The sequence below is a fragment of the Vibrio sp. SCSIO 43153 genome, from assembly GCF_023716625.1.
In the GTDB taxonomy this organism is placed as follows: domain Bacteria; phylum Pseudomonadota; class Gammaproteobacteria; order Enterobacterales; family Vibrionaceae; genus Vibrio; species Vibrio rotiferianus.
The window spans coordinates 1,497,727-1,555,397 of the sequence record NZ_CP071855.1 but is presented as its reverse complement, the minus strand read 5'-3'; the positions used below and the strand labels follow the sequence as shown (position 1 = coordinate 1,555,397).

The 57,671-nt window shown below is 44.9% G+C and carries 52 protein-coding genes (2 of these 52 only partly in view); 35 read left to right on the top strand and 17 right to left on the bottom strand.

The genetic code is table 11. From position 1 onward, the window contains the following. The 8 genes in view from tssH to J4N37_RS07040 are tightly spaced (at most 26 nt apart) and all read left to right on the top strand, a layout consistent with a single transcriptional unit that may run on beyond the window. Window positions 1-280, top strand: the final stretch of a protein-coding gene (gene tssH / locus J4N37_RS07075; RefSeq protein WP_252042039.1) for a type VI secretion system ATPase TssH. The gene continues 2,327 nt to the left of window position 1, outside the view; 280 of the gene's 2,607 nt are visible here — the last part of the coding sequence; its start codon lies off the left edge, out of view; it ends in the stop codon at window positions 278-280. A gap of 12 nt (window positions 281-292) precedes the next feature. Continuing rightward, entirely contained in the window at window positions 293-1,096 is an 804-nt protein-coding gene (locus J4N37_RS07070; RefSeq protein WP_235612199.1) for an ABC transporter substrate-binding protein, read from the top strand. A gap of 3 nt (window positions 1,097-1,099) precedes the next feature. Continuing rightward, the gene (locus J4N37_RS07065) at window positions 1,100-2,038 is read left to right on the top strand and encodes a type VI secretion system-associated FHA domain protein (protein WP_252042038.1); all 939 of its coding nucleotides are present in this window, start codon (window positions 1,100-1,102) and stop codon (window positions 2,036-2,038) included. Continuing rightward, complete coding sequence (gene tssJ, locus J4N37_RS07060; protein WP_029789750.1) at window positions 2,038-2,520, top strand: type VI secretion system lipoprotein TssJ; 483 nt, start codon at window positions 2,038-2,040, stop codon at window positions 2,518-2,520. Before J4N37_RS07065 ends, tssJ begins: the two co-directional genes overlap by 1 nt. A 26-nt stretch (window positions 2,521-2,546) precedes the next feature. Then, the gene (tssK, locus tag J4N37_RS07055; protein ID WP_252042037.1) at window positions 2,547-3,878 is read left to right on the top strand and encodes a type VI secretion system baseplate subunit TssK; all 1,332 of its coding nucleotides are present in this window, start codon (window positions 2,547-2,549) and stop codon (window positions 3,876-3,878) included. 6 nt (window positions 3,879-3,884) lie between these two features. After that, window positions 3,885-5,138, top strand: a complete 1,254-nt coding sequence (gene icmH, locus J4N37_RS07050) for a type IVB secretion system protein IcmH/DotU (protein WP_252042035.1) — start codon at window positions 3,885-3,887, stop codon at window positions 5,136-5,138. Further along, entirely contained in the window at window positions 5,135-8,524 is a 3,390-nt protein-coding gene (gene tssM / locus J4N37_RS07045) for a type VI secretion system membrane subunit TssM (protein ID WP_252042034.1), read from the top strand. The genes icmH and tssM overlap by 4 nt, the downstream gene beginning before the upstream one ends. Before the next feature lie 2 nt (window positions 8,525-8,526). Continuing rightward, window positions 8,527-9,249, top strand: a complete 723-nt coding sequence (locus J4N37_RS07040; protein ID WP_252042033.1) for a protein kinase domain-containing protein — start codon at window positions 8,527-8,529, stop codon at window positions 9,247-9,249. Window positions 9,250-9,272: 23 nt separating this feature from the next. On the opposite strand, the gene J4N37_RS07035 is transcribed toward J4N37_RS07040, so the two are convergent. Together J4N37_RS07035 and J4N37_RS07030 are read right to left on the bottom strand one after the other, a co-directional pair. Next, entirely contained in the window at window positions 9,273-12,443 is a 3,171-nt protein-coding gene (locus tag J4N37_RS07035) for an HD domain-containing phosphohydrolase (RefSeq protein WP_252042032.1), read from the bottom strand. A 299-nt stretch (window positions 12,444-12,742) separates the two neighbouring features. Beyond that, window positions 12,743-14,761, bottom strand: a complete 2,019-nt coding sequence (locus tag J4N37_RS07030) for a methyl-accepting chemotaxis protein (protein ID WP_252042031.1) — start codon at window positions 14,759-14,761, stop codon at window positions 12,743-12,745. Between the two features lie 148 nt (window positions 14,762-14,909). Between J4N37_RS07030 and J4N37_RS07025 the strand changes: the two genes are divergently transcribed. Next, on the top strand, window positions 14,910-15,389 hold the full coding sequence (locus J4N37_RS07025; protein ID WP_252042029.1) for an NlpC/P60 family protein: 480 nt from the start codon (window positions 14,910-14,912) through the stop codon (window positions 15,387-15,389). Between the two features lie 36 nt (window positions 15,390-15,425). Here the strand turns inward: J4N37_RS07025 and J4N37_RS07020 are convergent, their stop codons facing one another. The 3 genes from J4N37_RS07020 to J4N37_RS07010 all read right to left on the bottom strand — a co-directional run bounded on the left by J4N37_RS07020 (window position 15,426) and on the right by J4N37_RS07010 (window position 17,842). Beyond that, window positions 15,426-15,770 carry a DUF3802 family protein gene (locus J4N37_RS07020; RefSeq protein ID WP_010448125.1) on the bottom strand — a complete coding sequence of 115 codons (345 nt, stop codon included), beginning with the start codon at window positions 15,768-15,770 and terminating at the stop codon, window positions 15,426-15,428. 126 nt (window positions 15,771-15,896) lie between these two features. After that, window positions 15,897-16,871 carry a GGDEF domain-containing protein gene (locus J4N37_RS07015; protein ID WP_252042028.1) on the bottom strand — a complete coding sequence of 325 codons (975 nt, stop codon included), beginning with the start codon at window positions 16,869-16,871 and terminating at the stop codon, window positions 15,897-15,899. Next, complete coding sequence (locus tag J4N37_RS07010; protein ID WP_252042027.1) at window positions 16,871-17,842, bottom strand: response regulator; 972 nt, start codon at window positions 17,840-17,842, stop codon at window positions 16,871-16,873. The genes J4N37_RS07015 and J4N37_RS07010 overlap by 1 nt, the downstream gene beginning before the upstream one ends. Before the next feature lie 224 nt (window positions 17,843-18,066). On the opposite strand from J4N37_RS07010, the gene J4N37_RS07005 reads away from it, so the two are divergent. Both J4N37_RS07005 and J4N37_RS07000 read left to right on the top strand, forming a co-directional pair. Then, the gene (locus J4N37_RS07005) at window positions 18,067-18,933 is read left to right on the top strand and encodes a fructosamine kinase family protein (RefSeq protein WP_010448131.1); all 867 of its coding nucleotides are present in this window, start codon (window positions 18,067-18,069) and stop codon (window positions 18,931-18,933) included. A 265-nt stretch (window positions 18,934-19,198) separates the two neighbouring features. Continuing rightward, window positions 19,199-19,393: a CPXCG motif-containing cysteine-rich protein gene (locus J4N37_RS07000; protein WP_010448133.1), complete on the top strand. Its 195-nt coding sequence runs from the start codon at window positions 19,199-19,201 to the stop codon at window positions 19,391-19,393. Window positions 19,394-19,485: 92 nt separating this feature from the next. Here J4N37_RS07000 and J4N37_RS06995 read toward each other — a convergent pair whose 3' ends face one another. Then, window positions 19,486-20,097 carry a riboflavin synthase gene (locus tag J4N37_RS06995; RefSeq protein WP_038884169.1) on the bottom strand — a complete coding sequence of 204 codons (612 nt, stop codon included), beginning with the start codon at window positions 20,095-20,097 and terminating at the stop codon, window positions 19,486-19,488. Window positions 20,098-20,378: 281 nt separating this feature from the next. Here J4N37_RS06995 and J4N37_RS06990 point away from each other — a divergent pair, with 281 nt between their 5' ends. Continuing rightward, window positions 20,379-21,749: an MATE family efflux transporter gene (locus J4N37_RS06990; protein WP_252042026.1), complete on the top strand. Its 1,371-nt coding sequence runs from the start codon at window positions 20,379-20,381 to the stop codon at window positions 21,747-21,749. Window positions 21,750-21,854: 105 nt separating this feature from the next. Next, entirely contained in the window at window positions 21,855-22,871 is a 1,017-nt protein-coding gene (locus J4N37_RS06985) for a DUF3080 domain-containing protein (RefSeq protein ID WP_252042025.1), read from the top strand. A gap of 7 nt (window positions 22,872-22,878) precedes the next feature. On the opposite strand, the gene J4N37_RS06980 is transcribed toward J4N37_RS06985, so the two are convergent. Beyond that, window positions 22,879-23,721, bottom strand: a complete 843-nt coding sequence (locus tag J4N37_RS06980) for a DNA ligase (protein ID WP_005440958.1) — start codon at window positions 23,719-23,721, stop codon at window positions 22,879-22,881. Window positions 23,722-24,038: 317 nt separating this feature from the next. Here J4N37_RS06980 and J4N37_RS06975 point away from each other — a divergent pair, with 317 nt between their 5' ends. The 16 genes from J4N37_RS06975 (at window position 24,039) to J4N37_RS06900 (ending at window position 42,411) form a co-directional block, all read left to right on the top strand. Then, entirely contained in the window at window positions 24,039-24,359 is a 321-nt protein-coding gene (locus J4N37_RS06975; protein ID WP_005440957.1) for an STAS domain-containing protein, read from the top strand. 28 nt (window positions 24,360-24,387) lie between these two features. Beyond that, a complete protein-coding gene (locus tag J4N37_RS06970) occupies window positions 24,388-25,236 on the top strand; it encodes an OmpA family protein (RefSeq protein ID WP_252042023.1) in 849 nt (282 codons plus the stop codon). Continuing rightward, entirely contained in the window at window positions 25,233-27,332 is a 2,100-nt protein-coding gene (locus tag J4N37_RS06965; protein ID WP_171305219.1) for an SLBB domain-containing protein, read from the top strand. Before J4N37_RS06970 ends, J4N37_RS06965 begins: the two co-directional genes overlap by 4 nt. Further along, on the top strand, window positions 27,332-28,021 hold the full coding sequence (locus tag J4N37_RS06960) for an AAA family ATPase (protein ID WP_041055789.1): 690 nt from the start codon (window positions 27,332-27,334) through the stop codon (window positions 28,019-28,021). The genes J4N37_RS06965 and J4N37_RS06960 overlap by 1 nt, the downstream gene beginning before the upstream one ends. 12 nt (window positions 28,022-28,033) lie before the next feature. After that, entirely contained in the window at window positions 28,034-28,417 is a 384-nt protein-coding gene (locus J4N37_RS06955; RefSeq protein WP_252042022.1) for an Hpt domain-containing protein, read from the top strand. 213 nt (window positions 28,418-28,630) lie between these two features. Continuing rightward, window positions 28,631-30,190, top strand: coding sequence for a sigma-54-dependent transcriptional regulator (locus tag J4N37_RS06950; protein WP_252042021.1), 1,560 nt, complete (start codon window positions 28,631-28,633; stop codon window positions 30,188-30,190). Further along, window positions 30,165-31,241, top strand: a complete 1,077-nt coding sequence (locus J4N37_RS06945; RefSeq protein WP_171305223.1) for a glycosyltransferase — start codon at window positions 30,165-30,167, stop codon at window positions 31,239-31,241. Before J4N37_RS06950 ends, J4N37_RS06945 begins: the two co-directional genes overlap by 26 nt. 152 nt (window positions 31,242-31,393) lie before the next feature. Continuing rightward, complete coding sequence (locus J4N37_RS06940; protein ID WP_252042020.1) at window positions 31,394-32,578, top strand: glycosyltransferase; 1,185 nt, start codon at window positions 31,394-31,396, stop codon at window positions 32,576-32,578. Between the two features lie 10 nt (window positions 32,579-32,588). After that, entirely contained in the window at window positions 32,589-33,761 is a 1,173-nt protein-coding gene (locus tag J4N37_RS06935) for a glycosyltransferase family 4 protein (protein WP_171356967.1), read from the top strand. Continuing rightward, entirely contained in the window at window positions 33,754-35,175 is a 1,422-nt protein-coding gene (locus tag J4N37_RS06930; RefSeq protein WP_252042019.1) for a lipopolysaccharide biosynthesis protein, read from the top strand. Before J4N37_RS06935 ends, J4N37_RS06930 begins: the two co-directional genes overlap by 8 nt. Continuing rightward, a complete protein-coding gene (locus tag J4N37_RS06925; RefSeq protein WP_041055776.1) occupies window positions 35,172-36,557 on the top strand; it encodes an O-antigen ligase family protein in 1,386 nt (461 codons plus the stop codon). The genes J4N37_RS06930 and J4N37_RS06925 overlap by 4 nt, the downstream gene beginning before the upstream one ends. 96 nt (window positions 36,558-36,653) lie before the next feature. After that, window positions 36,654-37,778, top strand: a complete 1,125-nt coding sequence (locus J4N37_RS06920) for a glycosyltransferase (protein WP_252042018.1) — start codon at window positions 36,654-36,656, stop codon at window positions 37,776-37,778. Beyond that, window positions 37,775-39,202 (top strand): GumC family protein, encoded by a 1,428-nt coding sequence (locus J4N37_RS06915; RefSeq protein ID WP_252042016.1) that lies wholly within the window; start codon window positions 37,775-37,777, stop codon window positions 39,200-39,202. The genes J4N37_RS06920 and J4N37_RS06915 overlap by 4 nt, the downstream gene beginning before the upstream one ends. A gap of 242 nt (window positions 39,203-39,444) precedes the next feature. After that, entirely contained in the window at window positions 39,445-40,557 is a 1,113-nt protein-coding gene (locus J4N37_RS06910; protein WP_252042015.1) for a glycosyltransferase, read from the top strand. Then, window positions 40,554-41,762 (top strand): glycosyltransferase family 2 protein, encoded by a 1,209-nt coding sequence (locus tag J4N37_RS06905; protein ID WP_252042014.1) that lies wholly within the window; start codon window positions 40,554-40,556, stop codon window positions 41,760-41,762. Before J4N37_RS06910 ends, J4N37_RS06905 begins: the two co-directional genes overlap by 4 nt. 10 nt (window positions 41,763-41,772) lie before the next feature. Further along, complete coding sequence (locus J4N37_RS06900; protein ID WP_020197377.1) at window positions 41,773-42,411, top strand: sugar transferase; 639 nt, start codon at window positions 41,773-41,775, stop codon at window positions 42,409-42,411. A 47-nt stretch (window positions 42,412-42,458) separates the two neighbouring features. On the opposite strand, the gene J4N37_RS06895 is transcribed toward J4N37_RS06900, so the two are convergent. Further along, the gene (locus tag J4N37_RS06895; RefSeq protein ID WP_252042013.1) at window positions 42,459-42,845 is read right to left on the bottom strand and encodes an ATP-binding protein; all 387 of its coding nucleotides are present in this window, start codon (window positions 42,843-42,845) and stop codon (window positions 42,459-42,461) included. A gap of 517 nt (window positions 42,846-43,362) precedes the next feature. Between J4N37_RS06895 and J4N37_RS06890 the strand changes: the two genes are divergently transcribed. Genes J4N37_RS06890 through J4N37_RS06880 form a run of 3 tightly spaced genes read left to right on the top strand, consistent with a single transcriptional unit; the run spans window position 43,363 to window position 48,018 of the window. After that, window positions 43,363-46,467, top strand: coding sequence for a response regulator (locus J4N37_RS06890; protein ID WP_252042011.1), 3,105 nt, complete (start codon window positions 43,363-43,365; stop codon window positions 46,465-46,467). A gap of 11 nt (window positions 46,468-46,478) precedes the next feature. Further along, entirely contained in the window at window positions 46,479-46,964 is a 486-nt protein-coding gene (locus tag J4N37_RS06885; RefSeq protein ID WP_128826826.1) for a hypothetical protein, read from the top strand. Between the two features lies 1 nt (window position 46,965). Continuing rightward, entirely contained in the window at window positions 46,966-48,018 is a 1,053-nt protein-coding gene (locus tag J4N37_RS06880; protein ID WP_252042010.1) for a porin family protein, read from the top strand. A 62-nt stretch (window positions 48,019-48,080) separates the two neighbouring features. Here the strand turns inward: J4N37_RS06880 and J4N37_RS06875 are convergent, their stop codons facing one another. The 6 genes from J4N37_RS06875 to J4N37_RS06850 all read right to left on the bottom strand — a co-directional run bounded on the left by J4N37_RS06875 (window position 48,081) and on the right by J4N37_RS06850 (window position 52,362). Then, on the bottom strand, window positions 48,081-49,019 hold the full coding sequence (locus tag J4N37_RS06875; protein WP_252042009.1) for a DMT family transporter: 939 nt from the start codon (window positions 49,017-49,019) through the stop codon (window positions 48,081-48,083). A 184-nt stretch (window positions 49,020-49,203) separates the two neighbouring features. Continuing rightward, window positions 49,204-49,818 (bottom strand): sugar O-acetyltransferase, encoded by a 615-nt coding sequence (locus J4N37_RS06870; protein ID WP_010448188.1) that lies wholly within the window; start codon window positions 49,816-49,818, stop codon window positions 49,204-49,206. Window positions 49,819-50,065: 247 nt separating this feature from the next. Further along, window positions 50,066-50,395: a hypothetical protein gene (locus tag J4N37_RS06865; protein ID WP_252042008.1), complete on the bottom strand. Its 330-nt coding sequence runs from the start codon at window positions 50,393-50,395 to the stop codon at window positions 50,066-50,068. 136 nt (window positions 50,396-50,531) lie between these two features. Continuing rightward, complete coding sequence (gene cyaB, locus J4N37_RS06860) at window positions 50,532-51,080, bottom strand: class IV adenylate cyclase (RefSeq protein WP_252042007.1); 549 nt, start codon at window positions 51,078-51,080, stop codon at window positions 50,532-50,534. Between the two features lie 103 nt (window positions 51,081-51,183). Continuing rightward, the gene (locus J4N37_RS06855) at window positions 51,184-51,618 is read right to left on the bottom strand and encodes an Mpo1 family 2-hydroxy fatty acid dioxygenase (protein WP_010448194.1); all 435 of its coding nucleotides are present in this window, start codon (window positions 51,616-51,618) and stop codon (window positions 51,184-51,186) included. 261 nt (window positions 51,619-51,879) lie between these two features. After that, entirely contained in the window at window positions 51,880-52,362 is a 483-nt protein-coding gene (locus J4N37_RS06850) for a MarR family winged helix-turn-helix transcriptional regulator (RefSeq protein ID WP_010448196.1), read from the bottom strand. Window positions 52,363-52,482: 120 nt separating this feature from the next. On the opposite strand from J4N37_RS06850, the gene J4N37_RS06845 reads away from it, so the two are divergent. Then, on the top strand, window positions 52,483-53,388 hold the full coding sequence (locus J4N37_RS06845) for a DMT family transporter (RefSeq protein ID WP_252042006.1): 906 nt from the start codon (window positions 52,483-52,485) through the stop codon (window positions 53,386-53,388). Between the two features lie 75 nt (window positions 53,389-53,463). Here J4N37_RS06845 and J4N37_RS06840 read toward each other — a convergent pair whose 3' ends face one another. Further along, window positions 53,464-53,883, bottom strand: coding sequence for a cupin domain-containing protein (locus J4N37_RS06840; RefSeq protein ID WP_252042005.1), 420 nt, complete (start codon window positions 53,881-53,883; stop codon window positions 53,464-53,466). 193 nt (window positions 53,884-54,076) lie between these two features. After that, window positions 54,077-54,637 (bottom strand): HdeD family acid-resistance protein, encoded by a 561-nt coding sequence (locus J4N37_RS06835; protein WP_005445951.1) that lies wholly within the window; start codon window positions 54,635-54,637, stop codon window positions 54,077-54,079. Window positions 54,638-54,929: 292 nt separating this feature from the next. On the opposite strand from J4N37_RS06835, the gene J4N37_RS06830 reads away from it, so the two are divergent. Continuing rightward, complete coding sequence (locus J4N37_RS06830; protein ID WP_252042004.1) at window positions 54,930-56,210, top strand: mechanosensitive ion channel family protein; 1,281 nt, start codon at window positions 54,930-54,932, stop codon at window positions 56,208-56,210. A 43-nt stretch (window positions 56,211-56,253) separates the two neighbouring features. Here J4N37_RS06830 and J4N37_RS06825 read toward each other — a convergent pair whose 3' ends face one another. Next, window positions 56,254-57,345 carry a linear amide C-N hydrolase gene (locus J4N37_RS06825; RefSeq protein ID WP_252042003.1) on the bottom strand — a complete coding sequence of 364 codons (1,092 nt, stop codon included), beginning with the start codon at window positions 57,343-57,345 and terminating at the stop codon, window positions 56,254-56,256. Window positions 57,346-57,573: 228 nt separating this feature from the next. On the opposite strand from J4N37_RS06825, the gene J4N37_RS06820 reads away from it, so the two are divergent. Next, a protein-coding gene (locus J4N37_RS06820; protein ID WP_252042002.1) for a universal stress protein crosses the window boundary here: on the top strand, window positions 57,574-57,671 show its beginning. It continues 820 nt past the right edge of the window; only the first 98 of its 918 coding nucleotides appear in the window; its start codon is at window positions 57,574-57,576; its stop codon lies off the right edge, out of view.

The window sequence follows — 57,671 nt, the reverse complement described above, 5'->3', positions numbered from 1 at the left end:
GGCGAAGATCACCGAAATCGCGCTAAATCGCATTCGCAAAAAACTGGCAGAACAGTATCAAGCGAGCTTTACGTGGGATGCCGGTTTTGTGGATTTGGTTGTCAGCAAAAACACCGACCCTACGACAGGTGGTCGCGCGGTTGAGCAAATCATTAACCGCTCTTTAATGCCGAAGTTGGCAGAAGAATGCATCGCGCGCCTGAGCACACAACAACCGATTAGCCAAGTGACGGTGACCGCAGCGTCGACGCCACAGGGCTTTGAACTGGATATTCAGTAGTAACGAATCATGATGTTTAGAAGCGTACATTCACCCCATCTCGTCACCACCTCGATTCTTGTTCAAGAGGCGGCGGTCAGCTGTGGGTTGAGCTTTTTCCGCAAGATAACCAAGCTGGTTTCATCGCTGTTTATTTTGCTTGGTGCCCTATTCTCGTTTGAAGCATGGGCGCAAGTTTGGATTGGTCCCGACCGATTACTGCTTGCGACCCACAAATGGGCACCGTACCAAACTCACCAAAATCAAAACATGGATGGGTTTGCGCTCAACCGCGTCAAATGCGCGCTGGGCGAAATGGGACAACCTTACCAACTGACCATGACGGAATGGTCTGACGCACAACTCCACGTACACAGTGGTCAACAGCATGGCTTTTTCGTCTCGCCGAAAACCAGAGAACACGACAGCTACGCAACGTTGTCTGCTCCCATTACCGAGCAAAAGTTGCGTTGGTATTTTGGTCCCGGTGTAGAGCCTAAGCTTGATGATTTGTCAAAGTTGAACCTTAAGTTCTCGGCAGAATTTGGCTCAAGCACATGGTTTTGGCTGAAACGTAATGGATACAACGTCGTTAAGCAGCCACGAGATGCTAAGGTTTTACTAAGGCTTTTAAAACAAAGAGAAATTGACGTCGCACTGGAAGATGAGCGGGTGTTCCACACGGAAATCAGCCAAGCCTCTCTTCCAAGCGATTACTTCTATTCTCAAGTATTCGAAACTAAGCCAATGGGCGTGTATTTCTCTAACCGCTTTTTGGACAAATATTCTGGTTTCTTAACCGCTTTCAACACAGCGTTGGCTAAATGCGAGGGATAACAAGTGGCGATCAGCATACATTTGATTTCTGTACCCTCTGAAGAGGTGGTGACTTCAAGAGTCATCTATCTGCCCGAGTCTGGCGGGCAGTTTGGGCGTTCTGCTTCTTGTGAAGTGGCATTGCCCGATCAATCAAAACGCATCTCGCGTATTCACGGACAAATTCGTCTCACTGACACAGGTTATTTGGTGAAGAGTACCGGCAAGAACCCGGCTCGCCTCAACGATAAAGCCATGGTGAGAGACAAAGATTACCCACTCAACGATGGCGACATTTTAAAGATCGAAAGCTATTCGATGTTGGTATCAACACTCACGTCGAGCAAAGCGCCTGTCGAAGAGCAGCCTGACGACCTCTTTGCGACCAAGTTCGACCTGCAACTGGAAGACAAGGTCGATTTTCTCGATGAAGGTGACATCGTCGAACCAGTGAAATCGGAAGTTCATTACTCTCACCAAAATGTAATGAGCGATGACCCCTTCTCCTCTGACCCGTTTGAAGACATCGACGATGACGAACTGGCGGACCACTTTGAAGTGGATGAAGTGTCGAAACAGCAGCAAGCAATGGAGCGGTCTACGGAGATTGAGTATCTTCCGGGCGACCATCTTCCAACGTCAGAGCTGGAAGCCTCCATCGAAAAGCTGATCACGATTACCGAGAAGAATCAGCAATACCTTCGCAACCCACCGCTTGCACATGATGCTTTGTTTGATGCGTTGGACAAAACGCTCGAGCAGTTCCTCAATGAATTCGCTCCGAACCAACTAGAGAATCAATTTAGCGAATTTGTGTCTGGCGGACTGTTCAGTAGCAAAGACAAGAAGTACTGGAAAATCTATCGCAAACATTTCCAACATCGACAAGACAACGGTGATTTTCGTCGCCAGTTCAAAGCGATGTTTATGGAAAACATGCAAAAGCAAAGCGAGGAAAGCTGATGAAGATTTGGCTTAGTTTACTCGCTTTCGCTTTGGTGGGATGTTCATCTGACCCAACACCGGTTGTGACGCAGTATCAATTGGCGGTAAGCGCAGAGAAGACGATTAACCCAAGTGTTAACAACAGTACTAATCCCGTAGTAGTACGCTTGTATCAACTGACCGATGCACAGCAGTTTAAGCAATTGCCGTTTATCGATTTGTACAACGATGACGTGAGCCTATTGGGCGCAAACTTGGTGTCGAAACAAGTTCTGCCCGTGGTGATGCCAGACAGCAATAGCAAACAAACCTTAGACATCAACAAGACCACTCAATACATCGGCGTATTGGTGGAATTTGCCGAATATGATGCAAGCACGGCGACGGTAGTGACAACCACGCCTCAGGAAGAAGAACAATATATCCAGTTAAAGATCAGCGGTAACAAAGCAGCATTACAAACCGTGACACCAGATTCACCTTGGTGGGATATCTTTTAACTCGATTCAGTAGATAGGGAAATCTCGTGGACGCATATAAAAAAGTCGTTTGGCAAGAAGGCATGTTCATTGCCCCACAACACTTTCAACAACAAGACAGATACACACAAAACTACGTCAGACAAAACGTCGAAACGCTTGCTGGTTATGCCCCTTACTATGGTGTGACCGACTTGGTGATCAATCACGATCTACTTAAAATTGGCAAGCTTTCCGTCTCTTCAAGCGCGGGTTTGTTCCCAGATGGCACGCATTTCGAACTGAAACGCGAAGTCGCCAGAGATGTGCCGCACGGTACGATTGAGAAAATGGCTTACTTAGCGCTGCCTGTCTCTCTGCAAGGCAATAATGATTACGCCAATGATGAATCGGAACAAAGCCGCTATCTTACACGCACCATCAATGTGTTTGATACTTCAACCTCTGAGAATGCCAGCGTTGAGGTGGACGTCGCGCAGCTCAATATAGCGATTAAACTAGAAGGCGAAGACACTTCAGGCTTTACCCTCATACCTTTCGCCAAAGTATTGGAATGCAGCGAAACGGGCGAAGTAATGCTAGACCGTTCCTTTATTCCTGCGTGTTTACACTATGGTGCATCACAGCTATTGGTTGAGCGTTTGAAAGAGATTCATGCCCTCACCTCCAACCGCGCCACCAGCTTGCTCAAACGTATTCAAGCCGGACAAGGACAAAAGAGCCCACAGTCGATGATGCAGGATTACCTGTGGCTGCAAACACTCAACACTTGGCTTCCGTGGTTTGATTTGTCTTTGTCGAATCCAAAGTTTCAAACCCACCAGCTTTATTTGGAGCTACGTAAGTTTGAAGCGCAAGTCATGGCATCTACACCCGCGATTCCAGAACCGTGTCAGCCGTTAGATTTCCATCGTCTGTACGATTGCTTTAATCCGCTTTTTTCGAATCTGCGCAATATGCTCACGCTGGTTCAACAAGACTCGGTAATTGAGTTTTCATTCGATACTTCGTTGTTTGAACGACGCCGCTTGCTTCGCACATTGGTCAAAGATGGTCACAACCTATCCGATCGCCGATTCGTTCTCAGTGTCCGTTCCAATATCAGCAGCACCGAGCTTAATGAGTTGTTCCCTGCGGCAGCGAAACTCAGCAGCAATAACAAGATTGTCGAGATCGTGCGTAATGCCCTTTCTGGCGTGCAACTTACGCCGCTTCCTGTTGCACCAAGCGAACTAAAGCCGATGCAAGGCACAGCGTATTTTGAAGTGGATACGTCAGACCGCAATTGGTTAGAAATGATTGAAAACCGCGATGCACTGGCGCTGCACGTCGATACACGTGTTGGCGACCTTGAAGTGATGTTGTACGCACTGAGGTAGTAAGTTATGAACTATTTGGATGAAGATACCTTAGTTTGGGACAGCAGCGAAAACGACTTCGTAAGTAAAGACACCGACATGCCAGACGTAAAGTGGCATTCGGTCAACGCTGCGCAAGCCAACATAGGGTTCTTACATCATTTCGATAAAGCCGAGAATCAGCTGATCAACATCAGTTCTGAGTTACTGGCTGTCACGCTCAAGATCAACACCTTGCCGGAGCCCGAAGACATCACCACGCTCAGGCATCAACTGGTGGCTTCCATCAATGAAATCAAAACCAAAGGCGCAGAGCTGACCTACCCAGTCGCCGTGATCGACAAGCTGTGCTTCCTGTATGCCGTGGTTTTGGATGAGTTGATTGTCTACACCGATTGGGGTGAAAAACGCGGATGGGAGAACAAAACCTTACTCAGTGAACTGTTTGGGATGCGCAACGGTGGTGAGCTTTTCTTTACTGTGGCAGAGAAAGCAGCGCGCCAACCGCACAAGCTGATCGACTTATTAGAAGTGGTTTATCTGTTTCTCAATATCGGGTTTAAAGGTCAGTACCGCGAAACGGGCAGCGAACAGCTAAAGAGTTTTACCTACCGCTTAGAGCAGATTTTAAGTCAGTACCGACAAGCCGGTGGAATCTATTGTCATACTAAGGTTTCGGTGCCTAAAACACGTAAACCAACGCGCAAGAAGCGTTACCTTGTCACCACATTATTTTTCCTAACTATCATTGGTTTGAGCGTTGCTCTGACCTATTTCTGGTACAACAAAACCAAACCACAGCGGGCACGTGATTTTGTCCAGCTTGGTGAGTACAGCCAGCGTTATATTGAATCTGGTCGTGCGGAAGACATCGTGTATGTCAGCACTGACGACGACTTAAAAGGCAATAAAGTCGCGGTAAATACCACTCAACCACCTCGTCCAGTGCCGAGCCAATCAAAAGCCGTGACGCCACAAGCGAAAACTTCAACGCCAGAGACGACGAGCGCTCTAGTCACGAGCCCTACAGCAAACACTGATTGGCTGGTCCAACTTGCAACCTTCTCTAACCTCAAAAACGCCGAGAAGTTTATCGCCCAACTGCCGACATCCAACTATCAACCTGTCGCGGATAACATCAATTCATACGTTCGCGTCATTGTTCGATGTAACAACTCAGAACAAGCTAAAACCATCAATAACTGGTATCGAGAGAATGCCAACGTCAACGGCTTAGTGGTGCATAACAAAAACAAACAAAGCGAGGTTGAGTCACAATGACGCACGACAACCCAAACACACCGACAAGAAAAAAGGCAATCATTTGGAGCCTCGTTACCCTTCTGCTTCTAGCAATCTTAGGCGGCTTACTGACTTGGTTTGTTGCGTATCCTGATTTCTTTTGGACAGGCGTCATCACGACAACCATTGTGGCATTGCTCTCTGCTGGGCTTTGCTTTTGGCTAATCAACCGCAAGGTGAAAAAAAGTCTTGAGCAAGACCAAGAACGTGCACTAATCATCAAACGCTCCAAGTTACTCGCTTTCCACTTCAAGAAGATGCTCGGCGTACAAAAACGTAAAAAGCGCTTAACCAGCCGTTACGATCAGCCGATTTACCTGTTACTCAGTGACAGCCCAAGCAAAGACAAAAGCATCATCACGCAGATGGGTTATGAAGCTTATAAAGTGGATGATTTTGGCAACGACATTGAGTTTCCGATTCTATTTTGGCTCAGTGAACACTCAATTCTGATTTCCGTCAGCATGGGTGAAGATCAACAACCGCTTTACTTAAAAACACTGTGCCAATGCCTTAATAAATGGCGCCCGAGACAAGCGATTAACGGCTTGTTGCTCACCACAGAAATTGAACAGTTAGTTGGCAATAGTGAAACCCTTTCACAAAAAGCCGACCAATTGAAATCGCAAATCAAAGCATTCAATCGTTCATTTGGTTTGAACTTACCTGTCTACAATGTCCTAACTAACATGGGGCAAGTGAGCGATTTCTGTCAGTTCTTTTCTGCATTTGATGAGGCGAGACGCAATGAAGTGTTCGGCGCCACCAGCCCAGTACAAAAACATGGTGGCATTGACGCCGATTGGTTCAATGACGAATACGACCACCTCATCGGTCAGTTAATCTCGAACATGAGCAATGCGTTGGGAGCGCAGCTCAACCAAGATTTCCGCAATGCCATTTGTGGTGCGCCATACCAATTTGGTCTGCTTAAACAGAATTTGTGGCATTTCTTACAGCGTTTGCATCGAGGTGACCAATACACAGATGGGCTCAACTTCCGCGGCTTCTACTTTACCCACAGTGGCAGTGATTTCGCACAGCATGATTTACTGGCGAACGTGGTCAATCAATCCCTCGGCAATGAGCAATATCAGCAACACCAACAAATGCCCGTTCAACAAACCTTGTTTGCTCAGCATTTGATGTCTCATGTCGTGCTAAATGAAAACACTTTAGTCGGGGTTAACCGCCATAAAGAGAATTGGTTGTGGTTCAGCCAAACCGCCTACACCCTAATTTGGCTCGGTTTATTGATTGGTACACTAACGATTCTCAAGCTCGACTTTGATTATCAAACCAATCGTGAAGCCAAAGCCGATGGCATGTTAGAGCGTTACAAAGAAGCGATCGCAGCACAGCCATACAGCAAAGAAGATCTGGTGGGCAACATTCCAAACCTGTACACCATGCATCGCATTTACGCGCTATATCAGGAGCCTGAACCTTGGTACACCTTGCCATTCCTACCGAATGCGACCATCAAACCAGAAGTTGAAGCGGCTTACACCAAAGAGCTGCAACAAGTGCTGCTCCCTTCTATGGCGCACACCATTGAGAGCGACTTGTATGTGTATGTGAACTTGGAAGATCAAGCCAGAACGCTCGAATTGCTGAACGACTATCGACTGTTGTTTGATAAAAATCGTACCAACATTGAAGAGCTCAAAAGCTACTTCCTAGCAAACTTAGAGCACCAAGGCGAAGCGGACAAAACCAATGTAGCTCAGCTCAAAGTGCTGCTCGACGACGTGTTTAACCAGCACTTGGTGGCGACAACTGCCAATCAAGAGCTTGAAGGGCTGGCGAAGCAAGTCATCAATCAATCCAACATCGAGACGCTACTCTACCAACACATTTTGAACGATCATGCGTACGAGAAGCGCATCGATGTGCGTAAAGAACTTGGCTCCAACTTTAACCAAATATACCAATTCAAACCTGGCTACGTGGGTTATTTCGTGCCTTACTTGTACACACCGACTGGCTTTAACGAGCTGGATCTTTCGGTCGAGTCCCCTCTTCTTATCGAAGCGTTATCCGCTTATGAAGGCATCGCAGGCCAAGCCCCAAGTGCACTAGAAATGCACCGAATCAGCCACGATTTGAAGCGCATGTATCAGAACGATTACATCAATTACTGGCGCGATTTTATTAACAGCATCGAGGTGAAAACCATTTCCGGTTCTGAGCAGTTGAATGCCAGTTTGAACGTGCTAAACAATGCCTCAAACAATCCAATGTCTAAGCTGTTTACCACCATCAGCAACTACACTTCGGTTCTTCTACCAGAGCCAAAAGATGCAAAGAAGAAGACCGATGAAGAGGTTGCCAATGCTGCGCAAGACAACGAGAAAAAGGAATCCGCTCGACAAATCACACTGACGTTTAATGATTTCCACAAACAAGTGACGCCAGATGATCAGGGTAAGAAACCAATAGATTCCGTTCTGGAAGGTTTTGCGAACACGGCTAAATGGCTCGATCAATTCTACAAATCCAACACGCCAGACAAAGTGGCTTACGAAACGCTATCCGCCGGTTTAAAAGCGCAAAACCCTGTCGCACAGTTGGCGTCACTGACCGATTCCCAGCCAACGCTATCCGGTGAAGTGATTGACTACGTGACAGTGCAAACCAATGAGTTAGTGATGAACTTAGCTCACCAATACCTTAATAGTATGTGGAACAGCGAAGTCTACCAGCCTTATGAAAACACGATCGCGGCTTTCTACCCGTTTAAGAAAAGTGCGAACAGCGACGCAAGCACGGCGGATGTTGCTGCCTTCTTTAAAACCGATGGCACGTTGGACACCTTCTATCAAACCATGTTGAAAGGCTTCTCAACAGAGCAACGTGCGCCGTTTATGTCCGGCTTACTGCCAAATACTGGCTTTGCGTTAGATCCTGCAATTTGGTTGATGTTTGATAAAGCCAAAGACATTCGCTCTGCCCTCTTTTTAGCTGACCCGAAAAACGTTGCGATTCAATTCCAGATGAAACCAACAGAGATGAGCTCGGCACTGACTGAGTTTTCCATTCGGGCTGAAAAGCCGATTTTCACTTATCAACACGGTCCGATGCTGTGGACACAACAAAGCTGGAAAGGTGATTCTGTCGCGCAAGATGCACTTACAGTGCGCCTACAAAAACAAGCAACGCCGATTGCCAATGAGCAGTTTAAAGGCAGTTGGGCATGGTTCCGCTTGATTGAGCCGCGCGTCACTTCAACCTCTTCGCAAAGTACCCAACTTGAGTTTGATTACAATGGCGATAAGGTTCGCTTAACGATTAAAACTCAAGGTCAGAACAATCCTTTCGTACCGAATTTCTTTGCGGGCTTTGTATTACCTGCGAGCATTTAGTGATGAATACGTTCGCCAATCAAACCCTGTTTAGAGCCTGTGGCGTTAGTTATGTAGCGCCTTTGAGCAAAAACGTGTTTCAGTGCGAGCACAAACTTTATGGCACTGTGGTCATCAAGGTAGCGCGCAGCTTGGCTGAGAAGCGGGCTTTGATGGCGGAAGCGGACTTTCTATCCAAATACGCGTCGGATTACTGGGCGAACTTTCATGGTTACGGCTCACAGAACCACGCCGACTGGTTAATGAGCCAATATCTGGAAGGCAAAACACTTAACGCAATAGAACCTGATTTGTTACCTCAAGACATAATAACCAAGCTTGAATTCGCTTTGCTAAACGTGCATAAAACGGGTTATCTGCATGGCGATATCAAACCACACAACGTCATCGTGACGCCGAATAACCAAGTTCGGTTTATCGACTTTGGCAGTGTGATTCGAGTTGATGCTAAATACCGAGAGCATTCACATACAACCGTTAGCCGAGCCTATAGTGCGACACGCCCTTCTCTGCGTATCGGTCAGGCAAGCAAGAATGATGATTTTTATGCCTTGGCAATGACCTTGCTCAGCTGTCACGATCAACATCCCTTTGCTGGCCTCTCGCTACAAGAAGCGGCAGAACTGCTACCTACCCCAAGCAACATTGATTTACCAACGCGCTACCAAGTTCTGATACAAAAAGAGTGGCAACGAATGCGCCACTCATCAGATATTAAGATATAGGCTTCAACGCCTACGATAAGTGCTTAATGGCATCGTTCAGAGCTTTGTTTCTCAACGCCATTTGCTCCTAAGTATTTGTTTATGTCGACATGGTCAACTTGCTTGGAAGGTAAAAATGTATTGGCATACTCAAGATAAACACCACTTTCTAGAAACAGTTGGAATAGCTCCATATCCAAGTGTTCATCCAACGCCATTTTGTACATAATGTCGACTGCCACACTGACAGGTTTAGCCTTTTTATATGGCCTATCCGCTGCAGTTAACGCTTCAAATATATCTGCGATAACCAGAATTCTCTCAGGAACTGAAAGATCTTCAGCACTCAGCTTTCTAGGATAGCCAGAACCTTTTAGCGTCTCATGGTGCGTTGATGCATATCGAGGCACATTGCGTAGCTCAGGAGGAAACGGCAGCGCCTCAAGCATCTTTATACCGCTTATCATATGTTCATTAATTTTATAGCGATCTTCAGCTGTCAATGTACCGCGAGAAATAGATAAGTTATAAACCTCACCCATGTTGTATTGGTGTTCTGGAACCTGCATTTTGATCCCATGCTTAGGATCAAACTCTACCGGGCGTATACGATGAATAATATGTTCCGGCTTGTCAGCTAATAGCTTCTCAACAACAGGCAAGTTTGCGCTGTTTTCTTTTTTATTCAGCTCTTCAAACGGAGACAAACCCAGACGGTCATCGAAGTGCCTTAACCAAGTTTGTTGAGCGATCTGTTTGATTCGCTCTACCTTCTCATCACTCATAAACTCACCACCAATGTTTGCCTGAGCGATAAATTCAAAGTCATCGGTTAACTTACGTTTCTTTTCATAGAAGATGTCTCTCGCTTCTTCTTTTGTTAACTCACCAGATAGTATCGTTTTCAAATATTGGATTTCTGCATCACGCCACAATACTTCAAAGCGTGTGCGTATTTCATTGATTCGGTTATAGTTTGCTTCTAACTTGGTGCCTTTATCTACAATATGCTCTGGGGTTGTAATCTTACCGCAGTCATGAAGCCATGCGGCAATTCGAAACTCCCGTCGCTCATCTGCGTTATTGAACTTAAAGTCTTTAAATTTACCGCTAGTACTGGCTTCAGCTGCTTCAGCCAGCATCAAACCAATTTCTGGAACGCGATTACAATGCCCAGCTGTATAAGGCGATTTGTCATCGATAGCCTGAGCAATAAGACGGATAAAGGCTTCAACAAACTCATCCTGTTGTTTCTCATGACGTTGAATTTCCTCAGCCATCTCAACGACCGAGTCTGATAACTCAGATACTTCTTTAATTCGAGTATTTACTGCCATCGAGTTGCCGAAGTTCCTTGCTTTTATCTGTTCTGTGACCTCTCTAAGCTCTGTAATTGGCCGAACAATTGGAGAACCGAACTTCCATGCTAACGGTATTAACCCCATCATGACCAAGCCGGTGGCTAACGTTGAGGTAACCAACTTGGAAAATACTTGTTCGGTAACTACAGACTGAGGGATTACCACTGCAAAGTATTCAACACTTCTGCCGTTGGTGACCAAAGGTGTCACATACACGTACTTCATTTCACCATTTATCCTAACTGGTATCATGCTGTCGTGTTTTTCACTGTCTTTGGTAATTTCGTATATTTCTGGGTAAGGCACAAAGCTGCCTCGCCATTGGCTCGAATCCAACCATTTTTCATTGAGTGCAACTTTTTGCTCAGCAGTAATCGCTGATAGCGCTTGGTTGACTATCGCTAATACTGAGCCATCTGACTCTTTCATGAAAAGATGGTAACTCGGCTTTTCACTGGTTTTTAGCGTGGTTAATTCAATTGAATTACGAGAATCTAAACTCTTGAGCTCTTCTAAGGTGTGATAGTTATCAATCAGATAATCGATTTGGCCTTTTTGAAGAGCTTCTTTTGCTATGTCTAAGCTAGGCAGCTCTAAAATGTTTAGCGTTGAGTAACGGTCTAATAGCCATCCCTTTAGACCAAAACTGCTTACAACACCAACCTTCTGTTGCTGAAAGCCATCAAGCCCCTTTGGCACATTTTTAATTCCTCGACTTGCAATGGCTAACTCGCCCTCAAACATTGACACACTTTGATATCCCAACCCTTTTGCGCCTTTAGCCACCGAGTGCAAAATGTCGATATCATTTTGAATATATTTGTCTACCAATGTTTTTGAGTCAAAACCATTTATAAACTCTATCTGGAGCCCTGTTTGCTCAGCGACAAGGCGAAGCATATCGACAGAATAGCCATTTGGTTGACCCGCCTGAGCGTAATCATAAGGCCCCCAATCATTTTGGTTTGAAACCATTAGCGAACGGGTATTCATTATAATTTGCTGCTGTTCGGGACTCAGTTTCAATGGCTTAGAGTTGGGAATCTCAACGGGAGCAAACAAGGAAATGTTTGATGCGATAACCTCCCCTTTATCATTGAAAACAAACGACTCAGCACCACTATCTTCACTCATCCCTAGTTCTGAAGGCTTTATTTTTTCGTTTATTGCTGACAGAACAATATCGACACCAATGACGGCTTGTTTACTTCTGACTGAATACGTTTGTCCGGTGATTTTTAAGTGTTGGAACAGGTAAGGAGCAGTTTTGTAGATACCATCCTGAGTTGCCGCATCAAACCATGGTCGTTGAGTTGGAAAGTAGTTACTTGTTTCAGTACTGCTCTTTGTTAATTCAAACTTTTCGGTGAAATACTGTGTTTGCCTCAACCTTAAATCACCTTCACCATTTATCTTAATGATGACCCAACGATCTTCTGGATCAGCATCAATCTTTTCCCTGACAATCGGAGACGACGCCAAATTAACGATTTGATAGAAATCATCTGTTTCAGTTCCAAAATACAGACTGTAAAAAAGAGGGTTATCTTTCAATACTTGTGTGAATATTTGCCTAGTTTCATTTTCGCTAAACTGATGCTGTGTAGCGATCGACACACTTCTAAGTATGCTTGCACTGCTTGCCGCATTAGCATCAACTTGCTGTATATACTCACTCACCTCAGTCGTTGCCATAACGAGTTTGGATAGCACATGCTCTTGAGACATCTGCTTGCCAAAATAGTACTGTAAAGAGATCGCAATAAACGCAGTGACTGCCGTTGCAAACAAAAACAGGCTACCAACGGTAAAACGAATTGAAAACTTACGCGAATGTAATGGTTCAGACTTCATTCTATAGTGCCCTCCGTTGGCATCGATGGAATGTGAGGTCTATGTCGAAACTAGGACATCTTGTATATGTATTTTGTGGTTTCCTAATACAAAACCATTATTCAACGAGTTGCTTTATATATCAACTCAGGCATTTATAAATACGTGTAATTACATTTTGTATATCAAGGAGTTTGCGCAAGGTTGTATTTTGGCCGCAACACGAGTCAGTGGCTATTAGCTTTAGCCCACCTTAATACATGGAAAGTAAAAAGGCAGAGCATTGGCCCTACCTTTAATCTTTGGAAGTTGAATAAGTATTAAATCGTTTGATGCAGCTGATACTTGTGTAACATTGCTTGCTGATGTCCCGCTATTTCTGCAACTTGCTCTGAGTTTTCAACCATAGAATCCAAACGGAGTTTTGTTAACTCACCTTGTTCTGAAATACGGGTTATTGAACGAGAAACATCAGCCGTAGCACGGTCTTGTTCTTCTGTTGCTACGGATATCTGCTCAATTCTCTGCTGAATATGTTTCACGGCTACATTAATATCTGAGAAAACAATTTTAACGTCATCACTCGATTGCAGTGCTCGTGTCATCTCTTCTCGAGAGTCTATGACTGCTCTACGCGAGCCTTCTGCTGCGGCCACTAGCTCTTTCATCATTTCACGAATGTTGGTGGTTTGTTGAGATGTCCCACTGGCCAATTTACGAACTTCATCCGCAACAACAGCAAACCCACGGCCTTGTTCACCTGCACGAGCCGCCTCAATTGCCGCATTGAGAGCCAGCAAATTAGTATTCTCAGCAATACTACTGATAACCTCGACCATCTCATAAATTTTCTTAACTCTCTGATCCAACTCAAGCATAGAGTCTTCATTAGCAGTGAGTGCTTGGGCCAAAGAAGCAAGGCGTTCTCGGTTTTGGTCGACCACCTCAACACCCTTCATCGTACTGTTTGTTGCGGCTTGCGAGTCCTCAAATGAGGCAGCAGTGATTACAGCGATCTCCTTTATTGATGCCTCTAACTGCTTAACGGTAGTAACCATGCATATTAAGGCTTCATTTTGCGAGCTTAAACTCTGATTAGATTGCTCTGCCGCTTCGTAGCTAATTTCTGCTGTTTGATAGAGCGTTTCACAATTGCGCGTAACCAATGCTATAGATTCATGAGTTGAATCTATAACCTGGTTGAGCTTTCTTGCAATATCCTTCATTTCTCTTGGCCCTATTGCGACAGCATTTGAACGTAGGTCGTGCTCAGTTAATAAAGACAACTCATGTGTAATGTTGTTCAGCCCTCTATTAACCCACGCTCTTATACCAACCCAAGAAATAACAATGAGACAAGCCAATAAGCTGCAACTCATTACAACTATGAAGCTCGCTTCCTTAATGGTTAGCTGTACGATCCTCTCTCTGTCGTCAATTAAGTTACGTGCGGCTTCAGAGACTTGACTTAATAACGCAATGGTTTGATTAGAAAGCTGTGAGGCTCTCTCAAGGTCAACTTTTTGTTGTTCTGTTTGCTGTAACTTACCAAGAATCCTATGGAGGAGCCCCCCCTCTTCAAAACCAGCTTGTACCATCTCATAGGGTGCGCTTAAGCTCGTAAACTCAGAGATTTCAGGGTGCCAAGCCTTAAAGTCATCATACGCAAGATGAATACCCGCAATTCGATTCCTCAGCTCTCGATACTCTTGCTCAGCTTCTTCCAACTCTGTTTGCATCATCATTAACAGGAATGTGCTTTCCATCGAACTTGCGGAAGCAATAAAACGATTTGCTGCATCGGCGGATTCCGAATTATCAATACTAAGAAATGAACTAATTCGATTCATTTCTGGGCCAATTGAGCTTAAACCATATCGAAACTCACTCAATTCACTGTTAATCTCAGCTTGAATCTGGATTACAGATGCTTGTGTGGAAAGAACGACTGTCGTTATGCTGTGTAAGTCATCTAAATTCTCAGCAAGCATCTGAGAGAGATGGAAATCAACTCCTGAAGTTTTATTGACCAATTCGTTGGTCTGAGAGGCCAGTTCAATCAGTTGAGCTCTTATCAAGCTAAGCTGATTGGGCTCCGTTACTTGCATACCGACGTTGAGTAACTTGATTTGCTCTAAGACATTTCGTGTTAACGCGGCATTTGCCATCGCCATAGGAAGCGTTTTCTGTGAGAGTTCGTCAAACTCGCTCCCTATTTGATTCATTCCTTTGAAACTTGATGCAGATAAGGCTATAACAAGTGCAATAGTAGTAATAAATATAATACTGATGGTTTGCATCAACGAAAAAGTGATGCATGAGCGTTTGTGGCTAGCCATAGTGTCCATACTTTACGTTGTAAAGAAATTACGTTCGAAGTCGCAAAGTCATATAAGTGTGACGTTGCTTTGATTTTCAGCTCATACTATTCAGTGCCTATGACACTAATATTTCACTAAAGAGACAATAGGATTAAATAAAGATAGGATGCGGTATTTATATTTTTCATTATTATTCAGTTTTTTACTTACAGGTTGCACCTCGGCTCCTGACCATGCAAGTACAACAAATAAGAGCCTGAGCTCTGAACAACTGTTAGTCGATACGCCTGAACTGAGTAAATTTTATAATGAGTGGAAAGGTACACCATATCGCTACGGTGGAAATCAGAAAAATGGTATTGATTGCTCCGCCTTTGTGCAAAAAGCATTTGTTGAGGCATACCAATTAACACTACCTCGAACAACTAAGGAACAATCAAATCAAGGTATAAAACTGGATTGGCAAGATGCGAGAATAGGCGATCTTATCTTCTTTAAGACGAAAAGGACAACGTACCACGTAGGCATCTACCTTGGAAATATGCAGTTCATGCACGCATCTACATCCAAAGGTGTGATTATATCGAGGTTAGATAACCCCTACTGGTCATCTAAATTTTGGCAAGTAAGAAGAGTCACCCTGTAACTCTTCTTCTATTAAAAGGACTCAGTGCGACCCAAACTAATCGTATGTCGCGACAGCGGTATCAAATAGGTTCTTAACTAAGGCAATGTATTCGTCAAGGAAGGTAATCTGTTCGTTTGTCGCTTTTCTATGCCAAACGCCCGCAAGCACTTCGCTTAGGTCTTCGACTACAGCATCAGCCTCTTTTAGAAGCTTAAAGCGAACACTTGAGTGAAGCTCAGGGTTCTGTTCAAAGATCGCCATGATGTTGGAGGCAACCATGTCGGTTACTACATCTTCAATGCTTTCTGAACCTGTATCGCCGGTTCCTGAAGTAAAAATATCGAGGTTTAGCGACAAGTGCTCAATTAGAGCCAGATATCCATCGGTTTCTACAACCACTTCTATTCTCCGTTTGGTGCTGGCTTTCACTGTGGAAAGCGAATAGTTTCAATACTAAGACATGCCAAAAAAATTTCATTAACTAATTTCATATATATCAAAATTAGTCAATTAACTGGACGAATATCAACCAATTTTACGCATTTCTTGTTGACTGCATGTTTGGTTTCGCCCGCCTTCTTTTGCACGATATAGTGCTGAATCGGCAGACTTCAGCCATTGAGTATGACTATCAAACTGAGATTTATACTCGCAAACGCCAAGACTTATCGTGTAGTTAATCAAAAACTCTTCAACTTTTACGATTTCTTGCTCAATTCGCTTTCTCAAACGCTCTGCAAAGTACTTTGCTTGCTCCTCACTTGTGTTGGGTAATAGTACAGTAAACTCCTCACCACCAAAGCGACCACAAATGTCACTCCCTCTCGCTGTGCGTTTCAGCAAGTTAGCGGTTCGACGGATCACCTCGTCCCCCGTATGGTGTCCGTATGTGTCATTCACTTTCTTAAAATGGTCGATATCAAAAATAACCAAAGAACATGGGGTTTCCATGCATTTAAGTCTAGCGAACTCTTCTTTAAAAGCTTGTTCCCAAAACGCTCGATTAAATAACCCTGTAAGCCCATCTTTTCTACTGATTTCAGAAAGATGCAAGTTCGTCTCTTTTAAATGGATTCGGTTACGTGCCGTTTCAGAAACATCATTAACTTGTATAGCGATATGATTTATCTCGCCGGAAAGCGAATGCAACGGTGTTATTACGATATCTTGATACATGTAATTACTGCCGTTAGAAACAGGGGAGAAATTCTGAAACTTGAAAAGATAAGGTCGATTCTCCCAACTAGAAAAAGAACGTGTTTCTAGATCCGCTGCGGTTTTGATTTTCGTTTCTAACCACGTTCTCGGTAGGTCTTCAAAATGGTCAAAGAGACAACGTCCCAAAATGTTCTGTGACAATACCCCACTGTATGACTGCATAAAGCCATTCCAGACACACACCTTATACTCTCGGTCAATCACCACCAATCCTGAATCCATCGTATCAAGAATTTGAGTAACCCAGTGAAAGTCAGCAATATCTAACGTAATCTCAGACATCAAATTAGCTCCATGATTTCATATATGATTTCCACAGACGACTTGTCGATTAAGAAAAGGACCTCACACTCAAAATCAAGGGACTCAGCCATGTAAGTGTATTCAATGGTAAAGAGCTCACCAGCCTCTTCACTCTCTTCTTTAAAAGGGGATACAGTGTCAATAATGGCTGGTTGCCGTAAGGAGAATTGCTTGTCGAGTTGGTTCCCCAAAGAGGTGAGGAAAGAAGATACCAAAAGGTTTGCGATGTTTAAGATAATTTCATTCGACGGCGTAAACTCCAGTAAATATCCTAACTTTTCGCCAATGAGATTGATGTCCTTACCGCGCAAACAAACCAGCGCTTCACCATGAACACCACCACCAACGAAACGCTGAGAGACCGCCACAGATCGTTCTCTACCCAAAACATCCACCAATGTCATGTGCAGCTCACCGTATGACAACGGACCGACGTGAGGAACTGGCAATTGTATAAACTCACTCAGGTGGTCAGCCATAATTGCTGCACCTTTCCCTAAGGCGATATTGGCAACTTCACGGAATTTTGCGATTGGAGACAGTGTTGCTGACTTTGTTTGCTCACTTGTACTTGCTGGGCTCATTAACGCATAGTGAAGCCCTAAACGAGTAAACAAAGGCACAATTTCTTGCTCAGAAAACGGTTTTTCCACGAAATCAAGCGCGCCTAACTCAAGACACCTATGCTTTGCTTCTTGCTGTACGTCACCAGAAATGACGACCACTTTTGTTTCATAGGTACTCACTGGCAATGATTCGAGTAGTTCAAAGCCATCCATTACTGGCATAGTCAAATCTAAGAACAAAACGTCTATGTTTTGTTCCATCATAATTTGAAGCGCCTCGTAACCATCCTGAGCTTCGAGCAATTGCAGCGATGGCTCTTGCAAAATAGAACGAATAACCAACTTTCGTGCTACTGCCGAGTCGTCACATATGAGTATTTTCATATCACCTATGGAACTAAAGTCAAAAAAAGAATAATACTCGTTGTATAAAGACACCGCCATATGGTAATGACGTAAATCAGTCACTTATAAGAGACTTGATTCACACTTATGCAATTTATTAACATTTCCAACATATTTTGTTGCCGAAGTTTGCTCTATTACCCGTCAATCCTTCGCCACTTCATCTAAACTATTGGAGGTTAAGTGGATTAGCGGAGTTTTCTATGTGGCAAGCAATAGCTCAACAGCTTTCTGACACCTTACTATTCGAATATCAAATCGCAGAAAAAACGAGGCTTTCAGGTGGCGACATTAGTGAAAGCTATATGATTAACGATGGTGAGCAACGTTACTTCGTAAAGATAAACGAGCGTAATTTCTTCACTAAGTTCGAGCTCGAAGCAGAGAGTCTTCACTTACTCAGAGAAACTTCCACCGTTTTTGTGCCTGAAGTAGTTTTGGTGGGAACAACCAAAACGCACTCATTCATCATCCTAAATTACCTCCCTACAAAACCGCTTGAGGATTCATCAAACAGTTTCAAGTTCGGCCAGCAATTAGCGCAGTTACACTTGTGGGGAGAACAAAAAGAATTTGGCTTTGACAACGACAATTACATTGGTTCAACCCTTCAACCAAACCAATGGCACAAGAAATGGTGCACTTTCTTTGCTGAACAACGAATCGGCTGGCAACTTCAATTACTTAAAGAAAAAGGCATTGAGCTAGTCGATATAGATGATTTTATTGACGTGGTAAAACGCCTCTTAGCCAACCACTCACCTGAGCCTTCACTTCTCCATGGCGATTTGTGGAATGGCAATGCTGCCCTCACCCCTTTTGGTCCAATCTGCTACGATCCGGCAAGTTATTGGGGTGATAGAGAGTGTGACATCGCGATGACTGAATTATTTGGTGGCTTTACACCCGAATTTTATCAAGGTTATGAGTCTGTCTCCCCTCTACCACTTGGCTATAGCGAACGAAAAGACATTTATAATCTTTATCATATACTTAATCATTGCAACTTATTTGGCGGACATTATTTAGAACAAGCTCAAGTGCTAATAAATAAGATCGTCTCATATTGAACATTCGTTGCATATTTAGCATGTAAATCATTTCATATTGTAAAATTTCGACGCATATCACCACCATATAATCCCCCCAAGCTCAACCGTGAGTTTGGGGTCAACTTTTCCACTTATTTCGACTCAATTAGCAACAAGAACACCTAATATTCTTAGTAACTCGGCTTACGTTGTATCTCTGACTCAAAGAGAAAAGCGAGTAAACAAGGGCTGTATTTTCTCTAACACAAAGTATTAAAAGCCCTGCAATACTAGGAGTTTTTGTATGCAAAATTACACAGAAAGACATGTTAAATGCCCCCACTGCGGGCACTCTATTGGCATCACTCTCGATGCAAGTAACGGTAACCAAGAGTTTTATGATGACTGTCCGGCTTGCTGCCATGCCATCCACCTCAACATGAAGGTTGATGAGCTCGAGCAGAAAGTCGAATTATTCATCGATGACAACTACGAGTAGAAACTCATCCCCCCCAATAGAAATAAGAAAAGGAGCCTTAAGTGCTCCTTTATTATTTTCGTTGTTGAAGTGAGTTGGCTATTGCAAGCAGACTAAAGCTGCTTCGCTGCTAGTACGCGCTCTACTGTGTCAACAATCGCTTGCGTTTGCGGGTCGAATTCTACGTTGATGTTTTCACCGACTTGGCGACGACCGAACAATGTTCTTTCTAATGTCTCTGGAATTAAGTGAACAGAGAAACGGTTGTCTTCGACTTCACCAATCGTCAGCGAACACCCATCCAAGCCAATGTAGCCTTTCGCTAGCACATATTTCATAGAATCTTGTGGCAGCGTAAACCAAATCGTACGGTTATTTGGCGTATCAATCACTTCCGAAATTTCAGCCATCAAGCTGATGTGCCCCGACATACTGTGGCCACCAATCTCATCGCCAAACTTGGCGGCGCGTTCAATATTCACGCTATCGCCCTCTGCCAACTCACCAAGATTGGTCAACGCTAGCGTCGCCTGCATTAAGTCAAAGCTGATCTGGGTCCCTTCTATTTTGGTTACGGTGAGGCAGCAACCGTTGTGCGCGACAGACGCGCCAATCTCTAGACCTTCATTTAAAGCGCCTTCAAGCTCCACAACATGAGTTTGAAAACGATCTTTCTTGTCGATATGAACGACTTTAGCCGTACCTTGAACGATTCCTGTAAACATTCTTTTTACCTATTTGTTAGAAGCGACTGATAGCCAAGACAAACGTTCCAAGACGATTTTTACAATCGTCTATCAATTAACCAAAATTCCACATCTTGTGGGTATGGTATCTGAGCATACAATTGTTTATCATCTGCGCGGAGTTCCTCCGAGGCATTTTTTCACCTTATAGTGACTAAAATCAACCATCAGATCAGTTCATCACATCTTTTGTCCTCGAGCGCTCTATATCTTTTCAAACAATTTCTTTTACAACTTATTGTTCCGCTCTGGAGTATTTCGTGCATCGCTATAAAGAAGAAGCATCGAGCCTTATTAAATTAGCAACCCCTGTGTTGATCGCTTCTGTCGCGCAAACGGGGATGGGCTTTGTGGATACCGTGATGGCAGGTGGCGTCAGCGCTACCGATATGGCTGCCGTATCTGTGGCTGCAAGTATTTGGCTTCCATCAATTCTATTTGGTGTGGGTTTATTGATGGCGCTTGTACCAGTAGTTGCTCAACTTAACGGTTCAGGTCGCCGCGTAAAAATCCCATTCGAGATCCAACAAGGCATTGTGCTTGCCCTACTGATCAGCGTTCCAATCATTGGAGTGTTATTCCAAACCCAGTTCATTCTTGGGTTAATGGATGTCGAAGCGGCCATGACAGAGAAAACCATTGGCTATATCCATGCGGTTATTTTTGCTGTACCAGCGTTCTTGCTGTTCCAAACCTTACGCAGCTTTACCGATGGTATGTCGCTAACGAAGCCTGCGATGTTCATCGGCTTTATCGGCTTGATGCTGAACATCCCACTTAACTGGATTTTCGTTTACGGTAAATTCGGCGCACCTGCACTAGGCGGTGTGGGCTGTGGTGTTGCAACCGCGATCGTCTACTGGGTGATGTTTGGCTTACTGCTTCTATACGTGACGACTTCTGCACGACTAAAAAGCATCAACCTGTTTGGCGAGTTCCACAAGCCTCAACTGAAGGCTCAAATTCGTCTATTCAAACTGGGCTTCCCTGTCGCTGCGGCGTTGTTCTTTGAAGTAACGTTGTTTGCAGTGGTTGCGCTTTTGGTTTCGCCACTCGGTTCGATCATTGTTGCCGCGCACCAAGTTGCGATTAACTTCTCTTCACTTGTTTTCATGTTACCAATGAGCGTGGGTGCGGCAGTAAGTATTCGCGTTGGTCACCGCTTGGGTGAAGAAAACGTCGATGGTGCACGTGTCGCTTCTCGCGTAGGTGTGATGGTTGGTCTTGCTCTTGCGATGATGACAGCAATTCTAACCGTTGTGTTCCGTGAGCAAATTGCCCTGCTTTACACCAATAACCCTGAAGTTATCGAACTGGCGATGGTGCTATTGCTGTTTGCAGCGATTTACCAATGTACCGATGCGGTGCAAGTTATTGCGGCAGGTGCTCTGCGCGGTTACAAAGACATGCGCGCGATCTTCAACCGTACCTTTATTGCGTACTGGTTACTTGGTTTGCCAATCGGCTACGTGTTAGGTCGTACAGACTGGATTGTTGAGCCTATGGGCGCACAAGGCTTCTGGCTCGGCTTTATCATTGGTCTATCGTCGGCTGCGTTCCTGCTAGGTATTCGCTTGCGTTGGATGCACCGCCAAGACCCTGAAGTGCAATTGAATTTCTCTCAGCAGTAACTCAAACTTCGACTATCAAATTTTAAAGCCAGCGAACGCTGGCTTTTTTGATCTCTCCCGCGCGTCACAAAGTATACTTATCTAAGTGATTAAAAAGGAAATGCTGTGAGAAATTCACTTGTTGCTACGGCGCTTTTATTATCGACGAGCTTACTCACTGGGTGTAACGAATGGTTTAACCCAGAGAAAGCGGTATTCGAAAAATACAATCAACGCTTAGCAAACGTGTTAGATACATCAGAATCTGAGCTAGAGGCTTCTCCAGCTGTCACTGTTCCTGAGAAAAGAGAACTATTTCAAGAGCTCCCTCGCCTGTCACTTGGCCTACTAGAAAGCTATCAATTACGTCAATGTGGTCTATTCAACTTGCTTGCAGAAAAGAACTCGCAATTGGGTAAAGTACAAGACGCCTTTTACGATTTCGACTATCAAACCAATCTGCTCAGAACGCTGAATGGTTGTTTGAATGAATACCCATTGAGTGACGAAGAGAGCACAAAACTTAACGGGTTGTACGATCAGAAATGGCACCACCTAAGCGTACATCTCGACAATATGTTGCTGACTAGCGATGCCATGCGCAAGCAATTAACCGGCTCTCAATGGTTGCCGATGGAAAGCAAAGACCAAGTCGCCCACGTTCGAGACGCTTTCCTTGCTTTAGATGAAATATACCAAACGCCTTATCGCACCCTTTCTCGCTTACCCGACGTAACGATAGTGAACTATCAAGAAGAGATTGAAAAAACACGTCTCGTTGGACGACTGTATTACACCTTGATTGATGCGACCCATTGGCTAGAACAAACCACACAAATGCTCGAAGCAAACCAAGACAAAATTATTTGTGGTGCTAACCGAGACACCACGCAGTTTCGCTATTTGAGAAACGTATTTCAGTCGATTTATGTCGGCGAGGTACAACCTTACATGGCGTTTGTCGACAGTACTTATCAGCAGCTCGATGGCGGTATTAACTTAGTCGAACAAAGAATGGCCGCACATGGTGCAAATTACGGTATTGAAAAAGCACACGACCAATTTCGACAAAAGACATTGGAGCATGTGCAATTCTGGAAAGACTTATTTAAACGCTGCGGTGTGAGTGTTGGCAATCAGTAGCTTCGATTTATTGAGGAACTCGCTCTCTTAAGAATCGGGCAAATCGTGGTTTTCCATTATGGGTATAGCCGTTAAAACGAAATGTGATTGTCGAGCCGATTCGTGGCGGCGACTTTCTTACATCATCGGTAAAGCCACTGCCAATGTAAAACTCTGTCCCATTGCTCAAACGCACCAATAACGCTCCCATCATTCCCAGTAAACGTCCCGTCCCTGGTTTGTAACCGACCACTAAGGCTTCTGCATCTTCAAAACGTTTGAGCTTGAGTAAATCACTGCCTCTTCCTGCCTGATAACGGCTTGATACCTTTCTCAACATGACACCTTCACCGTCAGATTGCGAAATTTGGTCGAGTTGTTCGAACAAATGTTTCTCATCTTGAATTGCACGATGCTCAACGTACTTAATATGAGGCGCGTCAATCGCAAACACTAGGTCCTGAATGTTGTAGTACCGCTTTCTGTAATCACCGGCCGAATAAGGCATATCAAACAGCATGAAATCGATTCTTTGCCATGCACTGTCTACCGGTGTTCTGTCTAAAACCGTCTGCTGAACAAGATGGAAGTTACCTCGCCCAGCCCACAACTCGCCATCTAAAGGATAATCAGGTAACACTCGGATAAACCAATCTGGCGCGTAAATGCGATTACCATTTCGCGTCACTAAATGTTGTCCCGTCCAATACGCCCGGATGCCATCGAGCTTTTCGCTATACCAGTATTGGGATACGTCTATTCCGTCTTGATAGGAATCGGCAAGTGAAACAGGTGGTAGTAAGTTGGGATCAGCTTGAGGCTGGGCGGAAGCTATTACAGCGAGGGCAATCAATGTCATTCTTAATGGCATGCGGGAACCTTGTACGAAAAAGCACCTCTATTGAACCGTACCTCTCTTTAAACGCCTAACCCACATTTTACGTTCTACGACTCAACGCAATACTCATAAGCAAATGAGTGCAACTACATACATAAAGATCAGATCGAATTAGCATTTATAAACCCCTAAAACGATTCACTTTTTTGATTCTCATATTGAGAAAAACCAGATTCTCAATATGAAACATCCTTCTACACTTATTTAATACCCTGTAATTAAAGGATTTTTTATTTGGCACGTTCCCTGCTCTATCCAAATCAGGAAATCGAATAAATGGAGAAAGCATCATGGAACTACGTAAACTTGAAACCACCCCAAACACGCTAACTATCGAATTTTTTGGTGACCTAGATGCAAAAGGCTGCCGTCAAGCACAACATCAAATTGATGAGGTGATTCACAGTGACGATCACAAGGAAGTAGAAATCAACCTGCAACACGTCCAATTTCTTGATTCTTCAGGGATTGGTGCCATTGTTTATCTATATAAGCGCCTAGTTGAACGTGAGCGTAGCATGATTATTGAAAACGTATCAGGACAGCCATTGGAGATCATGAGCCTGTTACGCATCAATCACGCTATCCCGGTCAATTCAAAAGGTCATTAAAAAAATACCGGTTAATACGGAGGTTGGCATGGTGAATCTTTTACGACAAAGTGTGTTTTGTAGTCTCGTTGTCGGCATGTTTGGTTGCTCAACGTTTAACTACCCTGATCATGGCAAGGGTGGCATGGCTGAAAGCTACCAAGATATTTCTATCGAGAATTATCAGTTTTCACCAGTGATGCCCGACGAGCCTCTTGGCCCTGAGCACGGTTTACGTTTCGATTGGCAGTTAACTAAGTTGCACTTGGATGCTTTGATTCAAGAAGGCGCACGCTGGTGTTTCCCTGCAGCCGTCGTGCAGGCACTTGAGAAACAAAACCGTATCGCTCGTGAGCTGGAAGGCGGACTGCTCCTTGATGCAGCTAACGACATCGTGATTCAGCGCCGACGCCTAAACCAGCTTGAGCTACAACTCGATTACGTATTATCGCAAACTACGTGTAAACCACCGCAAGACATAGAAGCATTGCGCAGTGACCTAAACATCGTTGCGGACATCTATGAACTACTGAACGTAGACAACCAATTCGCTGTCGACTCTGCGGAGATCAACCCAAAATACATGGGACATCTTGCTAAGGCGGCTTATATCCTTCGTGACCATCCATCTTTATCTCTGGTCGTGACCGGGCATGCAGACGCAACGGGCACACCGGAATACAACCAAAAATTAGCTCAAGACCGAGCTGAGCAAGTTAAGCGTTACTTGAACGTATTCGGCATCACCTCTGACCGTGTGCAAACCAAATCTGTGGGCGAAACACTGCCTCTTTACGAAGGGCAAACACCAGCGGTTCGTTTGACTAATCGCCGTGTGAGCATCGAAGTTCTGAATGCTAATTCAGACACAAGCGCAGAAATGGGAGGCACACTATGAGATTCCTCAAAGCCATTACCACCCTAATGATGCTGTGCTTGATTACCATAAATACAGCGTGGGCAGCGGAAGATGACGTGGTTAAAGTCGGCGACTTAGTTCAAATCAACCTTCCCGGCGAAGCATCTCTGAATAAAGGTTTTCAAGTTGATAAACGTGGTCGCATCAATCTGCCAGAAATCGGGCCGGTTTTTGTTGCGGGTTACAACGAGACTCAGCTTCAAAACGTCATTACCGACAACCTTAAAACTGTATTCCGCGATGTTAGTAACGCACGTGTATTCATTAAACAACAACAGCTATTGATTTCAGTACAGGGCTACGTGGTTAAGCCGGGCGAATATACGCTTCCATCTGGCTCCAATATTCAAATGTTTCTGTACGAAGCTGGCGGCCTACGTGCTGGTGCTCAGCTTGATAAAATCATCGTAAAGCGTGGCAACAAGAACATTGAGTTCGACTACAAACGCTTTCTCGATACTGGTGACGACTCAAAACTGCCAACTCTAGAATCATTGGACGTACTCTTCGTCCCTGCTTCACCATTGGTGGGTAACATTGAACAAGAATTCGATGCAGCGAAACTGGCAAACTCAGGCGACAGTGCCGATTCTGCTCGCGCTATAAAAGTATTCGGTGAAGTAAACGCACCGGGATCATTTACCTACAAACCTAACACGACACTTGTCGATGTGGTCATGCGCGCTGGTGGTGTTACCCGTTACGCTAGTGTGGAACAAATCCGTGTTATCACCAACAACACACCGATTATGTTTAATCTGAAGCGCTATCTAGATACAGGTGACCAGAGCTTGCTGCCAGAGATCCTTCCGGGTGCAACCATCTTTGTGCCAAAGCAGGAAGAAGAAATTAAAGCGGGCGCAAACGTGGTTTACGTGATGGGTGAAGTGGCTCACCCTGGTGCCTACGAAGGCAAAAAAGGTGCGAGCTTTATGGACATTCTTGCTAACGCAGGTGGTCCAACACGTTTTGCAGAATCTCGCCAAATCCGCGTTATCAAAGCGGATGGTGGTGTCATCAATTTCGACTTAACCGCTCACACTGAAGGACTGTCTAAACAAAAAGTACCGACGGTTGGTCCGGGTGACGCTATCTTCGTCCCTGAAAAAACCGACATGAATGAAAAGTCATGGCTGAAGGTTGCACCAAGTCGTGCGGTCGCTGTAATGGGTGAAGTGGTTCGTCCCGGTCGTATCGAATGGTCAGACGAAATGGACTTGATCGATTTGATTGCTCATGTGGGCGGACCTACTCGCCGTGCGGACACCAGTAAGATTGAAATCTCCAACAACGGTAAAGTGACCAAGTTTGATTTGGATAAATACATCCTACAAGGCTCACCACATTCTAAGTTGCCAAGGGTTTCAGCAGGAACAGTGGTTCGTGTTCATGCGCTACCAGACGATCCATCAGACAACAAATCACAGTGGGTCAGCCAAAGCTCTGATGCATCAATTTATGTGTTCGGTCAGATCAACGCGCCGGGTCGTTACCGCTTTACTAAAGAGATGCATTTCCTAGATATCTTGTCTGCGGCTGATGGCCCAACCAAAGATGCTGATATTCATAACATCCGAGTGACGCATCGTGGTTTAGGTTACGCAAAAGTGAGCAAACTTAACCTATCACTTTACTTTGAAACTGGCGATGAATCGATTCTGCCAGATGTACGCCCTGGCGATACTATCTACATTCCAGAGAAAGATAAGAACTGGCTAGATCGCTCTAAAGAATCCACAGTTCGCGTTCTGGGTGAAGTACATGCACCGGGTCGCTATGTCTTCAATGACAACATGACCATTCTTGACCTGCTTGCTGAAGCTGGTGGACCGAGTGACAGTGCTTACGTTGAGAAGATCAGTGTGGTTAACATGTCTTGCTGCCAAGGTCAGGCGCGTGTGTTTAACTTGGTTGAATTCAGCAAAACCGCCAACATTTACGACCTGCCTGTGATTCGTGCCGGTGATACGATTTACGTTCCACACAAAGACGAAAGTTTTGCTGAGAAAGCCCGTGCTGGTTTGCGTGACTTGCTACAAATCACCACCACCATAGTGTTAATAGGAGCGCTGTAATGACTATTCCTGCAACACATGCTGAGATTGAGCAAATCTATCTTCAAAGCGAACTCAAGGGCTACAGGTCAATTAGTGTCGTGGCTTGTCAGTCTGAAGATGGGGTTACGTCTGTGGCTTCTGCACTGGCAGAACGCTTGATTCTTGCAGGTCATAAAACACTTTATGTCGACCTGAACCTGTTCAAGCCCGCTTACAGCACGGTTCATGCTTTTGAAGAAGAACCGGAAGAAGTCGGACAATTGATCTCTCGTGAGGAAGACCATCAAACGCTGGTAGGGTTAACCGTCCCTTCCCTTGCGAGCACACAACTTGCCTATCGTGACCCAACCATGTTGCGAAAAGCGGTCGATAAGTGGCTTGAGCAATACGACCGAGTGGTAATTGATACTTCACCGCTGCTGAGCATGAACCGCAGCAATATTCCTGCCCAAGTCGTTGCAGGCGTTTGCGATACTTGTGTACTGGTTGCCAGTTACGGCTCAACGACTACGAGCCAAATCGACCAAGCTAAAAAGCTGTTAGAAACCAGCAATGCCAATCTACTAGGCGCTGTACTCAACATGAAGCACAACGCAGGTTTAAAAGACGAACTGATTCGTCAGGTGAAAAAACTGCGCTTTTTGCCAGAGAAGCTGAAAGCGAAAATATCGAAACAAATAAAGAACAGCGAATTATTTACCTTATAGGGAGCGCGCAATATGAATACTCAAACTGATGTAACGTTGGAGCAAGAATTGGTCGACGAGTTGATTCTTCAGCAAATGATCAAAGACACCTGTGCGGAAATCATGCCTACCTTAATCGAGCACTATATTGAGGAATCTCGTGAGCGCGTCGAAAAGATCCAGCAGGCCCTCAACAGCCAAGACAAAGAAGCGATGGAGTTTGAAGTCCACACACTTGGTAGCTCTGCACTTGCCTTGGGTAATCGCACTCTATCGCGTCACGCTCGCACCATCGAGAAATACTGTGTTGAAGGTGATGTAAAACAAGCTTTTGAGCTTTGCCAATCCTTACCAGAACTGGCAGAACAGTCTTTTACCGCGCTAAACCAAAGAAAAGAGCAAGGGTTTGAAGACTAACAACAAATTTCAGGGATTTAATTAACTAAAAAATAAAGAATTTTCTGCAATCCTCACAGCGTGTGCTAATACTTAAATATAAAGATTCTCAAAATGAGAATCGAGAAGAAGCCATCAGCTTGAGGCAAGAAAAACGAACTTATCATGACAGCATGAACCTCAAGCCGACTTAACGCATTAAAACAACGAATTGAAGAAAGTTGGGAAAGGATTATGAGACCAAGGGTGTTACTGGTAGAAGACTCTACTTCACTAGCCATACTTTATAAGCAATACGTCAAGGATGAGCCTTACGACATCTTCCACGTAGAAACGGGACGTGAGGCGATTCAATTCATTGAGCGCAGCAAACCGCAACTTATCATTCTCGACCTTAAACTTCCGGACATGTCGGGCGAAGACGTGTTGGACTGGATCAATGAAAACGAGGTCCCGACCTCTGTCATCATCGCAACGGCGCACGGTAGTGTCGATCTCGCGGTCAATCTGATCCAGAAAGGCGCTGAAGACTTCCTAGAGAAGCCGATCAATGCTGATCGTTTAAAAACCTCAGTCGCTCTTCACTTAAAACGCGCGAAATTAGAAAATCTCGTCGAGAACATTCAATCGACCTTTGATCGCCACAACTACCATGGCTTCATTGGCTCTAGCCTACCGATGCAAGCGGTATATAAAACCATTGATGCGGTTGCCCCAACCTCTGCAAGCGTGTTTATCGTTGGTGAAAGTGGTACAGGTAAAGAAGTGTGTGCAGAAGCGGTTCACAGACAAAGTGATCGTCGAGACAAACCTTTCATTGCCATCAACTGTGGTGCTATACCTCGTGATTTGATGGAAAGTGAAATTTTCGGTCACGTTAAAGGCGCATTTACCGGCGCAACCACAGACCGTAAAGGTGCAGCAACGCTTGCCCACGGCGGTACACTATTCCTCGACGAACTGTGTGAAATGGAACTTGAAATGCAGAAAAAACTTCTACGTTTTCTGCAAACAGGAACCTACACTCCGCTTGGTGGCACCAAAGAGATGAAGGTGGATGTACGGATTATCTGTGCAACCAACCGAGATCCATTGACCGAAGTGGAAGAAGGTCGTTTCCGCGAAGACTTGTACTATCGTGTGCACGTTGTGCCAATCGATATGCCGCCACTCCGCGAACGTGGTAGTGACATTGTCACGCTAGCTAAGCATTTCTTAACCACATACGCGAAGCAGGATAAGAAGAAGTTCAGCAATATCGACAGCGAAGCCCAACATGTGATTAAGCATTATGACTGGCCAGGCAATGTGCGTCAGTTGCAAAACATCATTCGCAACATAGTCGTGTTGAATGACGATGACAAAGTGACGCTGGCACACCTACCCGCTCAACTGACTCGCAAACCGTCGAAAGCATGCACTGTCACACCACCTCATGTTGAAAGTGCTCAAGTAGCCGCGGTAAATCCAGTCACCGCTGCAACGCCAATGCAATCACAACCATTAGAAAGTGCACCTGTAGAAACATCTGCACAACCGGAGTTCTCCTCAACTATGGTTACGAACGAAGCGCCTCCAGCAAGCCCTGCGGCGCAAGTGTCATCACCTTACTTCAATTCCGATGGCACCATTCGTCCAATGTGGAAAGTTGAGCGAGAGGCGATTCAAAACGCCATTGCGTATTGTGATGGTAACGTGCTTAACGCGGCGGTGATGTTGGAGCTTAGTCCATCCACTGTGTATCGCAAAAAACAAGCGTGGGAAGCGGATGAAGCTAATCTCGAACAATCTTGAGATCCCAGTTGTCGGCGAAGTTTGGATTCTGCTGGATAGCCGCATTTATGGTGGTATTGAAAGCCATGTAGTCGAACTCGGCACTGGCTTGCAGTCCTTTCATGTTAACGTACGAGTTGTGTTGGTGGTGGAATACGATCCACCAGCACCACTTATCAATAAGTTAAACCAAGCTCAAATACCTGTGAGCTATTTGTGGCACCTATGCCCAAAGTCAGAACGGTCGAAAACCATTCCAGTCAAACAAATTACTGGCGCGGTGGCTGAGCATCAACCCAGCGTTATTCACACCCATGGATACAAAGCGGCACTGTTAGCCAGAAGCGCAAAGCTATTCACTCGTAATTTTCCCCGTTTAATCTCCACCTACCACGCCGGTGAAACACCAACGGGCAAAGTTTGGGCGTACGACTGGCTGGACCGATTTTCCGCACGGATCTCTGATCACAGCTTTGCGGTAAGCCAGGCCATTCAAGACAAGGTCCCCACTCAATCAGAATTGCTCAATAACTTTGTTACGATTCCCGAACAGCATTGCCGCTACAAAGAAATCGCATTTGTTGGTCGTCTAAGCCATGAGAAAGGCGCAGACCGCTTCATCGATATTGCCCGTCAAGTTCCTGATATCGAGTTCTCTATTTATGGTGACGGCCCCGAAAAACCGAGACTCGTAGAAAGCGCACCTACCAACGTGATATTTCACGGTCATCAAAGTGACATGGATGCCGTTTGGCGCAATATCAGCATTCTCGTCATTTCATCGCGTTATGAGGGCTTGCCAATGGCGGCGTTAGAGGCGATGGCTCGTGGTATCGTAGTGATAAGCCTCGACGTTGGTCGTCTTCCTGATTTGATCCAAGATGCTCAGAATGGATTCCTCGCTCACGACATTCTTGCTCTAACCGATAAGCTTTATCTTTGGCTGGGAATGGACCACAACAAACAATATCTAATGCGAAATAAAGCTATTGAGACCATCAAAGCACACTATTCCTCTCGCAGCATCATTCCTATTCTGATTGAACGCTACCAAATTGAGAATCATACTTGATGCATATCCGTTCTCAAATTGCGAAGTTCTACGCGTAGCTCTCGAGACCTGTTTGTATTCCATTCAAAAACAAATACTTAAACCAATAGCATATTTTGGCATCTCGGTTGCAATAGCTAACCCAAACAGATTAGCTAACCGAGGTAACAACTATGACTACTCCAAAACGCATTCTTTACGTTCATTATGGTGATAACTGGATTCGCGGCAGCGAAGTAGTACTGCTTGACCTCATCACAAACATTGACCGCGACCAGTACCACCCGATTGTTTGGTCAAACTGCAAGCCTTTGATTGAGAAGTGCCAAACCTTAGGTATCGACTCGGAACATTCGAGTTTCAGCCTTGTTGGAGGTTGGAACACGCCTCGATGGGACATCAGCGGTTGGAACGATTTGATCAAACAAGGCACAGCGTTGATCGAAAAGCACAGCATTGACCTTGTCCACGTAAACAGTGGCGGCCCATGCCAATGGATGTGCCTAGCTGCTCGTATGAATCACATCCCTTTGGTAACGCAACTTCACTGCCACTACACCTTGCGTGACCGATTCTCGCTGGGTCTGCACCTGTCGCCAAAATTGATTTGCGTGAGTAAAGACGTGGGTCACGAGATTCTAAAAGATGGCTATCCAGAAGAACATCTTCATGTCGTTCATAACGGCGTGTCATTGGAGAGTCACGATGCACCTATCGATGTCAAAGATCGTCTGGGCATTCCTCACCAAGCGTTCACCTTTATTTCGGTTGGATCTCTCATTAAACGCAAAGGCTTTGACCGCTTAATCCAAGCCATGCGTATGCACAACTACCATCAACATAATCCACATTTGGTGATTGTTGGTGATGGTGAAGAACGTATCGCGTTGAAGCAGTTAGCCGTTGATTTGGGCGTGGAGGATCGCGTGCATTTTGTTGGTGAACAACACAACGCTGGAGATTGGATGAAAGGTAATGTAGATGCCTTCATCAGTGGTGCTTACGAAGAGGCCTTTGGTCTTGTTCTTGGTGAGGCAGCACTAGCGAAGTTACCAATCATTGCACCAAAAACAGGTGGCATCCCAGAATTGTTTGAGCACAACCACAGTGCCCTATTGTTCGCTAATCACGGTATGGCAAGTCTGTTAAATGCGATTCAGCAGATGATTCAAGATGCGCCGCTACGAAATAAGCTAGCCGACAATGCGCATCAACACGCGAATCAGCATCTGACGGTTTCTGCCTCAGTCAAAGCGATTGAAGACATTTACCGCGATGAACTGACGCAAAAAGAACTGACACCCATGCCTGTCAGCCACTGCATGAAACCAATTTCGCGCTGGTTAAACATCAACTAAGGAGCTCACCATGAAACGTGTATTGATGTTTGACGCCATCCCAATGCAAGGCGGTTCGAAAATTGCCAACGCTGAATTGATTAAACAGTGTGACCAACGTGATGTGATTAGCTATGTCGCGACGACAAATCCAGAGCACTGGACTGCAACATTCAGCTCAAACCCTCGCGTACAGGTATTGAAAATCAAGCGTTCTCCAATCACGTCTCATCATGGTATCGCTTATTGGTTGATGAACTGTTTTTACCTGGTGCAACTGATTTTGGTCACGTTCAAACTACCAAAACTCGACTGGTTTATGGGTTTGTCTTCACCAAACAACGACATGCCTTTGTACCTGCTTCGTCTGTTCAATCGCAAACCTATCATGCAAATGGTGCATGGCCCGGTTGGCGTGTCTCGCTCATCTGGCTACTGCTTAGTACAAGCGTCTGCGATTCATTATTTATCGAACACTCGTGCTTCGATGATTGATGCGCTTGCTGCCTATTTAAAAATGCCAAAACCGGCGGTAGAACGCTTTTGGACAACCTTAAACACCTCTTCTTTTGTGAACGGTTTGTCTTCAGAACGCGCACCAAAGCAAGCGAACCCGATTTCTAATCGTGTGTTCTGGGCTGCCAGCCTTTTGAAATGGAAGAACGTTGATTTGTTACTCGACGCGATGAAGTTGGATGAGTCAGCGAACCTAAACGCGACCATCTGTTACATCAAACCTAACATCGAAGGCGTTGAATGCTCGCAGCCAGATTTCACTCAGGCAAATATTGAATGGCACGAATCGCCAGACAACCTTGACGAGCTACGTGCACAGTGTGGTGTGTTTGTGTCGACCAGTGAGAACGAACCGTTTGGGTTATCAATTTTAGAGGCGCTAGCCGCCGGTATGTGTGTCGTGATTCCACATGACGACAGCTATTGGGATCGAGTGTTAACCCATGGCAAGAACTGTATTAAATACACACCAAAAGACGCCGCTTCTCTCCACAATGCCATTCGACTTTTAAACGAAGCACCTTGGCTGAAAGTCACCATGGGGATGGAGGCACTGAACGTTGCGAGTTTATACACCGCAGAACGTTGTTACTTCGATATTACCCAACAGCTTTGTACTGACCCGAATAATAAAGCTCAAGACAGCGCAAAGAAGCGCGACAACGTCAAAGGATATGACCATGTCTAAAGCCATGACCAATATGTCACTGTTCGCCATTGCGTTGGTGATCAACAAAAGCATCAGCTTAATTATGCTGCCAGTGCTTCCTCAGTTTCTCTCGCCAGAGCAAATGGGCAAACTTGAGTTACTAACTTCTTTCGGTGTTGTCACTGCCCTACTTGCAAGCATGGCAATGCACGAAGCGCTGTACCGCTTTGTTGGTGTAGAGAAAGACAGCGAGAAGAAAGTGACCATGCTTAACCAGATCTACTCGCTTTCTGTTTGGATCGCAGCGGCGATTGGCTTGGTTTTATTGTTTGCGATTCTAGTTGCCCCGATTCCTAGTCCGTTTTCTCAATTTGAATTCATCGTGCTGATGTTGGCAATTATCTTGGAAGGTGCGATTGGTATCGGTACTGCTTGGCTGCGCATGCAAGATGATAAAGCGAAAACCCTGCTAAGCGTGATGGTGACCACCACCGTGCTTCAAGTTGTATTTATTGTCGCCGCTTTGATGATTCACCCACACGTCATTTCTGTCTTGCTTGGTGGTCTACTGGCTGCCGTTATCCAATTTACCTGGCTGCACATTATCAATAAATACAGAGTTGTCATGCCTGACGTTGCGATCGCAAAGCAACATCTGCATTACTGCATCCCTGTCATGATGTCTGCGCTGGTTGCTTTTTGCTTGAATGGCGCCGAGCGTTGGTTCATTGGTGCGAACGCTTCACTAGCAACACTTGGTGTTTACGCGATTGCAGTGAAGTTTGCCATTGGCATGTGTATTTTGGTTCAGCCATTCGGTATGTGGTGGATGCCACGTCGCTTCGCCTATCTAGAGCGTAATCGTGGTAAAGAAGCCGTTAGAATTTCTCACTTCGGCATGATCTATATTGCAGCACTCACGGTTCTAGTCGCGACCCTTGCCTTCATTATGATCAGCCAGTTTTTACCAGAAACGTATCAAGAAGCCGCGCTTTACACATTGTTCCTTCTGCCAATCGCCATGATCAAAGAATGGAGCGAGCTACTGAATATCGCCATTCTCTATAAACGTCGTACTCGTTGGTTGCTGGGAATCAACGTCGTTGCCGCTGGCGTCGCAATTACTCTTCTATTTGCGCTCTCTTCTCTTGGTATTTATGGCGTATTCATCGCGCTTTACTACGCGCAACTAGCCAAACTGGCGATGACGTTCGTGATTGGACAACAGTGTATGCAGCTTCCTTTCCACCTAAGTTTGATGGTCGCATTACAAATCATCTCAGGAGTGGCACTGTTCCTGCTTTACTCTACTCAATCCATCGGAAGCGCGATCGTGATTTGCATTTTGACATGCACACTGCTTGCAGGCATCGCCTTCCGATACATGTCTAAGGAAACACGTAGCAATCTTGTGATGAGAGTAAGAACGGAAGCGAAAAGAGTGACGTTATGAATGCCACGGATGTGAGACCAACCCAAATCATCGCTGCGATAACCATTACTGTGGTTATCGCTTTAGCGTGGTTGGTGATGCCGCATCCGATTTTGATTGTCGCAATTTGTTTTGCTCCGCTTGCCATCTTGTTTGTGCTCAACCAAACCTTTTGGCTTGTGACTCTGTTCGTCATCTTCTCTTTCTTTCGAATTCACGAAGCGTTTCCCGTCATCTACAACTTCAAAATCCCGCTGTTGTTGTCTTTGGGCGCACTTGGCGCGTTATCTTTTCATCTATTGATCAGTCGTCAGCTATCGGTCTTCTGGCACCCTTCTTTAAAGTGGCTGTTCATCTTCTGGGCGTTGGTCATCATCGGTATTGTGTTCGCCTCAGCACGCGACATCGCGATTACCGTGTTCAAGAATACGTATTGGAAGATCATTGTGATGACACTGGCGATCACTTGGCTTATCACCACACCCAAACAGCTGGCGCAAATGTCAAAAGCGATTATCGTTGCTGGGCTGTTGGTCGGACTCGTTGCGCTCTATAACGCCACGAACGGCATTGATATTGTGGAAGGAACGCGTGTGTCGATTGGCCGTTCGTTCGGCTCAGTATTAGGCGACCCCAATGACTTGGCGTTGGTTTTGATGTTTCCGCTCGCCTTTACGGTGAGCCAATTGGTCGAGAAACGATCGTCCATGTGGCTGCGAGGGTTTGCGCTGCTCACTTGTATCATTCTGTTTATGTCGATCCTTGAAACACAAAGCCGCGGTGGTCTATTGGGAGCGCTTTCAGTCTTCGCGTATTTCGCGTTCAAACACATTAAGAGTAAAGCATTGGTGGTCTTCCTAGGCTTAGTCGCGGCTTTGATTCTGTATGCGGTCGCTGGGATCTCTGGGCGAGCATCGGGCGGCGCAGCGGAAGCCGGTATTGATGCCTCAGCAATGGGACGTTTGTACGCTTGGGAAGCGGCTTTCAAAATGGCACTCGACAACCCAATAACTGGCGTTGGTTTAGAGAACTTCTACTACAACTACTTCTTCTATAGCCCGCATTGGGATGGCATTAACCATGCGGTGCACAGTACTTGGTTTGGTGTACTGGCTGAAACCGGTTTTGTTGGTTTAGCGGTTTTCATTACTCTGATTGTTTCTCTGGTAAAAACGTCATTGAGTTCCATTTCACTTCTGACTGAAAAGTCCCACTTCACCCTATCTGTAGGTGCAAACGCCGTATTGAGCGGACTTATTGGCACCATAGTCTCAGGGACCTTCCTCACCCAAGGCTTCACTTGGCCGATTTACATACTCGCCGCGCTAACCATAGTGATAAATCGCATCGTTCAAACTGATTGTCAAAATGAGAAATCTTCACCCTCTCAAATTAAGAAATAACCTAACTAATTGTTTTAATGAAATTTAATTCTTTGGCATACATCGTGATACATCTTTGAGTAACAACAACGAATCAATTGGCTCAAGGAGAGAACGATGACAGATATCGTAGTATTTGGAGAAGACTTCGGCGGCTTGCCATCTTCCACTCAACATCTGATAAAACACCTAGCTAACAACCATCGTATTCTTTGGGTCAACTCGATCGGCTTAAGACAACCAAAGCTCACACCGAAAGACGCTAAACGCCTCGTCACCAAACTGACTAGTTCGGTCAAACAACAAGACAAGGTCCAAACGCCTTTCGGTCGTGAAGAAGACGCAAACATCCACACCATTACTCTGTTGACGATTCCCGCTCCCAAATCGAAATGGGCACGTAGCGTAGCGACGAAAATGATGAAACATCAACTGAACAAAAAGTTGAATGAGCTTGGCTTTCAACGTGCCGTTTTTTGGACATCACTGCCCACCGCTGTTGATATTTGCCGCGAAATGAGCACCAAAGGCATTGTTTACTACTGTGGTGATGACTTTGGCGCGCTAGCAGGTGTGGATCACCAAACCGTTTTGGAACATGAAGCAGACTTGATTGATAACGCAGACCTTATTCTGGCTGCGAGTGACAAACTTGCCGCTGAGTTTCCACAAGAGAAAACCGTTACCCTACCGCATGGGGTGGATTTCAGTTTGTTCTCAGAGCCAGCGGCGAAAGCGCAAGATATGCCAAACAATGGTCGTAAGGTCCTTGGTTTTTACGGCAGCCTATCAGAATGGTTAGATTACCGTTTGATAGAACAAGTGGCCGATCAAGCGCAAGATTGGGACTTGGTCTTTATTGGTCCAAATGAATTTCCTCACAACCCGTTGCCACAACGAAGCAACGTCCATTACCTAGGACCTCGAGCACATCAAGATTTACCTAGCTACTCACAGCATTGGGATGCGAGCTGGCTGCCATTCGTCGATAACGCGCAAATTCAAGCCTGTAATCCGCTTAAACTGTTGGAATACCTCGCAACAGGTACACCAGTCATCAGTACGGCTTTCCCAGCACTTAAGCCTTACCAACACATGTTGCATGTTGTGGCGGACGTAGATGATGTTTGTGCTAGCCTCAATCATTTACTCCCACCACCAGAAGGATCACTCTCGATCATCCAACAACAAAGTTGGCAATCAAGAGCACGTCAAGTTGAGCAATTAGTGAGGGCGTTATGAACGATTTAAGAGACAACATCACCCTATTACTGCACGGTGCGTGGCGACGTCGTTACCTGATTGTCATTCCTATGTTGGTGTTACCAATCTTAGGGTTTGTCGTCAGTAAAATGATGCCAACAAAATATGTAGCGCACACGAGCATGTTGATTCAAGAAACAGCGAAAATGAACCCGTTCCTTGAGGACCTTGCCGTCTCGACCATGCTGAAAGACCGTTTGAGTGCATTAAGCACCCTACTGAAAAGCCGTCATGTGCTGTATTCGGTTGCTCAGGAGCAAGGCTTGATTGACAATACCATGGGCCCGAAAGAGCAAGAGTTCATCATTAAAGAACTTGCCAATCGCCTCACGGTGCAACAGCTTGGCAAAGATTTTATTCAAATCCAGTTAACCAGTGGTAAATCGGAAGGAATGGAAGAAATACTTGGTTCCGTCAGCGACCATTTTGTTGAACAGTTGCTTGCGCCAGAGCGCTCTTCGATTAAAGACTCAAGCCACTTTCTAACTATTCACATAGACAAACGCCGCGAAGAATTGGATAAAGCCGAGCAAGCTTTTGCGGAGTACAAAAACGCCTACTCGCACGCGACACCAGAGATGCAAGCGCAAAGCCTGACTCGTTTAGCGAGCCTAAAGCAAACATTGGCGGAGAAAGAAGCGGAGCTTGCAGGTGTAAAACGCAGCTTGGGTAGCTTAGACCAGCAGCTTTCGAAGACCAACCCAGTGATCGGTAAGATTGAGGAGCAAATCATCGAGATCCGCAGTGAACTAACCCTACTTCGTGCCAAGTACACAGAAGCGCACAGTATGGTTCAAGGTAAGCTGCGCGAGCTAAATCGCTTGGAGCAAGAGCGTTCGGTTCTACTCAACTCAAAACAACCAGAGATGAACAGTAATCAGCTTTGGGATATCGCCAGTACAGCAACAGTAAGCAACATTGGTGATGCGCAACCTCTGCTTGTTTCTCAGCTTCATCAATTGCAAATCATGCGCGGTCGATACGAGTCGCTTCAGGAAGAAACCATTAGCTTGCAAAGTATGATTCAGGAGCTAGAAGTCAATGCAAACCGCTTTGGTAGTACCGCAACTGAAATCAACCGTCTAGCTCGCGACGTGACAGTAAAACGCGAGTTGTATGACGAACTGGTTGAACGTTATGAAATGGCACAGCTCACCGGATCTTTAGGTGTGTTTGAGGAAAACAAACGTGTGAAAGTCATTGATGAACCTTACACACCAACGATTCCTGCCAACCTGCCAGCGTTTGTATTTGTCATTTTAGGATTCATTGGCGGAGCAGGTTTAGGGATCGGTTTGGCAACCATTGTTGAACTGGCTGACAACTCCATTCGCTCTCGTAAAACACTCGAGAAACACCTTGGGGTGCCAGTGATTACGACCATTCCTAAAGTGGCTTTCTAAGATTAGGATTCATAACAGCAACTCCCGCCAATAACACAACGTAAAGCACTCCATTTTTGAGTGCTTTTTCTTTCATTCCCTCTCTCTTCTGAAGACTAATTTTGAATTTCAAATTGAGAAACATAGCTTCTCATTTTGACCCCGCCTCCAAAATCACTGTTAACCACTTGTTTTATAGCAATTTATTTTCTGGCACGCACCCTGCTACCTCTTCTAAAGATAACCACGTCGAGGGCTCAGGAATGAAAAACTCAGAGACTAAAAACTCAAGCAATAATGGCAACGTGATCGTTCACATCGTTCAGCATCTTGCTCCAGGCGGGTTGGAAACTTTGGTGCTTGAGATGCTTCGCTTTGCCAAAGCCGAAGACTCCGTGTTTGTTATCAGCCTAGAGGGAAACAAACAAACTGCGCAAAATCATTGGGAGAAGTTGGCGGACTTTAAAGACCAACTCCACTTTCTAAACAAGCCGTCTGGTCTGCATCTATCAACCTTCAAGGTTTTGAAAGCAAAATTAAAACAACTGAATGCAAACGTCGTCCATACACATCACATTGGGCCGTTACTATACGGTGGCACTGCAGCTCGTTTGAATGGGATCAAAACCTTGATCCACACTGAGCATGATGCGTGGCATTTAAACAATAAAAAGGCCGCGAGACTGCAATCGACGCTTCTCAAAGTGCTTCATCCTCAAGTCGTAGCAGACGCAGACTTTGTCGCTGACCAAATCACGAATAAGTTGGGATATCAGCGCGTAAGCACCATCCATAATGGAATCGACTGCGAGAAATTCACCGATGGCAATCCACAAAAAGCGCGTGAGTTTTTCGCTCTTCCTACAGACAAGTTCATTGTAGGTACAGCAGGTCGCTTGGAAACGGTGAAAGGACAAGAGATCCTCATCAAAGCCTTTTCTCACCTGCCAAAAAACACCCATCTTGCGCTTGCTGGTTGCGGTAGCCAAAGAGGCATTCTAGAAGCACAAGTTCGCACACTCGGGTTAGAAGACCGAGTAACTTTCCTCGGATTAGTAAGCGACATGCCTCGTTTTTATCAGAGCCTAAACGTGTTTTGCCTGCCTTCGCTTCAAGAAGGGTTCCCTCTATCCACACTAGAAGCACAGGCTTGTGGCGTACCCTGCATTGCAAGCGATGTTGGCGCAGTAAAAGAAACACTGTGCCCACAAATTGGAGCGCTCGTTGAACCGAACAAAGTACCAATGTTGGCAGATGCGCTATCGCAGCAATTATCACAAACACCCCAATCACCGAGAGCACACATTCTTAAGCATTTCGACATTCGCAATATGGTGAACCGCTATGCGACATTGGCTCAGGGAGAGAACGCATGATTGATCTACTATGGACAGCTGGTTTTGTTTTCTCTGCGCTACTGATTATCTATCATCACGTAGGTTATCCTTTGGTTTTGAATTGGTTATCGGCACGCAGAGAGCAACGAAAAGCGAAAAAGAATGCAAGAAAACAAAAAGCAAAAGAGCGCTGCTACAAGGCCTCAAAGCGTGACTGCACACTGCCAAGTGTCACGGTGATCGTTCCTGCTTACAATGAGGAACAATGGATAGCAGAAAAAATCCGTAACCTAGCAAGCCTAGACTATCCTAGAGATAAACTGGCCGTCGTCATTGCTTGCGATGGCTGTACAGATAACACCGCAGCGATTGCACAAGATACGATTCAAGAAGCGATTTGCGCAGATACTCTGTTCATTGTTCATGACCATGAGGTAAACCGCGGTAAAGTCGGATTAATCAACATGGAAATGGAGAGCGTCACTTCAGATATTACTGCATTAAGTGATGTGTCTGCCCTCGTCTCTTGCGACTCGCTCTCATTGGCCAGTCAGCATTATCAAAATGAGAAAGTGGGTGTGGTGAACGCAACCTATCAAATCATGGCGACACAAAACCAAGGCGAAGCAGCTTACTGGCAATATCAATCGAACGTGAAGTACAAAGAGTCATTGATCGGCTCAACCATTGGTTCTCACGGCGCATTCTATACCTTCAGAACCAAACTGTTTTCGCCATTAGAGCCTGAGATCATTAACGATGACTTCATTTTGCCAATGCGCATTGTGCTTCAAGGTTATGACTCCGTCTATGAACCAAGAATGTTAGCCATCGAACTGGAAGAAAGCGCAGACAGTTCGGACTTCAAACGTCGCCTACGTATCTCGGCAGGTAACATGCAGCAGTTCTTGAAATTGAAAAAACTGCTATTGCCCCGTTATCGTGGCACTGCATTTGCGTTTCTATCTGGAAAGGTACTGCGTCTTGCGACACCTTACCTAATGATTATGTGTTTGGTGAGTTCATTACTGCTGATTCACTACCCAGCGTTTCAATTTCTGATGCTGGCACAACTGGCAGTCTACTCAGTTGCTCTCATCACTTACTTAGTACCAGTATTAAATTTGTTTAAGCCATTTAAGTTAATCAGTTACTTAGTGGTTGGACACATAGCTAACTTCGCAGGCGGACTACGCTACCTACTTGGAATGGAAAACGGACGCTGGAAGCGCGTTAATCAATAAGGAAAGCATCATGAAAACTTCACGCTACGACTCAAATATTCATCTAGCAAAACGCGCTTTCGATGTAGTTGTTTCACTGCTCATCTTGCTAATCACCATGCCGATTATGCCTTTGATTGCGTTAGCAATTGTGATGAACTCAAAAGGCCCTGTGATTTATCGTCAGCTTCGTGTTGGACGCTGCACACCAGAAAAAATGGACCTGTTTGAAATTATGAAATTTCGAACCATGTATGTGGATGCAGAACAACGCTCTGGTGCGGTATGGGCTTCTGAGAACGACCCACGTATCACTCCGGTTGGACGCTTCCTACGCAAGACTCGCTTGGATGAGCTTCCACAACTGTTCAATGTGCTAAAAGGTGAAATGTCTTTGATTGGCCCTCGTCCAGAGCGCCCTGCTTTCTATCAAAAGCTGGAAGACGAAATCCCTTATTTTGTTGAACGCACTTACGGTGTGCTACCTGGCATCACAGGTCTAGCGCAAGTAAACCAAGGTTATGACTCTTGTATCGAAGACGTTCGTCGTAAGGTAGGTTTCGACCACAGTTACGCACTGAGCTTGAGTTCTTTCTACTCGTGGATTTCCATGGACATTGCCATCATGAGCAAAACGCTAGTGGTGATGATCGACGGTCGCGGTCAGTAAACCATAGAGGCTTAAGTAATTAGAAACAATCAAAGAATGAAGAACCGTTACTCTTGCCATTGGCGGCGCATATTCTCTATCGTCGCTGATGGCACACCATGAATGCTCTCATACTCACCTCGGCAAACCTGCACTTCCACTTCAATCTGCTTTTTCTCACAATACTTTAGATACCGTTTCATCTCCCAATGGCGCACAAACGTATTACTGACAATCACAGTCTTTCCTTTGCTTAGCCATTTCCGGGTTTGCTGAAAACACCACTCGTGCGCATCAGCCAGTTTTGTGCCATCAAAATGGTATTCGCCAATTTCATTCTCAAAATACATGTCAGCTTCAAAATGTTTTGCTTTGAGCTGTTTGGACAATTTCTTGGCAAGTGTCGTCTTACCAGAGCCCGGTAAACCACGAATTAGAAGAAGTTTTGCGGTCATATTCTTAGATTCAACTTGTACAAACTTGGTTCGGGACGTATTTAACACCAACTGCAATTAGCGGGGAAGTAGCTTTTGTTCAATTCAGTCAACATGAGTCTTTCTATACTCCAGTGACATCAACATGCAGGGGGCTAAATGCTGTCGCTGATTCAAGTTCAAGGAAAAACTTGGAATAGCTAGTTCTTTCCAAGTTGATTGACGAAGAACTTGCTTCAATGACATGCTCCCGAACGGCGAGTTGCCTTGATTCGCATGCTTCGTTAGTAATTTTCGATTTAGAGCAACTAGATCTTCAAATTGTTGCCTCGTCTTCAAACCAAGTCATTCTCGCTGAACCAAGCAACTCTAGGTTACTTGAGTATATGCTAGTCAGCAGTCACTACATAATTCTATTCAAGAAAACGCTAGTTCACACCAAGGTGTGATTTGGGTTCTATTATCTTGTTGTAATCATGCACATTATTAAGACTAAACTACACTTTTTATATCAACTAGTTTTATATGGATGTAAACAGTGGCGCGAGCGATTTCTTGGAACAACTTTTCTGTTAAGCATAAACTTATTAGCCTGGTATTACTGCCTATATGTATGTTGCTTATACTGGCCACTCAACAAGTACTAAGCCTCTCTGAGCAAGCCAATACACTACAACGAGCAGAGCTGTTCTCAAAGTATGTCGATAAGATGTCAGAGATTTACCAAATCACTCAGGACAGTAATGCCGCCTCACCTATAACCGACATTAAGTTCCGAATATCAGAGCTATCGACGATTACTCCGACATTGTTCAATAGCACAGACGTTGATGCGAAAGATGCGCTAGCCGACTTAAAAGAAAGCACAATATCTCTGGTTGAAACGACTGCATCGGAAGACAGGCTTGATTTAGGTGAGTGGGTATCTGACGCCTACAAACAACTCTTAATTGAGTTAGAAAAAGTCCCATTCACTAATGCAACTCCGGAAATCAAAGACCATCTAACAGCCCTAACCCAACTCGAATGGCTACTATTCTGGTCTAATGAAGAGAACAGACTTAGCCAAGTCCTTGTACAAAGTGCGCAACAAGGTGAGTACGACGACGAAATTCGTAGCACTATTCTTTCGCTCATACAGAGCCAACAACTATTTTTAGAGCGATTCCTTAATCTGAATGCTAACCAAGAACAGGTCTCTCTTCTTCTCGATACCTTTACCAGTGATGCCTTTGTGCAAAGCCAGGATTTTCGCAGTTACCTATTAAATCGTAGTGATCTTGATGAGCTCTCATCCCTTGAAATTGAAACAGGACTACAAGCGCTAAAAACAAGGTTAGAGCTCCTCATCAACGTTGATACGACAATTAAAGCGCAGTTAACTCATGATGTAGAAAGTGCAATTAGAAAAGCAGAACGAGAGCAGTTGATTTTCATACTTATCATTGGGTTAATGACATTATTAGTCATTTATTCGGTATTAAAGCTTAGTCAGAAAGTGACTCAAGATCTTAAGCTTGTCCTCAAGTTTCTAAAAAGAGATGACTCAAAGCAAGATGACAGTCTCAAACAGATAGTAAAAGGAAAAGACGAGCTCAGCCAATTTGCGAAAGAAGTTCAACGCCTAAGCTACGAGCGGCAGGAAGCAAGTATCAAACTCAAGCAAGCGAAGGAAGACGCAGAGCAAGCAAAAGATGATGCGATACAAGCAAGTAAGGCCAAAAGTAGCTTCCTTGCCAATATGTCACACGAAATCCGAACACCATTAAACGGCGTGATTGGTATTTCCGAAGTACTCTCTGAAACGCCTCTCACCGCAACACAGCTCGATTACGTTGACACCATTGAAACCTCTTCACATCTGCTTCTCAGCTTAATCAATGACATATTGGACTTCTCCAAGATTGAGTCAGGCATGTTACTCATCAGCCCACACTCTACCTGTATCCGTGAATCCATATACGACATTGCCTCAATCGTATCCCCGAAAGCGAAAGAGAAAGGCATTGTGCTAGATGTCTCTATCAGTCCAAATACCCCGTACCGAGTGATGATAGACGATCATCGCTTACGCCAGATTATGATGAACTTTATCTCAAACGCAGTGAAGTTTACCGATAAAGGCTTTGTACAGTTAGCCATCGAAACAAAACAGCTTACCGGAACAAAAGCAAACATCGAGTTCTCAGTGTCGGACTCCGGTATCGGGATTGATGAAGGACAGCAAAGGAAGATCTTTGAACCCTTTGCTCAAGAAGATGATTCAACCACACGACAGTTCGGCGGAACTGGGCTGGGTTTAGCTATCAGTACGCAGCTGGTGGAGTTGATGGGAGGGAAAATAAAACTAGATTCGAAAAAAGGGATTGGTAGCCGATTCTACTTCGAACTTGAACTCGATATTCAGCAAGCTCGTTATGAGAACGTCAGTAATACGGAAGCAAGCAAGCCCGTTACCCTACTCTATGATGATTCTAGCTTTGGTGAACGATTGATTAACGAATTGAGCTTTTACAATATCGCTTGCTCTTCGACACACTACCGTTGCATCGATAAACCTGTTGCTACGCAACTACCAGCAAGTAGCGTTTTAGTTTATGTAGAAAGTGAACCTAACTGTGCCAACAAGCAGACATCTTATTTCCGACAGCTAGAAGCCTGTGATATTCATGTATGCCTCATTCGCCACCTTCACAGTGAGCAATTTGATTTTGAGAAAAATATCAGTGCAGTGATTACCCAGCCACTTCTTGGCCAACGACTTGCCAAAGCAATCAAGACATGCATGGCGAGATCACCCCATCTTGATGCTGACTTTCATGCTAAAAACCTGTCAACATCCGGGAAAGTTCTCATTGTGGATGATAACAATGTGAACCAAAAAATAGCCGGGTTGCACGTACGCAAAGCTGGATTCGACTTTGATTTCGCAAATGACGGTCAGGAAGCACTTGAGCTGTACCAAGCCAATCAGTATTGCTTAATCTTAATGGACTGCATGATGCCCGTTATGGATGGTTTCGAAGCGACAAAACGTATCCGTCAAATTGAAGCCGAACAGAACAAACCTAAGATCCCTATTATAGCGCTCACTGCTAGCGTAGTGGATGACGACATCCAGAAGTGCTTTAACGTAGGTATGACTGATTACATGGCAAAACCATTTAAAGCCAATCTTCTTCAAGACAAAATGTTACAAGCCATCGCTGATAAGCCAGAGGCTGCAGCCACTTCGATCATAGAAGAGTCGCCCAAAGACACAGCAAACAATAACGGAAGAATTTTGCTGGTTGAAGACAATAACGTAAACCAGAAAGTCGCTTCACTCCTACTCAGTAAAGCTGGTTATCAGTTTGAAATCGCAGAGAATGGGCAAGTTGCTGTGGATATGTTCCAACAAGATAGAGGATTCGACATTATCTTGATGGATTGCATGATGCCAATAAAAGATGGATTTGAGGCAACCCGAGAGATTCGACAGTTTGAGCAAGACTCTGGTCTATCTAAAACACCAATCATTGCACTGACAGCAAGTGTGGTGGACGACGACATTCAACGCTGTTTTGATTCTGGTATGGACGCATACGTACCGAAGCCGATACGTAAAGAAAAGCTGATTCACCAAATTGAAAGCGTCATTTAACGAATAAGGTAATGGTTATGGATATCCATATCTTAGAGAAGAATAGAAGAATACTTAAAGTGCTGTTGAGTGTTCTTGTCTCACTCGCTGTCTTTCTTTCTTTTGATAGTAAAGCGCTCGCCGCAGACAGCTATGCAATTTTTTCCCTAAACTCGGAGTTTAATGAACTGAGCATTACGAAAGCCCGCAAGTTATATCGAGGAAAAACAAAACGCCTACAAGGCCATCGCGTTGAACTTGCAGATTGGCCAGATACGTCATCTGAGCGTTCTGAGTTTTATCGTTACTTGCTCAACAAGAACATTGCACAAATGAACGCGCATTGGGCCAGCTTATCGTTTTCAGGCAAAGCACGCCCACCGAAAGTCATTGATAACTCAAACATAGACACGCTTTTAGAATGGATGAAAGAAAAGCCAAATCGCATTGGTTACGCTCCCGTCAGTAGCCTCCCATCAAATGCGCAAATCCTCTACGTAGTAAGTTCGGAGAAATAATATGAAGAAAACACTGATTGCATTATTTGTTTCTTGTATCACGGCTCCAAGTTACTCAGCGATCGAGATTACTGACAACCTAACGCTTAGCGGTTTTGGCTCGACTTCGTGGGCGTCATCTGACAATGAAATGCCACTTCTCGTGAATCGATTTATTAACGACAAGAACTGCTACGATTGTGACACCACGTTCGGCCTGCAACTCGACTTCTATTACGATGCCTTTAAAGCCTCTGCTCAAGTGGTCAAACGACCTCAGGATCACTGGAGTAATCCTCAGTTAGAATGGGCGTATATCGCTTACACGTATGAGAACGTCGAGTTTCGTGGGGGGCGACTAAGAATGCCCCTATTCTTAGCATCTGAGTATTACTTTGTCGGCCATGCATTTACACCAGCTCGCCCGCCAAATGAAGTCTATGACAGTATTCTTGGTATTACCGCATACAATGGACTCTCCGTTCTTTGGAATCACGATATAAATGAAAGCCTCACTTTAACAACAACACCATTTATCGGATTTAAAGACGACAGCAGTGTTGATTACAACGACACCACTGAACTGAAGTTCACGACCGATGGCATGTACGGCATTAACCTCGTCCTTAGTGGCGACAATTATCGCTGGAATTTTGGCTATCTTGACGCGAAGTACGACCAAGAAACTATACTCACGAATGTTAACTTGACCATAAAAGAGACAGACCAAAGAATTCAACTATTTTCGCTCGGGGCCGTGTATGAGCTAGATGCCCTCACCTTAACAGTCGAAGGTCAAACCAACGATATTGCCTCTGCATGGTATATACAAGGTTCTTACAACCTCAACGAGTTCACGCCCTACGCGACGTATGGCCAACAATTTGATGACCAAGAGCACAAAGATGGTGACAGCTATTTATTGGGGGTGAGATACGATCTCCACTACAACGTGTCACTTAATGCAGAATGGCAACACTTCAAAGCCTATCGCAATGCCTCTGGTGCGTTTGTTGATACTCCAGAAGACGATGACGCAAACATGTACACCATTATGGTGAACTTCGTCTTTTAGGCACTTGGCAGGTCGAACTTTTTCGACCTGCCCGTTCTAAACGACTTGCCTGTTTCTTTTCGCTACTTGCCACGATTAATCATCACCACAGACGCAATGGTCAGCACCATGCCAATCGCGTGATACCAAGTGAATGCTTCGCCTAGTATGACAATCGCGCACAGCGCCGTCATAGCAGGACCGACATTACTGACTAAGCTTAAGTGCGCAGGATGCAAACGAGCCATTGCTGCTGCGATCAAATAGGAAGGAATGACGGTACAGAACAAACCTAATAGTACGCCAACAATGATCAGTTCTTTCCCCATGGTGTGCAATTCCAACTCACTGAATGACAAGTGAATGAGAATAGCGACACCCGCACTCCCCATTCCAATACTGGTAAAGATGGTGCTGCCTAACTTGGCGATGCAGCCTTTGCTCAGCACCAGGTACACCGCAAAAACAAACGCCGACAAAATCGCTAACCCACCGCCAAACCAGATTTGTTCGCCGTATTGGGAAAGATCATGGGCGACAATCAAGCCCACACCAACATACCCCAGCATTACTGCAATCAAAACATTGCGCTTCGGGGCTTGTCTTTCCTTAAACCACATAATCAGAACAACAAAAGTAGGGAAAAGAAAAATCAATAACCGCTCTAACTGCGCTGAAATATAGTTAAGCGCTGTGATATCTAAATAGCTTGCGAGATAGTACCCCAACACACCAATGGCGGCTGCTTTCACTCCATGCTGCTTTACTTGTGCTCGCTGCTCACACCGGCGCAACATCCAAAAGAGAATACAAAGATAGATAGGCAGCGAACTGATGGCTCGGAGCGTCATGATGCTGACTGCATCACCGCCATATTGATACGCCATTTTGACGAAAATAGGTTTAATCGAGAACAACAGAGTGCCTGCAAGTGCGAACATTACGCCTAATGTGATTGCACTCACCGTTCGCTTTTGAGGCTGGCTTTCAGCATGGGGGCTGGGTTCAGATGCCGTATTCATTTTCTCTCCTTGATGATGTTTTCATGTTCAAACAAGGCTACGAGATAGAATACGACTCAGGCTGCATCTACTCGCAGCCAGGCACAACTCAACCTACCGACTGCTTGGCAAAGGGAGGAGGAGCCACCAGAGGTTAGTTGTGCGTAGGATCATTCTAGTTTCCTAGTAAAGTAGAGAGTTTAGGCTAACCGTTGAATATATTTTGTTCAAGCTTACGGTCTTTAAAATAGTACTCTTTATCGTGTTGTCCGACCTCTCGTAGTACTCGACACGGATTACCAACCGCAACAACGTTGGCTGGAATATCCTTTGTCACCACACTACCAGCACCAATCACCGAGTTTTCACCAATCGTCACGCCCGGCAATACCACAGAGTTGGCCCCGATCCAGACGTTATTGCCAATATGAACAGGGATATTAAACTGCGCCACGTCGCGCCTTAGATCCGGGTCAATTGGGTGCCCTGCGGTCGCGATAGTGACATTCGGCCCAATCATTACGTGGTCACCAATATAGATATGGGTGTCATCAACTAACGTTAGATTGAAATTGGCATAAACATTATCACCAAGGTGAGTATGACAGCCCCAGTTCGCTCTCAATGGTGGCTCGATATAGCAATTCTTCCCAACTGATGCGAACAGGCGATGCATAATCTCAACGCGTTTTTCACCTTCTGACGGGCGTGTCTGGTTATAGTCATATAAAGTCTCTAGACATTCGGTTTGCATTGCCGCCAACTCTTCGTCATCACAAAAGTACACTTGCTGGCTGTGTAGCATGGCTTTCTTATCCATTATCTTTCCTATAGAGGGATGTTCTTTGGGGAAATCTAGCAAAGAGCCAATAACAAAATCTTGGCAAAAATCATGAAAGTAGCACCGTATCGCAGTCAGAGATGAATAATGCCATCAGGTACACAGTTTGACGCGATACAAACGCACCTTGTTTAGACGCACAATGGCAAGAAAGTACAGGAATGAGATACAAGATACGAAGCATACGAGTAAAAAAGCCGCACCCCTCGAATATTGCAGCACCTTATCAACCAGACTTATTTTTTTGATTTCGGTTTTCTAATCGTGCTTTGAATTTCTTATCTCGGCGCTTTAACGCACGGAAAAATTTAGACTCTTCGTGATACCAGCCAATCACGCTGATCGGAAAGCCCACCAACATCATGATAAACAGGTCGGCTGGAAGCTGCTCCGTGATATCTCTGAGGGTTTGCAGCTCGCCAAAGACGAACAACCCAATGACTTTGCCAACCAGCAATGCACAGCAGATCATCAAGAAAGACTTCACAATGTAGTGCCATTTGCCTTTCTTGCGCTCTTCTCGCCAATACACGTATTTGTGTTCGCGGTTGTACATTGCCCCTCCGAATCTGTGACATTGTCACTAGCTACTTGCATCTTTTAAGAACGTAGACACAGCGCTTTCACACTACTCTAATCATAGTGCCCTTGGAGGAAGTTACTTGTCAGACCAATAAGAAATGACGTGGATTTTACTCAGTTTGCCACATCTGCTTATATGAACGGCGCTCCTTGTGCGACTCGTCCAAACCAAATCGTGCAGCAAGTGCTTCCAACTCTTGCTTATAACTAGCAAGCGCACTTTCGTCATCCGTCATAATGGCGAACTCGGCAAAATGTCCAATGCCTTCTAGATGGTCGAGAGTAATATGGAACGAACCAATAAAGTAAATGCTGCGCACTTTTTTGGTCTGAAGAATCACTTCGTACCCCATGTTTTCCAGCATACTTTTCGCGGCATGAGACTTGGTGATATCGGTGGCTTCGCAGCGATCTTTTTCTGGGCCTTTTACAATCCAAAGTTTGATGCCTGAAGGTTCGATCTCTCGAATCACAAGGCTTTTCCCTTCGTCACTGAGTTTTCGCTCTGGCGTGTCGTAGAACCAATCAGACTCTTGATTGTCTTCAAACATGACTTCATGCTCTAAACCACCCAGCACCGCTAAAAAAGCTTGTTTATCTTCTACGCGGTATTTCAATTCGACTTCAAACTGACCTTGAAAATGCTGCTCTGCACTCATGTGACGACCTCACTACTGCTTTACACCTCATACCTCTGGGCGTTTCAAAGCAGCAGGATGGTAACACAGCCTAGATGGCGAATCTGATAAACAGACCTTTCTTTTAATGTTTGCGAAAAACCCAAATAGGACCAATTAATAGAAACTGTAGATCTTCAAAAAAGGAGGGTTTCTTCCCTTCTATCTTGTGTCCGATAAACTGGAATATCCAAAGGACACCAAATAACAGCATTGAGATGTGAAGTACTGGCCAACCAAGGATGTCCATCGACCATATCAAGCCAATACATGCGACGGTGTAGCCAATCATCATCATAAACACGCTTAGGGAAAGTCGGAAATAAAAGATCCACGCGGGTACTGCCGCCAGCCATACCCAATTGAGATTGAATCCAAACAAAGGAATCTGCGGAATCGACCAAATCAGCCCCACAACAGACAGAAAGATACCAGGGACAGCAACTTTATGAATTTTCTGGTTGATAGGGTTTTGATGGCTTTCACCGTAGGCTTCTAACCATTCAGAGAGTGCACGCATAACTTCATCTTTAACATCACCATAACATTTATATAGTCGGTGCGAGTTAAAGGTGCGAGTTTTTGTTTGTTGATATTGGCGATAAGCGAAGTATCTGTGACCAAGAACAAACTATCTTACTGATATCAAAATGAAATACGCTGAGCTTTTATTAATTTGGCGACCACTAGCTCATATGAGCATTCACATAAACGTACCGACAAACTGCTCTAGCTCTTCAATGTCCATGATTCATCCCAATCCGAAGCCTATGGAGCTCAGTTACTCATATTGAGGCAGTAATAGCTTTAACGCCTGGTTAACCTGCTCTCTTTCATCGCTGGTTAGCGAACCCATCAATTCATGTTGTGCCTGTAAATGCTGCTCAATAAGCGCATCGATCAACTCAAAACCTTTTGAAGTAAGTTGAACAGTGACACTGCGGCGATCTTCTTTACTATGCTCTCGATCGATCAAGCCTTTCTTTTCTAGCTTATCGAGTCGGTTGGTCATCGCACCAGAAGTCAGCATCATCGATGAGATCAACTCCGATGGAGTTAAGCGATAAGGTTCACCGCTACGACGCAACGTGGCTAATACATCGAACTCGCCCATTTTGAGATCATAACGCTTATGAACTTCGGCAACGTGGTTTTCCATATGCTTGGCAATCCGCATTAGACGTCCCATGATCGCCATCGGCTCGGTATCGAGATCAGGCTTTTCCTTAGCCCACTGACTTACCACTCTATCAATTGCGTCCATTTATCCTTTCATCTCCAAGACATTTTGATTGACGAATGTATTTTAACATAGAGATACTTTACAAGAAGCAATAACGAGCGTACCTTTACAATAAATTATCTCAACGTAAAGATATTTAACATGAACATTTTACTCGCGATGATTCCGGCGTTCTTCTGGGGAACCACGTACGCCGTGACACAGTTTACTTTGCCAGACTGGCCGCCAGTGTTACTTGGTGCACTACGAGCATTGCCAGCTGGTCTATTACTACTTGCTATCAAACCTTCATTACCAAAGAAACAAGATTGGAAGATCTTGCTTGTACTTGGCACGATTAACATCGCCCTCTTTTTCGGTCTCATTTTCGTGATGGCGTTAACCTTACCTTCTGCAATCTCTGGTGTGGGTATGATTTCAGTGCCTGTCTTTGCCATGCTATTTGGTTGGGTGGTTTACAAGCGCCAACCGAATCTTATTCAAGGGGTCAGTGGTGCCACCCTTATCGCGCTGGCTTGGTTCTTGTTCGACCCAAGCTCGATTACGCTAAACCCGATCGGTTTAGTGGCAATGTTGTCTGCCATTATGTGCATTGTGATTGGCAGCAGCGTAACTAAATCTTTAGGTTCAAGAATGCATTGGTGGACGGTGCTCACTTGGCAACTTATTTTAGGCGGCCTGGTTTTATCCATCGCGGCAGGTGTACTAGCAAACATTAACCCTGAGCCATACGTTCAAGCTGTCCAAAACATCTCATTAAGAAACGTAAGTGGGTTGCTGTGGGTAATCGTACTCAACACGGCACTTGGCTACGGCATGTATGTATGGTTGTTGCAACGTATGTCAGTTGTTGACTTCACGTTTGGTGGCATTGCCAACCCTGTTGCAGGCATTGTATCAGGTCTGATTTTGATGGGTGAAAGCTTCACGCCTATTCAATACAGCCTAATGATCGGCATGATTACCATGTCGCTTGTGCCTCAATTGGTTCTGTCATTTAAAGAAAAGCGCAATACCAACCACGCTAAAGCTTGTGAATCCAAATAACGCAGAACGTTAGCAGAGCTTCCCATTCAGATAGAAAGCCCGAGTAGATACTCGGGCTTTTTGTTGTTTCGCAACTCACTTCACCGTTATCGGCTCATTTTTCACCCCAGCGTAAAACACTATGATCTCGGTGGGGTCATCACCTGTGTTCGCCCCAAAGTGCCACTGTTCAACGACTTCAGCAATCGCATCGCCAGCTTTAAGTGTGATCTTTTCTCCACTTTTCTTGGTGACCGTGATTTCCCCTTTCAGCACAATACCTGCATTAATGACTGGGTGCTGATGCATTGGCAACTGCACGCCTTTTGGTACGGTGATTTTTACGATAGTGACTTCAGGCTGCCCTTGCGGATAACTGGGTAATTCTGCGCCATCCCAGCTGGTTGTTGTTTTTAACATCACTTCCGCTTCAACTGAATCTGGCAAATGATTGTCTGCCCACGCAGAGCCGAGCGTCAAAGCAAGTGCTATCGTTGCTGTTTGAATTGGTTTCAAAGTCCTCTCCCTGCTTATTGATAACCTTTGATTAAACAGTAAGAGAGATTTGAATATGAGCCTGATTTGAAGGACAAATGTGTGAGGGAAACCGTGGTTTTGCTTGTACCCAATTTTACTTAGCCATAAAAAATGCCCACCGAACCGGCAGGCACTTTGTACTATTTAACCTAGAGATGCTTGATAACGCTCATTAAGAGAGCTTCTTCATTTGCATCCCCATAAAGATAAAGCTAATGCCTTCAATCAATAATGAGATGCCAACAAAAGTGCCCAACAATGTAGTCGAGAACGCAGGATCATCAAGCAGCATAAAGAAGTAGCCACCAATCAGAACCGAAATCACGCCACTGAACACGATTACATTGCTGCTTGGTAAACTTCGATTGCTTAAGCCGAAGAACACACGGGTTAAACCATTAAGAATCATCACAATCACCATCAACATCGTAATGGTTACCAAGCCTGCCAGCGGTTTAAACAGAATGAACAAGCCACCGACAATATACAGCACAGCACTTAAAACGTACCAAAGCTTCTCTTTCCACACGTTAATAGAAAATGTGTGGTATGCCTGAACCAAACCACTGAACAACAGTACCGCACCCACGATGGTCGAGATCGTTACGCCCGCAAGCACCGGCAAGCTCATAGCACCAATGCCCATTAAAGAGATAATAACACCAACGATAACAAAGTATTTCCAGCCTTTAGACAAAAAAGTTGGCTGTTGTGATTGATTAGAATTTTCCATTGAATGCCTCTTGAATTAAACGCGAGCCGCCTTTTCAGTCTAGTCTAATAAAACATTGATAGTTCACAGACTTAGCAGAAAAACGTGTCCCGTTTTCATAATTTGATGTTAAACCTGTATCACATCTTCGCCTATACGCTATTTTTGAATAATAAGTTTCAAGATTGCTGGATTAAACCAGTGCAAAACATAGAGATGGAGAGTAGGATTAGCGGCTTTCTAACGCCTGTTGCCTGACTTCTCCGCAGAAGCTCTCACTTCTTCATTCAGGCTACATTTTGAGGATGACATTTTGCTCGATCATCACATTCGCACCTTTATTGCAGACAAACTCAGTTCCGTGGGCATCAATAGCGACCCTTATGGCGTCGAGCTCACAACCGTTTTTATTCTTGCGAGCTTAACCGCAGCAGCGATCAGTTACCTGATAGTTCATCATCTGATCGTTCGGTCGGTGAACAATGTTCTGCAAAAAGCCAATAAACCGCTCGCTGAAAGTTTGGCGAAATATGATGTCTTAGAAAAACTCTCACTGCTGATCCCAATCATGGTGTTGGATGTCTTTATCCCTCTCGCCGTTGGTCATTACGACTGGTTAGCCAACATCTTTGACCGGATTCTTAGTATCTCTATTTTGGTCATTTTTATTTGGATGATCTTTGCCTTGCTTGATGCATTAAATGACATTGCGACATTTAAAGGCATCACAAGAAGAATGCCGATCAAAAGCTTCGTCCAACTGATTAAGCTGTTCACCTTCTTCGTTGGTGTCGTGGTTTCCATGTCGATTCTCGCCAACGAATCACCAGTAATTTTCCTCTCCGGTTTGGGTGTTGCGACGGGCTTCGTCATGTTGGTGTTTAAGGACACGATATTGGGGTTCGTTGCAGGTATTCAGCTATCTGCAAACCGCATGATCAGCCTGAACGATTGGATTCAAATGGACTCTTACGGCGCGAACGGCACAGTAGAAGAAATCTCACTCACTACAGTAAAAGTTCGAAACTTCGACAACACAGTGAGTATGCTTCCAGCTTATGCCCTAGTGCAAAATGCCTTTATTAACTGGCAAGGCATGTCAGATTCTGGCGGTCGCCGTATCAAGCGTTCCGTGAATGTCGATGTCACATCGATTCGCTTCTTATCTGATGAAGAAATTGAAAAGCTAAAAAGCATCCGAATCCTTCGCCAGTACATTTATGAGAAATCGCGTGAAATCAGCGATTACAATGAAGAAATGAGTGAAGAGCCAGCCTTTGGCAACCTACGCCAAATGACCAACTTGGGTATGTTCCGCGCTTACATTAGTGCATACCTGAAAGCGAACAAAGATATTCATCAGTACATGCTGATCATGGTGAGACAGTTAGAGCCGACACCAGAAGGTATTCCGTTACAGGTTTATGCGTTTACCAACAATACTGACTGGGCTTACTATGAAGGCGTACAAGCGGATCTGTTCGATCATATCTATTCCATCATGCCACTATTTGGTCTGCGTCCATACCAAATGTTAACGAGCAACGATGCTACCCACCTAACACGAACCAACAGCACTTCATCATTCAACTGAGCATTTAAAATATGGGGGCCGCTAAGCCCCCATTCGGGAATGTTTAGAGTTCCACATTCTCTATCGTGAATGAGCCATTATCGAGTTTGCGTTTTAACTCTTGCTTTTGGTTAAAGTCGATTTTAGTTAAATCAACTTTCTTAATCCTGCTGTCGTGCATCGTTTTGTAGTAAAGCGCTCCATTACCTTGGTCAATGACCGAAGTCCATTGCGTAGCACTTGGTAAATCAGGGATATGCTCTCGATATTCAGAACTAAACTCAGTACCAATCGGAATATCAAAGTTGTTCAGTATATGGAATGCTTGCGATACCGCCTCTTGCGAGGTTTTCGATTCTGGCGCTGTATTAACAAAGAATGCCGCACGAACAAAACGCGATGGTGGTGTAATATCCCCCGGTAAACCTAAGAAACCAGAGCCAATACCAAAAGATCTCGCTTCTACACCACCAAACTTAGTCGGTGCACTGGTGCCCGGCTGAAGGTGAATATAGTTGTTCAAGTTCGTTACTTGCCATGGGAAGGTTGGCGAGTTGGTCAGTACCCCCACTTCGTTATCGTAGATGTGCACCTGACCACCATCCATAATCTCAATCACGATGTTGTTACCCGCTTTGTCGGTAACACGCCAATGTCCAGTTGGTGATGGTTGCCCTTTTTCATCAATGTAAACAGGAACAATATCGATGTTTTTCATTGCGGTTTTGACTTCATCAACCGTCTTGAATTGCGATAACATCCAACGAACAAAATCCATGTCAGCAATACTGTTTGTGCGATCTTTTGGATTATACGCCTTTAGCGATCCGTATCCTTTAAAGTAGAACAAACCTGCCGTTAACCCTTCTTCGTTCACGCCTTCACCAATAAAACGGTCATCACTCACCGAAATACCAACAAACCCGTATTTGCTCTTCCAGCTTAACCCTTGTTTTTGGTCTGGCATGGTTGAAGTAAACGAGTAATCTCGAGGAGCAAGGATCAGTTTGCTGTTTAGATCGCTCTCACCCCACTCAATCGTTCGAGCGTGAATATGGTCGTTTGTAGTAGTAGAAAGAGAGATGCCAGTGCAAGCACTTGCTGGCGCGATAATGCTGGCTGAAAGTGCCATAGCTAGGAGGGTTTTCTTTATCATTTTTAGATCCACCAAGGAGGGGTAATAATTCGCGATTGTATTCCTTTTTAAACAACTTACAATCAAAAACATATTAAATTAGTAGAGTATACCCAAGTGACTTCAAGATGCAGGATTCAGAAGTCACTTGGGTATATAAGCAAGTTTTGATTTACCCCAAAATAAAACACACTTTTCGTATGGAATTATGTGTAATGACGCACCACACTTATGAAAAAGGAGGTCGTTATGAGTAAATTTCAGAATATTTTGTTCGTTAGCCACGGATTGGCCAGCCAAAACAACTCGCTGGATCAAGCCCTCAAACTCTCCCAGCTTCACAACGC

What these genes read in the sequence shown, in the direction of transcription:
- icmH (WP_252042035.1), top strand. Translation starts at nt 3,885, where the DNA reads ATGAACTATTTGGATGAAGATACCTTAGTTTGGGACAGCAGCGAAAAC.
- J4N37_RS06975 (WP_005440957.1), top strand. Translation starts at nt 24,039, where the DNA reads ATGGAACTACGTAAACTTGAAACCACCCCAAACACGCTAACTATCGAA.
- J4N37_RS07030 (WP_252042031.1), bottom strand. Translation starts at nt 14,761, where the DNA reads ATGGCTAGCCACAAACGCTCATGCATCACTTTTTCGTTGATGCAAACC.
- J4N37_RS06865 (WP_252042008.1), bottom strand. Translation starts at nt 50,395, where the DNA reads ATGTACAACCGCGAACACAAATACGTGTATTGGCGAGAAGAGCGCAAG.
- J4N37_RS07040 (WP_252042033.1), top strand. Translation starts at nt 8,527, where the DNA reads ATGAATACGTTCGCCAATCAAACCCTGTTTAGAGCCTGTGGCGTTAGT.
- tssJ (WP_029789750.1), top strand. Translation starts at nt 2,038, where the DNA reads ATGAAGATTTGGCTTAGTTTACTCGCTTTCGCTTTGGTGGGATGTTCA.
- J4N37_RS06905 (WP_252042014.1), top strand. Translation starts at nt 40,554, where the DNA reads ATGATTGATCTACTATGGACAGCTGGTTTTGTTTTCTCTGCGCTACTG.
- tssM (WP_252042034.1), top strand. Translation starts at nt 5,135, where the DNA reads ATGACGCACGACAACCCAAACACACCGACAAGAAAAAAGGCAATCATT.
- J4N37_RS06980 (WP_005440958.1), bottom strand. Translation starts at nt 23,721, where the DNA reads ATGCCATTAAGAATGACATTGATTGCCCTCGCTGTAATAGCTTCCGCC.
- J4N37_RS06845 (WP_252042006.1), top strand. Translation starts at nt 52,483, where the DNA reads ATGAACATTTTACTCGCGATGATTCCGGCGTTCTTCTGGGGAACCACG.
- J4N37_RS06995 (WP_038884169.1), bottom strand. Translation starts at nt 20,097, where the DNA reads ATGTTTACAGGAATCGTTCAAGGTACGGCTAAAGTCGTTCATATCGAC.
- J4N37_RS07010 (WP_252042027.1), bottom strand. Translation starts at nt 17,842, where the DNA reads ATGAAAATACTCATATGTGACGACTCGGCAGTAGCACGAAAGTTGGTT.
- J4N37_RS06945 (WP_171305223.1), top strand. Translation starts at nt 30,165, where the DNA reads ATGAAGCTAATCTCGAACAATCTTGAGATCCCAGTTGTCGGCGAAGTT.
- J4N37_RS06885 (WP_128826826.1), top strand. Translation starts at nt 46,479, where the DNA reads ATGGTTATGGATATCCATATCTTAGAGAAGAATAGAAGAATACTTAAA.
- J4N37_RS06855 (WP_010448194.1), bottom strand. Translation starts at nt 51,618, where the DNA reads ATGCGTGCACTCTCTGAATGGTTAGAAGCCTACGGTGAAAGCCATCAA.
- J4N37_RS06925 (WP_041055776.1), top strand. Translation starts at nt 35,172, where the DNA reads ATGAATGCCACGGATGTGAGACCAACCCAAATCATCGCTGCGATAACC.
- J4N37_RS06935 (WP_171356967.1), top strand. Translation starts at nt 32,589, where the DNA reads ATGAAACGTGTATTGATGTTTGACGCCATCCCAATGCAAGGCGGTTCG.
- J4N37_RS06875 (WP_252042009.1), bottom strand. Translation starts at nt 49,019, where the DNA reads ATGAATACGGCATCTGAACCCAGCCCCCATGCTGAAAGCCAGCCTCAA.
- J4N37_RS06955 (WP_252042022.1), top strand. Translation starts at nt 28,034, where the DNA reads ATGAATACTCAAACTGATGTAACGTTGGAGCAAGAATTGGTCGACGAG.
- J4N37_RS07035 (WP_252042032.1), bottom strand. Translation starts at nt 12,443, where the DNA reads ATGAAGTCTGAACCATTACATTCGCGTAAGTTTTCAATTCGTTTTACC.
- J4N37_RS06880 (WP_252042010.1), top strand. Translation starts at nt 46,966, where the DNA reads ATGAAGAAAACACTGATTGCATTATTTGTTTCTTGTATCACGGCTCCA.
- J4N37_RS06850 (WP_010448196.1), bottom strand. Translation starts at nt 52,362, where the DNA reads ATGGACGCAATTGATAGAGTGGTAAGTCAGTGGGCTAAGGAAAAGCCT.
- J4N37_RS07070 (WP_235612199.1), top strand. Translation starts at nt 293, where the DNA reads ATGTTTAGAAGCGTACATTCACCCCATCTCGTCACCACCTCGATTCTT.
- J4N37_RS06900 (WP_020197377.1), top strand. Translation starts at nt 41,773, where the DNA reads ATGAAAACTTCACGCTACGACTCAAATATTCATCTAGCAAAACGCGCT.
- J4N37_RS06835 (WP_005445951.1), bottom strand. Translation starts at nt 54,637, where the DNA reads ATGGAAAATTCTAATCAATCACAACAGCCAACTTTTTTGTCTAAAGGC.
- J4N37_RS06950 (WP_252042021.1), top strand. Translation starts at nt 28,631, where the DNA reads ATGAGACCAAGGGTGTTACTGGTAGAAGACTCTACTTCACTAGCCATA.
- J4N37_RS06940 (WP_252042020.1), top strand. Translation starts at nt 31,394, where the DNA reads ATGACTACTCCAAAACGCATTCTTTACGTTCATTATGGTGATAACTGG.
- J4N37_RS06920 (WP_252042018.1), top strand. Translation starts at nt 36,654, where the DNA reads ATGACAGATATCGTAGTATTTGGAGAAGACTTCGGCGGCTTGCCATCT.
- J4N37_RS06910 (WP_252042015.1), top strand. Translation starts at nt 39,445, where the DNA reads ATGAAAAACTCAGAGACTAAAAACTCAAGCAATAATGGCAACGTGATC.
- J4N37_RS07015 (WP_252042028.1), bottom strand. Translation starts at nt 16,871, where the DNA reads ATGTCTGAGATTACGTTAGATATTGCTGACTTTCACTGGGTTACTCAA.
- J4N37_RS06895 (WP_252042013.1), bottom strand. Translation starts at nt 42,845, where the DNA reads ATGACCGCAAAACTTCTTCTAATTCGTGGTTTACCGGGCTCTGGTAAG.
- J4N37_RS06960 (WP_041055789.1), top strand. Translation starts at nt 27,332, where the DNA reads ATGACTATTCCTGCAACACATGCTGAGATTGAGCAAATCTATCTTCAA.
- J4N37_RS07025 (WP_252042029.1), top strand. Translation starts at nt 14,910, where the DNA reads ATGCGGTATTTATATTTTTCATTATTATTCAGTTTTTTACTTACAGGT.
- J4N37_RS06970 (WP_252042023.1), top strand. Translation starts at nt 24,388, where the DNA reads ATGGTGAATCTTTTACGACAAAGTGTGTTTTGTAGTCTCGTTGTCGGC.
- cyaB (WP_252042007.1), bottom strand. Translation starts at nt 51,080, where the DNA reads ATGAGTGCAGAGCAGCATTTTCAAGGTCAGTTTGAAGTCGAATTGAAA.
- J4N37_RS06915 (WP_252042016.1), top strand. Translation starts at nt 37,775, where the DNA reads ATGAACGATTTAAGAGACAACATCACCCTATTACTGCACGGTGCGTGG.
- J4N37_RS07005 (WP_010448131.1), top strand. Translation starts at nt 18,067, where the DNA reads ATGTGGCAAGCAATAGCTCAACAGCTTTCTGACACCTTACTATTCGAA.
- J4N37_RS06825 (WP_252042003.1), bottom strand. Translation starts at nt 57,345, where the DNA reads ATGATAAAGAAAACCCTCCTAGCTATGGCACTTTCAGCCAGCATTATC.
- J4N37_RS06965 (WP_171305219.1), top strand. Translation starts at nt 25,233, where the DNA reads ATGAGATTCCTCAAAGCCATTACCACCCTAATGATGCTGTGCTTGATT.
- J4N37_RS06930 (WP_252042019.1), top strand. Translation starts at nt 33,754, where the DNA reads ATGTCTAAAGCCATGACCAATATGTCACTGTTCGCCATTGCGTTGGTG.
- J4N37_RS06870 (WP_010448188.1), bottom strand. Translation starts at nt 49,818, where the DNA reads ATGGATAAGAAAGCCATGCTACACAGCCAGCAAGTGTACTTTTGTGAT.
- J4N37_RS07000 (WP_010448133.1), top strand. Translation starts at nt 19,199, where the DNA reads ATGCAAAATTACACAGAAAGACATGTTAAATGCCCCCACTGCGGGCAC.